The organism is Thiobacillus denitrificans DSM 12475 (assembly GCF_000376425.1).
In the GTDB taxonomy this organism is placed as follows: Bacteria; Pseudomonadota; Gammaproteobacteria; order Burkholderiales; family Thiobacillaceae; genus Thiobacillus; species Thiobacillus denitrificans.
In genome coordinates this window covers 392715-450255 of sequence record NZ_AQWL01000001.1, presented here as the reverse complement: position 1 = coordinate 450255, position 57541 = coordinate 392715, and the positions used below count along the sequence as shown (strand labels likewise).

Here is a 57541-nt window from a genome sequence, read left to right as displayed (position 1 = left end):
CTTGGGCCGTGAGCAAAAGGGTCAGTCGGTCTGGGGAAGAGGGGGCTGACCTGATTGATCCGGCTGAATCAGATTAAGGCTGGTGACGGCTGCGGACGTTCAGACAGAGTGCTGCGGGAGTCGGGGCATCGGCCTTTGCCGCCTTTAGAGTTCGGAAGTCGGTTAGGCTGTTAGTGGCCGCAAACAAGACATTCGAAAAACAGAGCGTTTAGTATTGGCGGCGAGGGAAAACCTGGAGAAAAAAGTTCATGAGTACCATCCCATTCACGGATCGCGAACTCAAACGCGCCTGGCGAAATTTAAGCCTAACCGCTGGCCCGGAAGGTGGTCGCCAGAATATTCATCGCTTGTTGCTATTCTATGCGGTTGAATGCGGACTGAAAGCCGTTTGGCTCAAACGGCGATGTCGAACTTTGTTCGACCAGGACGACATTGATCAGACGGGTCATGATCTGCGAAAAATCCTGAAAGACTTAGGGGTAGGTACGAGTTTTTCCCTCCCGGTGAATCTACAATTGTCTCCGGTCAATCGAGGCGGTCAATCAATTCCGCGAAATGGAACTATTAGCATCCTACATCAGGCATGGCGTTATGGCGGCCTATGCTGTAGCCCAAGCGATCAGGATTGCGAGACAGCACTGCAAGATGTCCTGCATTGGATCAACAAGGAACTGACATGATGAATTCTTTCACCACTGCTGAGCGCCTGCTGACCTGGCTGGATGTGGAACGGCTACTCAAGCAGAAAACAGAACTGTGGTCAAATCTTCCGGACGGTGTTAATGCGATTGATTGCTTCGCCGAAGGCATGGATATTTCCCACTGCAATGCCGACGGAGACGTCAAAACCTGGCTTCAGGATGTTTTCGGTTCAGCATATGACGGGGAGAACAACGCGATCCGTTTGCGTATTGGCAGTAACACCCAATACCAGATTACCTTCTTGCCAGCGCGACAAAATCTCTCTTCATCAGGCTCGACAACGTATCCGCTATGGCGAGATGTTACTTATATGCGGGAACCAGTTATCAATGAAAACGCATCCACCCCAGAACCTGTTGCGGTCTTCCCAACCCCTTGGGTTGGTGGGCCGCAAATACTCTCCTTTCACTCCTTCAAAGGGGGCGTGGGGCGCACAACCGCATTAATGACCTATGTCGCTGCCTGTATGCAGGACACCAGCGTAACGCCAAAGAAGTTACTTGTGATTGATGCCGACCTTGAAGCGCCTGGGGTAAGCTTTTGGCTAGATGATATCAATCGACCGATAGTCTCATTTGTTCAGTTGCTAGAAGCGTTGCATTATCCTCCCAGCAATGTGGATGACACCTTGGAATTTTTCGCCGACGAACTGCGGAAGACCTCGCTGAATATTGCCGGTAGCCAACGCGAGTTGTTCATTCTGCCCGCAGCTCTCGATCTCGGGGAGATTCAGGATATGCCGGTCCAGCCAGAGCACTTGGCCCGCAATCCTACCAATCCTTGGATTCTTTCGGATCATTTGCAAGCCTTGGGCAAACGTCTGGGTGTTGATGCGATCTTTATAGATTTGCGAGCCGGTTTGAGTGAATTGGCCAGTCCAATCCTATTCGACCCACGCATCGATCACTTTTTCGTCAGTACTGTAGCTACCCAATCGGTGGCAGGGATTGCTGAAGTTCTCAAGCGCCTGCACGCCTTCAACAGCCGTTTACCTGGCAAAGCACGCGAAGGCACCAAACCTTCAGTCATCCTAAGCCTGCTCACCAAGGAACTACGGGATGCACCCGTGTATAGGCAGGCACTGAAAGCCGTGGATGAAGCCTATCCCGCTTCACCCGATGACCTGCTAACCACTGGCGTGGAATGGCTGGAGGCTGAATTTTTGAGCACGCTGATGTCCATCAGCTCAGTTCGTGAAGCGCTGGATGCCCTAAAGCAGTCTACCAAGCTGTACGCAAGCGCCAGCGAATGGGCAAAAGCACTGTATGCCCCGATTGCACAACCCACTCTACCTCAGACTCCTAACAGTTCTGCTACTACAAGCCGGCAGGAGCAAGCGAAAGAGCTGTTCAAAGTTTGCGAACAGGCACAGTTTGCTGAAAGCGATCTCACCACTTCGATGTTGGCGACTGAGCCCTTGCGGAACTTGGGCAAACACTTTGTTAAGGAGTTGCCCAATATTTTGGTGATTGGTGCCAAGGGCGCCGGAAAAACCTTTACTTTCCGTCAGCTTGTGGGTTCCCTACGTTGGCCTGTCTTTCTGAACAAGGTCGGTTTTGATACGTCAGCTGTTGTTGATGCAGGTATTTTTCCGGTTTTGTGGTCTGAAAATATTCGGGATGAACCCAATGGCGAAATTAAGAAGCCACAAAATGCCATACTTCGTGAATTCGGCCTTACAGAGCCCAGCCCGCTGACTTCATCCGAAGTACAAAGAGCGGTTGAGATGGCCTTGAAAACGCCACCGGAACATTGGGATGATTTTTGGGATAATCTAATCAGCCGACAGTTCGGCATTCCCGAAGCCAGCTTGAAGACATTGAATGAGCGGCTAGCCGATCAGGGTAAACAAGTCATTCTCGTTTTCGACGGTATAGAAGATGCTTTCAGTGATCCGGCTCTCCCGAGAGCGCGCGAAGCCATCCAGGCGCTGCTGAAGCTGCCCAACCGATTGAGCGAACTGGCCAACCGCCATCTAGGCATTATGGTTTTCGTGCGAGCGGATTATGTGCAAATTGCAATCCGCCAGAATCATGGCCAGTTTGTTCAGCGCTACTTACCATTTCAACTGCAATGGAACCCCGAAAGCTTTCTTCGTCTAGCCTACTGGCTCAGTTGCCAAGCAAAGATTTTTCCAGGAGACCCCAAAGAAGCCGAAAACCTTCAGCTTGAACAACTCAAGGAGCTCCTTGAACAACTTTGGGGACGCAAACTTGGATCAGAAAAATCGAAGGAGGCGCACTCGGCACGGTGGGTTTATGCCGCGCTCTGCGATCTAAAAGGAAACATCCAGGCACGGGATTTGGTGCGTTTTCTAAAGATTGCCTCGTCGATTGAGTGTAAACGCACAGGTGAATCTTGGCCCAGTCGAATCTTGGCACCAGAGTCCATGCGCAAAGCCATTCCACAATGCAGCATCGAAAAAGTTGATGAGGCCCAGAAAGAAATTGCCCCGCTTCGTGAATGGTTGAACAAACTAACTACTATGCACATCACAAACCGGAAGGTCCCCTTCAGTGCCAACACCATGCTACTCAGTCCCGAGTTGCTCAACAGCCTTCAGGAAATTGGCATCATTTATGAAGATCTGGATGGAGACCTGGGCGAGGAGCGCCTCTTTCTGCCAGAGATTTATCGTTCCGGTCTGGGCTTCGAAACTTCTACCGGTGGACGTCCGCGCATGCAGGCTTTGTTGAAGAAAAACCTGGGAAGCATTCCATTATGATTTACATAGAATGACCATGCCGCGCCTTACCTGGTCAAACCAAAAATAAATTTTGACAAGCACTCATTTGGGCAATACAAATAAATAATACTGAATGACCGCTTCATGAGTCGATAGCGGCCGCTCGATGCTTATAAGTCGTCGGCCTGCTTTGGCCGAAGAAGCGTCAGTGGGCTAGTTGGCTTTGACTGGCAGGTCATTGGCGATTCTGTTGAAAAACTCAAATTTCAGATGCTCCGAATTTCTGCCAAAAGCCATGCCGATCTGGAATCCTGTTCAATAGGCATGCATAGATTCGTGTGGGTGATCTTGGTTAAGTTCGAGAGCAATTTCCGTAGCCCCCCATATCCATAACCGACGCACGCTCCATAAAGCCCTAGAATTTTTTCTACTCCTCCCAAAAAGAGTTTTTCAACAGAATCTGGCATTCACGGACGGTCATCAAGTCCGGGAATTGTGGTCTACCCCTTTGAAGTTTCATCTTCCTTGACGCTCTTCGCTCTGGCGGTAGATCCGCGTGCAGTGCGGTATGAGCAGCGACCCCGGCTCGTATAGACGGATTGGAATGCTCGGGCTAGAATGATTCACAGGTGCCCACCATACTTGCACACGAGTAAAAACAGGCGTTTTGATTTCATTGTCGTTGAAAACCTCTCTTCGAGCTTCGTCGTCGGGGACTTAAACGTGTGCGTCTGACCCGAAATCGGCGTGGCATTTAGAAAGGGTTTGTCATGACAGTCAAAGAACTTGCGTACTCCACGCAGCAACATCTCCAGGCCAGCACAGGTGCCAACTTCAAACGGGCCCACATCTACGAACTGCTGGCGGCTTCTTTCGGCTTCAACTCCTACGCAGCACTTGGCGCGGACTCCGTTTTTGCGGAACGACGGTCTACCAACGGGCATTCATCTATTAACGAGGCAGTGATCCGAGCTCGTTGCGTGGCGCTTCGATATCATCCTGATGTTGCGAAGACTACCTCTCTGGCGCTGTCGGCCTTTGTGGTTGAGCAACAGATCGTTGTCGTCAGGATCGCGGATCTGGTGGCTGAGCTGCGTGATGAAGGCGGTGAATTGGATGACCTGGACGACATCTTCGATGAAGATCGCTTGGCAAATTCACTCGATTTGAGTTCCTCTATTCTGTTGGACGGGCTGGAAGGTGCTGCAAGCAAAGGCAATGCTTCGGCCCACTATGCCCTCGCGCTGATCAATGCTCCAGATGAAGCAGACGAGGGGCATGAGATCGGCAGTGAGTACTGGTATGCCCAAGCTCAACAGGGGCGGAGCCTAAGTGGCGTTGAAAAGGAATGGGCCGATGCCCACGCGACGCGACTCGCGACTGTAGCGAAATACGTTCATCACCTTCGATCGGCTGCACGACTGGGTCAGCAAAACGCACTCTTGGAACTGGCGAATCAGTTTGACGATCCGGCCTTTTTTGAGCAAGTCGAGCCCCACGTCAACTCAGACCCTGCACTTGTCGCGGAAATCGCAGAGCGCCTTGGTAGGAAGGAGGATGCGAAACAGTGGCTTACGGCAGCGGCTGAATCTGGAGACATTGAAGCCATGCGCCAACTGATTGAGGACTACGACCATGATGATCTGCAGCGTTGCTGGACTTGGGTTTACTACGCTGAGCTAGTCGGAGCCGATCTGACCAAAGACGAGCACTATGCCATCCACGAAGACGTCTCAGAATACGACGATGACGTTGGCGGAACAGCGTTCGTTGCTGGGCGGGACGGCGTTAAACTTGATCCTCTCGGTATGGAGCATGATGCCTCAGCTCGACGCGCAGCGCAGGAGTTCTTCAAAAAATCAAAAAGCAATGGGACAGGTCTGGCTTTGTAACATTCTCATGCGGCTACAGGGAGCAGGTCAGGCCACGTCTATCGTCCAAAGCCTGCTTTCGCCGAGGAGGTGACTGTGGACAATGTCGTTTTGAGCGTCAGGAGTTCGGTGCCTTTTCGGACGTCCAGAACAGGGGAATAAACTGTCGGGCAGTAGTGTTAAGAGAGGCATGTTCATATGCACGGTAAAGAGACAACAGATAAAGCGCCAGAACCATTGTCTGGATCAGCGCTTAATGACTACTACAAAGACTGCAGTGCTGCGCTAACGCAATCTTTGATCGATGCAGTTTCTGCATCGCGAGAGACTGAAGGTCTTCCGGGCGGAGACGGAGCACGCAGATTTTGGGCATCGGTACTCTTCGCCAGAATTTGCGGCTTCGGATTTGCGATGCATCGCTTGATTCCTGGTACACCTGCCAACGTCCAGGGAACCATCTATGACTTCGGTTCTGTAGGAACAATCTGCCGAAGCCTATTCGAGGCGTACGTAACATTTATATATCTGTGTGATGCTTCCTTGGAGGTGGACGAGTATTCATTGCGCCTTCTCGGTATGCAGTTACACGATTGCACAAGAAGGCCGAATATTCTCTCGAAGATCACAGGAGATGAGCCCGACTCACGATTTGTGGAACAGGCTGCGGCGCTAAAGGAGGGAATCAAGAAAAATCCGGCGTTCGCCGCCAAAGAACCGCGCCAGCAGCAGAAGCTCCTAAAAGGGGAATCTGCTTTTTACTTGAGCCAAGATGAAATCGTCGCTGGCAATCGAGATGAGTCCAGCCAGAATCGTGGGGTGTACGAGTTTCTTTCATCACAAACCCACTCTTTTCCTTTCAGCTTCATACGAGCACATCTTCACACTGACCGTGGAACAGGCCGCGAAAACGATGTAGACAAGAAGTATCTCGCAATCGCTGCGGAGATAGCAGCTCCGATTCTTCAGGACGCAACAGGTCACATGGCAAGGCTATTTCCGGAGGTCGGTGAGTTCCGGCGATACAGCGTCAATTGGGATACAGCAGTATGTACTCGCGTGCCCGAGGATGGTTTCAACATAAAAATGTGAAATCCCGGGGGTTAAATCCACCATATATTTAGTGATTTTATATGCTTGGTGCCCCCATGGACTTACTCGCTAACTGCCTGCTCAGGCCGAGGACGCGACGGTCGACAACCAAGCCATGGCAGGGAGGTCATCGGCCAAAGAAGACAGTCAACGTACAGGTTTATTTATTTATCGCGGATTCCAGCAAGAACAGCGCGCCAGCCGCCATAGCGTTTACTGCGAACCGTGCGTGTATGGATGTCAGTGGCGTATGTTCGTTTGTCCGTCCGTGCGCTGTCCCATACTTTGTTCGCAGCGTACCAACGGCGGCAGCGATATTACCGACTGCCCCCAATACTCTACGTATCTCATCTTCTGCCGCATTCTCTGGTGCCAAGTCCAACGCCTTCATGGTTTCCTTCATCAGCGGCTGGATGCTCTGGTCCGATGGGAAGGGCCGCCTGCGCTGAGAGAGAATCGCCTTGCACACGCTCTCTAGCGTAGACGAAGCAGCGGCTATTGCATGGGATGGATCGCTTGCAACGCTGGCTACTGCTCGCTCAAAGTCTCGTCGGCAGGCGAGTAGTCCAGGGTGGCTCAGCATATCCCCTAAAGCATCGACGGCAGGTGCCATATCGAGTGCATCGGCAGCCAGCTCACCTTCGTAGGTGAGACCGCGCACAAGTGCAGCTCCAGAAAACTCGAAGCCTTCACCATAGGGTTCACGTTGAAAAAGTAAGCTCTTCGTTGGGATTAAGTTTTGCTCTCTCAGAGCGATGAGACATTTGACCTGTCTATCGAACTCTCGGCGCGCCTCGTCAGATTCACCAACCGGGCTGAACGATGTTTCCCCTGCGCGTATCTTGCGCAGCAGCACCTTCATTCGGTCATCAAGCTTGCTTCTATCCATCAACAGATCCTTAAAACATCCCAGAGAAATCTTACGAATTTCCAATCAGTTTGAGGACCTGGCCGTCTTGGTGAGGATATCCACAGTCTCAAACTCTGCCTGTGCAATTTTTGTCAAAGTCGGCAGTGATCTAAGGTTTTTCGACATTTTTGCCGGTCGCGTACTTGTTCAAAGCAAAGGTCATTTGTAGCAAACAGGACTAGAGGCATGGCAGTCAGAATGGGGGCTGTGCCCGCAGTGCTCTGTATATGACATTACAGCTTATAACGACAAAACCTTCATCAATGTAGCTTCCGCCCGGAGCCTGGCCTGATCAATGGCCTCGGTGATGCGCCATTCTTTAGTTTTCGGGCCGAGTAACTGGTCAATAAAAAACACCGATGTCTTTGGATCAGAGTGTGCTGCCGCCACCTCGCGTAAAAAGGCTACCAAATCGATCTCCCCCTTGAGGACGCAACCCATCAGGTGCTCGAATTCTTCGATAGACGTGATCACAATGTTCTTCAACGGCAGTCTTTCTAACTGTTCAGTTGTAGGCGTTCTCACCTTCCCTAGCGCACTCTGGGTTGGTTCAAAGATGTCATGCTTAAACATTCGACGGAAGTGTTCACCTGTGGCGCAACTCATTTGCTGACTGGTAACGATGACGAGAAAGTCTTCAATTGCGCTTGTACAGTTCCAGGTCGGTGTGTCGCCGCCGCGTAACCTAGAGCTGACCATCCAGCCCTGATTCATCGCCTCACGGACCCTTTTCAAGTTCTGCCAGACCATGGGTCCCCGGTCGCTCAGGATCAGATTGTCAGAATATGCTGTCATCTTCGATTCGATGAATACATTCGCATCCACACTGGTGATGATCGCCTCAACCGCATGGTTATCCGCCCCAACCCCATCTTTGTAAGTCTTCTCGTCTAAGTAGCAAAGCTCTGCTTCAGCAAGCAACTCAAGCACGTAATCCTCAAAGACTTTGCTAAAGTGCTTGGCGTAGTCTTCCCTTCGTTCTGAGAGTCGTTTGTGGACAGCAGATTCCAAGCCTCTGGCGAACACAATGGGATGCCAAACAAGGAGGCGTCGATCCGAAATCTTCAGCAATGGATAATTCGAGAGCCAAGGAAACTCAGATAACTCCTTCCTTGATCGAGCTACCTCATTCGCTGCAATGCGGGCTCCGAGTTGGCGCCTTAACTCAGTTCGAAGACCAGCCAGATCACGCGAGAACTCATCCAGAAAGCGATCTAGGGCGGCGCCGAAGTGCGGCCGTAGCGGCTCAAAGAAATCGAGCTTGAAGATGGTTTCGTTATTGAGCGCCGGATAATACGCTGTAAAACAAAGGCAGGCGAAGTCTTCAGGGGCCATGCCCAGTCGATCTACAAACTGCACTCGCGTCGGATGGTCAGGAGCAAGCCTTGCGATCAATGCTGGCCAGCGGAGGAAGTCCCAAGAGATGTTCTTCTGAAAAGGCAGTTGTGCTTGTAGCAGGGAGCGAAGCATCAGATATACGTTGCCCATGTTATCGCCCCCCCCTGGCCCGAAGCGATCACGGCCAGCTTGCGCATCCCATAACTCCTGCCGACAACGATCAAATACGTTCTGCGGGCAATTCTCACCGGTGTTAAATGAGATCATCTTGTCTTCAAGCACAAGCTTCACGAGCAGGAGAGTGATCCAAGGCCATGTTTGAAGCTGGTCAAAGATGTCGGCATTACGGACGCTGTTTATCAGTGTCAGCGCGCGTTGCACTACCGATGTCGCGTTGTAAGGACGCAGTTGGTTGCGTACTTTCTTAGCGGTCTCTTCATAAGTCGGATGGGAAGGCTTCATGACCACGAGCCTACGACTTGGGCGCAGCAGGTCAACTCATTTCGGAAATGACTGCTTTAAAGAACGATGGCCGTCTTCTTTGGCCGAACAACCGTCCCTCAATCGATCAAGTATCCGTCTGCTCGAAGTCACAGAACAGTCATTGGGTTCGCTGACACCAACGGCAGAAACGGGTCTATAACGTTGAACATCCCCGCCGCGCTGTGCTTGGCACACATCATAATTCTCCGAACAGGCTGAACCTGCTTGGTCTGCAAGACGTCACGTGCCATCGTATCTGCCCTAGTGCATAAGCCGCTGTTTACTTACTGCAGCGTTCCGGCACCTCATGACGACACCACTCCTGCAAGGCATGGCCGCATCACCGACTGGATAGGCAGCGCAGCTTGGCGCACGCCGCACGCCCGTCAACCTCCTGCCCGCACCAACCGAGTTGGGGGTGTGACAGCCGCGCTTTGCGCGTGCGCCCGGATCGCAGCGCTCCAATCGGGGGCGTCCATTCAAGGAGTTGCGATCATGAACCTCATCACCGAAACACTGCGCGCGCAGTTGCTGGTCAACGGCCGGCAGTCCCTCGACAACGACGACTTCGACCCACCACCCGTAGTCAAGTTGTTCATGCCTGACGCGGATGCGACCTGGCTGCTCACCGAGATCGATCCGCATGACCACGACCATGCATTCGGGCTGTGCGACTTGGGACAGGGCTTCCCGGAACTGGGCTATGTGAGCCTGGCCGAGCTGCAATCGGTGCGTGGCCGATTTGGCCTTCCAGTCGAGCGGGACCTGCACTTCATTGCGACGAAGGCGATCAGTGCCTATGCGCGCGAAGCGCGGCTGGCGGGACGCATCATGACGTAGCCGTCATGCGGGCACTGCCGCTGGGCAGCGCCCTTCCCCCGCCTATTTTCCCTTCCGGGCCTGGATAGCGGCCAGCTCGCGCCGCACGCGCTCGATGACTTCGCTCACACCCTTGCTGTCGCCGCCATAGGCCAGCGTCAGCAGCGTGAGCGGATGCACGCCCATGACCTCGCACAGCTCGGCAACCTTGCTCAGGGTCGGACTTTTCAGTCCACGTTCGAGCGAACTCATGTAGGTGCGGCTCGACACGTCCGAGAAAGCTTCCTGGCTGAGGCCACGGGCTTTTCTGACTGTCTTGAGCGCCGCAGGGAATGTATTCTTCGGTGACATCAGGTCGTTTCGTGTAAAACGACGATGACATCCGATAGCGCCCTATAGGACTACAATCTATAGTGTTCATTTATAGTACTCCCTGCTTAAACTTGAGCCGGGCGTGTCTATGCTGAAAACCGCTTTTACTGAAATCATGGCTTCCGTACTTACGCATTCGTCGATTCGTGCTTCAACGGATTCGGTGGAATCCGCTTTGGCGATTTGGCGCAAAAGTACACTTGCACCATCTCGCTTTGGCGCATCAGCACGTTTGCGCAAAAACGACGCGGCGGTGATCGTGTCCGTTACCGGGCAGCGACCATGAAACCCCTCATCACCGACGCTCAGCGCGTCCAACTGCTGGATAACGGTGCCGCCGCCGCGTGCGGCGAGCAGCGCGACCCGTTGCCGGTCGTCAAGCTGTTCACTCTGGACGCGCACGCGACCTGGCTGTTGACCGAACTCGATCCCGCTGATGGCGACACCGCCTTCGGCCTGCTCGACCTCGGCATGGGCATGCCGCAACTCGGCCATGTGCGCTTGTCCGTCCTGGAAGGCATACGCGGGCCGCGGAACCTGGCCGTCGCACGTGATCTGCATTTCACGCCCAAGCGGCGACTGTCCGAGTACGCCCGGCTGGCTCAGGCTGACGGATCGATCAACGATTGATGATCCCTGACTCGCCGCTGGCGGGCCACTCCATGCGATGCCGCAACGGTTCGCATGACGTCTTCCTGGCTCTGGATCCAGACATTCTTGTACTGACACTAATCTTTAAAACAGCTGTGCTACGCTGTCGAAAATAATACGAATGCACGGCCTATTGTTAGGCCACCTTATTGACTGCTGCAGAGTGCCAGGCTTGTCCACAGCCGTGGCAATAGCTTTGCCGACGCAGGTCGATGATGGGGCTTCGGCCGTGTCCCCCGTGGCGATTAACTTCCTTCTATCCGAGAGGAGGTATCGCCATAACAGATTCAAGCACCGCTCACTGGCATGCCAGCGCGGCCTACCTGTACGTACTGCATCTGGACGGCCCCGCGCTTGCATGGGAATACCTGCGGCGCAACCCGGAATACCGGCTCGCCTGGCAACACCACCAGCACCGTCCGCAACACGAAGCGCAGCGCTGGGGCTTGCGCCTGCTGGAAGACCCTGCGCGCGATGCACGCGACGCGCACCCCGACTGGTTCCCTGACCCCGCCTCGGTCGTCCATCTCTATCCTGATTCCGACCCCACTGATGATGCGCTGTTGTTCCAGCTCTGGCGCATCCCCGGCCGCAAGCAGCTGATGCACGACGGCAAGCGCCTGGTGCTGACCGCCCATCTCGTCGACCGCAAGCTGCGCATGGCGATATCGCCCGCACTGGAAGACGGCATGGCTTACGCCTATGCCGTCCGTGCCGGCTACCAGCTTCGCGAGCGCTGGCGCGCAATCGAAGCCGATCTGGCGATGCTCGACGCCGCCAGCGCGCACCGCAGCGCGATCGCCTTGGACCGACCTGGCCGCACGTCCATGCTCCACATGCGCACGCTGCAGGCGCTCGACGGCAAGCTGGCCGGCGCGTCGCAGCGCGGCGTGGCCGAAGTGTTATTCGGCATCACCGCCGTCGCCGAGCGCTGGTATGACGACAGCGATCTGCGCGCCCAGGTTCGCCGCCTCATCCGACGCGGGCAGACGCTCATGGCTGGCGGCTACCGTCACCTGCTGCAACCCGGCAGCACCACACAGGGACGTTAGAACGGCAACGCAAAACGTCCCTGCACAGCACGCCTGGCTTTCCCGAGACTGCTCCCATCCGGCGGCGATTGCTTCGTCGGCGATCTTGACCGATGGAGGCCCATGCCATGCGACCCGCACCGTTACGGCAGTACCCCGTACCCGCTGCCACCCAGCAGCCTGCCCAGACCACGCAGTCTGCGCGCTACCTGACTAACAACGAAGCCGCCGCGTTCCTGCGGCTGTCGCCGCGCACGCTGGAGAAACAGCGCGTCATCGGCGGCGGGCCGCGCTTTCGCAAATTCGGGCGGCGCGTGATGTACGCCATCGTCGACCTCGAAGCGTGGGCCGACGCACGCAGCTTTGAGATGACGTCCGACCCCGAGTACAGCGCGCGCCGTCCCGGCGTGCGCTGATCGGCGATGGACACTGCATTCAATGGTCATCGGGCACGACCCGCAGCGCGAGCAGCTCGAACTGTTCCATGCCTTCTCGGGCGAACTGCCAGCGCGCGATGCGCAAGACCTGATGGCGTTCCCGTTCTTCTCGCTGGCCAAGAGCAAGCGCACAGTGCCGATCGATTTTTGCAGCAGGAGCGTGACAGTGCGGGTCGAAGGCACGGCCGAGCATGGCCTGGCGACCATCTGGGATGCCGACATCCTGATCTGGGCAGCGAGCCAGATCGTCGAGGCACGCGATGCGGGCATCCGCTCGTCGCGGCTGATGGCGGCCACCCCCTACGAGATCCTGCGCTTTATCGGCCGTGGCACGTCGCTGCGCGACTACCAGCGCCTCAAGGCGGCGCTGGACCGCTTGCAGTCCACCAGCGTAGCCACATCCATACGCCAGTCCAATGCGCGGCGCCTGCACCGTTTCTCGTGGATCAACGAGTGGAAGGAGCGCGCGGACGGCCAGGGCCGACCACAGGGCATCGAGCTGATCCTGCCGGACTGGTTCTATGCCGGTGTGTTCGACGAGAGTCTGGTGCTGACCATCGACGCCAACTACTTCCGCCTGACCGGCGGCATCGAGCGCTGGCTGTACCGCCTGGTGCGCAAACACGGTGGCTGGCAGCGCGACGGCTGGCGCTTCGACTTCCCGCAACTGCACCGCAAGTCCGGCAGCCTGGCGCGCTTCACCGACTTCGCCTACGACCTGCGCTGCATCGTGGCGCGTCAGCCCTTGCCGGGTTACACACTCGCCATCCTGCGACCAAGACACGGGCCGGAAGTGTTGAGCTTCCACGCCGTGCCGTCCACGGCACCACTGCGTCCCGGCGGCAGCTTTGGTGCCGGTATGGTGCCTGTGGAAAAGATGTAAATCCACTCGTGCTATCAGGAGTAGGAATCCTCGTGCTATCAGGAGTGGCACTATCGTGCTATCAGGAGTACGGACGGGTCGCAAAGCCTTTATCCATGCGGATCTCGGCGCCCCTTAACTTAGAATCTAACTTAAAATCTATAAAACTAACAATAAGAAGAGCCTGCACGCTGTGGATAAACCGGCAGGCAGCAGGCAGCGCATCATGATCATCGCGCTGCTCAACCAGAAAGGCGGGGTCGGCAAGACCACCCTCGCCACGCACATTGCGGGTGAGCTGGCGATCCAGGGCAGCTCGGTGATCCTGGTCGATGCCGATCCCCAGGGCTCAGCGTTGGACTGGACGCAACGGCGCAGCCAGAACGGCTTGCCCAGGCTGTTCGGTGCTGTCGGCCTGGCAAGGGAAACCCTGCATCAGGAAGCGCCGGAACTCGCCAGACGCTGCGATCACATCGTGATTGATGGGCCGCCAAGAATTGCCGCCCTCGCGCGCTCCGCGCTGCTCGCGGCTGACGTCGTGTTGATTCCCGTGCAGCCCAGCCCCTACGACGTGTGGGCCAGCGCCGAGATGGTGTCATTGATTCGCGAAGCGCAGGTGTTCCGTCCAGCGCTGCGCGCGGCCTTCGTCATCAACCGGCGCGTCAGCACCACGGTAATCGGACGCGAGGCGCGCAGCGCACTCGCCGATCAACCGCTGCCATCACTGCTCTCGGAAGTTCGGCAGCGCATCGTGTTTGCCGACAGCGTGGCCAGAGGTCAGCTCGCGCTCGAACTCGACGTGGACAGCATGGCTGCACGCGAGATCACGGCGCTCACCGATGAAGTGTTGAGGATGGTGCGATGAAGAACGGTAAACGTGTTGCGATTGGCGCACGCCCGCCTGCCAACCCGCACGCGGACGCCTGGGTGCGCCAGGGCGACGGTGCAGACATCGGCAAGACCGATCTCTACACCGCCCGGCTGACCATCGACGTGACGCCGGCGCTACGCGCCCGCATCAAGGTCGAAGCCTTCACACGCGGCCTCACGGTCGCCGAGATGCTGCGTGCGCTGCTGGAACATGAATTCCCGGAAAAGCAACCATGAACGCACTCTTGCAGGCGGTCAGCAATGCGCCACCCCTACCCCATCCTGTGCTTTCCAGCGTCACGAACGACACGCCGCTGACGCGTGTATCACTGGCGTTCGTCGAGCACCGGATCAACGTCTACCTGCGCTTCGGTCATCCGGTTCGTGAACTGCGGCTGAATCGCTGGCGGCGCTATGCGGTCTTCACACCGGCGGCTGTGTTCTGCCGCGTGCGCTGGGAGTCCAACGACTACGGCACGACACGCTGGCAGCTCATGGTGCTGCAGGCGTGCACGCCGCTCGATGCGGTGCAGCGCATCGCGGGCATCCAGCCGGGTGCGCGCCTGCTGCTGTGCGCCGAGGGTGAACGTCAGGTGCAGTTGCTCTTGCCGCGGATCGACGCCATCGAGGCGCTCGGCATCGATCCGGCAGCGGTGTCGCCCGCGTACTGGCGCACGCTGGGCAACCGGTTGTCCGCGCGCATGCCATTGCCGCCCTACTCTGTCGAACGGCATGCTGCTTACCTCGCGGGCGAGGTGTTGCGATGAACACCCACCTCCATCGCTGGGGTGTCGTATTGTTCACCGTCCTCGGCATCGCTGCGCTCGCCTGGCCGTCGGTTCATACACCTGTTGCGCGCATCGTCTACAACCCCAGCAACAGCGTACCGCCTGGCTGGTACCGCATCGTCCCGCCCTACTCGCTACACGTCGACAGCATCGTGCTCGCCCGTCTTCCGGCAGACGCCGCTACGCTGGCTTCGCAGCGTGGCTACCTACCTGAGCACATCCCGCTGCTCAAGCGCATTGGCGCGATGTCACCGCAGCAGGTGTGCATCGAGCAACACATCGTTCGCATCGACGGCGTGGCAGTTGCTGGCGTCCACAGAGTCGATGGCCGTGGCCGTCCACTGTCGGCCTGGCAGCACTGTCGGCGGCTTCATGATGGCGAGCTGTTCCTGCTCAGTGCGACGAATCCGGCGTCGTTTGACAGCCGCTACTTCGGTCCCGTTGCTGTCTCCGCCGTGATCGGCAGCGCACAGCCGTTATGGACGTGGGGCACGCCATGAACGCGCAGCACTGCAGGCCAATCTTTGATCAGTCCCACTGCACGTCGCTTGCCCCACAGCCTGCGGCTGCGGTGCTTCATCAATGCAGACCATCGCAGCCTGACCGTCGAGTACGATCGCGCCAGCGATCGAAAAAGGCGGAGGGCAAGATAAAAGGGCCGGCACCCACCCGGCCGCAATGTCAGTCTGCACGTGGGTTGGGCGTGGCACGGCGGCTTGCAGCCGGTGTGCCGTCACTGGATGCCAAGCCGGATAGCATCAAGGTTTCCCGCGTGCCGTCTTCGACGCAGGTTGCCCGCCTACGATGGAGCGTGTGTCATGGCCACGCGTGACGATGAGCGTTTGCGCATCAAGCCGGGGGCGCCAAAACGCCCGGATGGATCACAAAGCGGCCAGCGCACACAGCGCTTTGTCTCGCAGGTCCTGAAGCAGGTCTCAAAGGCGGGTGCGAAGGCTTCGGGCGCGCGCGGAGCGCATTTCGCATCGACCTTCGGACGCGGCCGCGTGGCCGCCGGGTTGGCGTGCAACAGGCTTGGAGCCGACGCGCGTCGCGTGGTCATCAAGTCCCGTTATGTGATGCTGAAAAAGGCTGGCGCCCAGTCCGTGTCCACACACCTGCGATACATCGAGCGCGATGGAGTGACGCGTGATGGAGAGCGAGGACAGGCCTACGGCCCCGAGACCGACACGGCCGACCTAAAGGCCTTCGAGGAACGTGGCAAGGGCGACCGCCACCAGTTCCGTTTCATCGTCTCGGTGGAGGATGCCGGAGAGCTGGAAGACCTGCGCGGTTACACGCGCGAGTTCATGCGGCGCATGGCCACCGACCTGGAAACCCGGCTGGACTGGGTGGCCGTCGATCACTGGGATACGGACAACCCGCACATGCACATCGTGCTGCGCGGGCGCGCGGCCAATGGTCAGGATCTGGTGATCGCGCCGGACTATATGGCGCACGGCATGCGCACGCGCGCCAGCGAACTGGCGACCGAATGGTTGGGGCCGCGCAGCGAACTGGAAATCCGGCAGGGGCTGCTGCGGGAGGTTGAAGAGGTGCGGCTGACGAGCCTGGACCGGGCGCTGTTGCGGCACGCCACACTGGACAGGGTGGACCTGACCCTGCAACCCAACGACCGCCCGCGCCAGACCCTCCTTCGTGCCCGGCTGCAGCGGCTGGAAGCGATGGAGCTGGCCGGGCGAATCGATGCGAACCACTGGCAGCTATCCCCGAACATGCAACAGACATTGACCACCATGGGAGAGCGCGGCGACATCCTGCGCACGATGCACAAGGCCTTGCGGGGACAGCAGCGGGAGTGTGTACTGGAAATGGAACCAACAAGACCCGTCATCGGCCGCATCGCCGCCAAAGGCCTGGCCGACGAGCTTAATGATCGGGGTTATCTGGTGGTTGATGGCATTGATGGCCATGCACACTATGTTCGTCTGCCGGTCGGCGCTGACCTGGCAGCACTGCCGGTGGGTGGCATCGTGGAAATGAAATCTGCCGGACGGGAACGATCAGTAGATCGCAACATCGCGGGCATCGTGCGTGACGGACTTTACCGCAGCGTTGACCATCTTGTGCAGCTTCGACAGGAAGGCGTCGCAGACCCACAAGCTGGGGTCGATGCCCATGTGCGCCGACTCGAAGCGCTGCGCCGCTCCGGGATCGTGGAGCGCATGGTCGATGGCGTTTGGCGCGTACCGCCTGACTTCTTGTCACGCACTCAAGCGCACGATGCGCAGCGGGCCGCGGATGGCATCATCGAATTGCGCTCGCACCTGCCTATCGAACAGCAAGTGCGCGCCCAGGGTGCGACATGGCTGGATCATCAAATGGTGGGTGATACCAGGAATCTGTCGCCGCAGGGCTTCGGTGCCGAGGTGCGTGGTGCGTTGCAGGACCGGAGGGATTTTCTCGTCGAGCAGGGCCTGGCCAAACGGCGCGGCTCGCGCGTGGTTTTAGCGCGCAACCTGTTAGCCACCTTGCGCGACCGGGAATTGGCTGAGGTGGGCAAAGTGATCCAGCACCAGACCGGGCTACTCCATCGCCCGCTGCGCGAAGGCGAGCGCGCAAACGGCATCTACCGCCGCTCAGTCCAGCTCGCCAGCGGTCGCTTCGCGATGCTGGACGACGGCATGGGTTTCAGCCTGGTGCCGTGGAAGCCGGTGGTGGAACAGCGGCTGGGGCAGCAGGTATCGGCCATCGTGCGGGGGGCATCGGTTACGTGGGAGCTGGGGCGGCAGCGTGGACGGTAGACGTAGGCTAATATGGAAACGGTGGTTGCTGTTTCCAGCAAAGCATGTGCAGCCAGCCCATGCGGCTGGCTGCGACGTACGCGTTGCCAATGAATGCATTCACAGAAATTGGGCATTGTCAGCAGACTGCGTATTCACAATAATCCCTACCGGACTTTTACAAACACACCAAAGGGCGCTTTAAACATGAACAGAAAAGAACTCATCGATGCACTGGCCGCCAAGACCGAATCCACCAAGGCGGATGCTGAGCGTAACGTCGGCGCGATGATAGACATCATCTCGGACACCCTGAAAAAGGGCGACTCCCTCTCGCTGGTTGGTTTTGGGACATTTGAAGTGCGCAAACGCGCCGCACGCACCGGCCGCAACCCCAAGACGGGTGAAGCGCTAAAGATCAAAGCGGCCAAGGTCCCAGCATTCAAGGCGGGCGCAACTCTGAAGGCTGCGGTAAACGGCACCAAGAAGAAGTAAGTAAATATTACGCTTCCCATATCAATGGTAAGCGAGGCGGACACTGCCTCCACGCGGTAGTGTCCGTCTGTGCATCCAGTCCAGATCCCGCTAAAAACCAAGTCGGCTTGAGAGTTTCGCAGTACGTATTACTATTCAACCCGCATGTCATCAAGAAACTCCGATGCTGGCTCGACACCCGTTACCAGCAAATGATCCCTCGCTCGCGTGCAGGCGACATAGAGCAGGTGACGTTCAGTGTCGTAAACCTCTTGCAGATCGGCATCGTCGCCGACCGTCTCGACGCGCTCCTGCAAGGGAATGACTTCGTCGTCGCAGGCCATCACGGCCACAGCACGGAATTCCAGCCCCTTGGCGAGGTGCATGGTGCAGATTGAGACATGACCGCTGAGCGTCTCGACGTGTTCATCCAGTACCTTGAATGGCACACCAGCTGCCGCCACTGCTGCCTGCGCCCGTTCCAGTTGCGCTTCGGAGCGGACGAACACGCCAAACTCATGCGGTAGTACACCCGCCTTGGCCTGTTCCAAAATCCAGTGGCCGACAGCATTGATTTCCTCGCCCTCATCCTTGAAGGTACGAATTACCGGTGGTGGGCCATTGAATACCGAAACGGTGTCGCTGCGGATTTCGCTGTTGTCATCCACGTCGGTGACTACCGGGCCGAGCAGCCGATCTGCCTGCGAGCGGATTTGGTGGGAGGTACGGTAATTGACGCGCAAGGTGCGCGAACGGCCCCGGATGTCTACGCCAAGGGCTTTCCATGAAAAGGGCTGCTGGAAGATGCGCTGCCCAAGGTCGCCGGCAAAGAAGAGTGCGTTGGGTCGACCGCCGCCCAATGCAGCAAAGAATCTGAGGTGAGCCACGCTGATGTCCTGCGCTTCATCGACGACGGCAAAGTCGAATACCACATTCTTGTTCGCTGAAATCGCGGCCGCCAGGGCGGTAAAAAGCTCCGCGTGCGTGATCAGCTTGCGATCACGCAACCCTGCCCGAACGCGCTCGAAGATAGACCACAACACCACGCGCTGCGCTTCGGGTAGCCTTGTCTTACGGCCAAGGCGCGCAACATCGCGGTATCCCTCCCAGCTATCCAATTGCCATGCATCGACGATCTGCTCCCATTCCGTCAGGATGAAATGCAGACCAAATTTGTGGCCACCCACGGCATTGGCAGCTTCATTCAGCAACTCACGGACAATCTCGCGGCTGGCGATCGTTGTCGGCCCGATGTGCGCCTTGTAGAGCCGAAGACCGATAGCGTTAAGTGAATGAACATCTATGCGCTCCGCCAGGCGCGGCTCATTGCCCAACAAGCGCTTCAGTTTGGTATGCAGCGAACTCGCCAGCGTGTCGGAAAAGGTCGTCAGGAGAACACGGGCGTCTGGATGGGTGCGAGCCAGATGCGCTGCACGGTGCAAAGCGACAATTGTCTTGCCGGTACCGGCCGAGCCGGATACGCGCGCAGGCCCGCTGTAGTCGCGCTCCACCCATTGCCGTTGTTCGGGATGCAGGAAAACGGTCCACTTTTCCCATGGGAAATCGAGCGCGCGCTGCAATTCATCCACATTGGTCATCACGCGGAAGCGGCGCTGGGCATCGGGGTGATCGAAGGGGCTCTCCGCTGCCACCGCAGGTTGGGGAATGCGGGGCTTGCCACCCGTTGCCAATTCCAGCAGCGCCTCAGCCGCCTCGGCAGGCAGGTGGTCGCACAGGATCAGCAGCGTATCCTCAGTTGCGTTTTTGACATCGTCCAGCCATTCAGCGGGGACACCGTAGCCGAGCAGTTCATCATCGGACCTGCCGGTGAAAAGTGGTTTCAAAGCGGGCGCAGGCTCTGGCGCCAGCGTTAGCTCCGCCTGCACATAAACCGGGACCACAATTTCCTTGACGGTCTCACGTATCTCGACCAGCTGGGCCGCGCCCGTTTTCGGGTGGGTTTCCAGCTTGCGGCGTTCCGCCCAGTCATACGCCTTGTCGTGGTGATCCACGTAGCAGAGCAGCAGGCTCGCATCGTTCTTGTGTACGATGAGTCGGATGTCGCTGCTGACCCGAACTGACCAAAAATGCGGGTCTTTCGCCTTGTCCAGTTTGTGGAAACTCATTCCCGGGTTAGCCGGGTTCAGCTGCAGGTCGAATGCTGTCGTCTTGACGGCCTTCTGCTCCTCACCAGTCAGTCGAGCGAGGCTATCGGTGAAGGTGTCGGCGATGAGGAAGTTCATCACTTCGCCTTCCCTGCTTCCCTCTTGGGCACATCGGTCGATTGCCGAGCTTCTTTCATTGCGTCCACAAGCACGGCGCGATCCTTATCCTGAGCGGAAATAAGATTCCGAATCTGCGTCTCGAAGAGCTTAGTCTGTGTATTGTTTTTTTCGGACTGCTGTTTTCCATCAATATAACTTAGCCAAGAAAAGATCGACGAAGCCACAAGGCCAAGAGTCGCGATTACGATAGCGACCAGCGCATACCTTTGAGCAGAACGCGCATTGATCATGAAGCTGGCTTGCATCTTCAAAGCCGTATCGTTCATGTTGCGGATAAGTTCGGCAGACTGCGCCACCAATGGGCGCATTTCCTGCATTTGATCCAGCACTGCCCCCAACCGCCGATTTGTTTCGATGAGCGGATTGTCGGGGATCGATAGCGGACGAATCTGCAGCAGATCAGGCTCGATTGAAGCCCGTGCAATGTCGTGATCAAGCGTGCTCTGCTTGAATGCCTTGATCGTGTCTTGAAGCTGGTCGGACATACTGAGATTCCGCCGCATTGACTCAAGAGCCGAATCGTTGAATATGCCTTTGCTGAAACGGGTTGATAGCGGCTCCACAAGCTTCTTGTACTCTTCCAGCAGCCTGCTTGAAGCCGAAACTCCGGAGCCCAGCAGATTTTTCATGCGTGCACTTTGCCCGTCAAAGTAACGATCAAGTACACGGATCAAGTATTGACTAGCAGTCTCGTTTTCGTCTTTGAGGATATCTGCAACTTTCGGCACGTAAGAAGTAATCTGTTCGCCCTTCTCATTCGTGCTGGTCTTTCGTGACTCGTCATCGTAGTAATGCTTTAGCCACTCGTTGTGAGTAACAAACTCCTGAGCGAACCGTTCGATCTCAAGATCGCTGACCTGCCGAATGTCCTCCTCCGTCAGGTCAATTGCCTGTGGTTCGGCGTCGTCTGCACCAAGAATGGCCTTTCTGCCAACCATGCCCAGTATCTGCCTGGCGATATCAGCAGCATCGCTGCCAGGCTTTTTTACACATTTCTCAACGTCGGCAAAGATTTTGAGCGACAGCGATCCGCACTGAATTGTTCCTAATGCTTCGGTCGCCAGATCGAAATCGTGGCTCCGTGCCAGCTTGCTCAGGTCAAGTGCCATAGGATCATGCCACCCTAAATACCTTCATCACCTCATCCCCGAGATGATTGATGACCTTCACCGCAATCCGCCCGGACTTGGGCTTCTCGAATGGGCGCGAGGTATCGCTGTTCAAGGTTGCCCACGCTTCCTGATCGATCTCCGCCTTCAGCGTGGTTTTCAGCGCGCTGTAGGGGTCGTTGGCACCGAGGAAATAGGCGTGGCGGACGAAGAAACTTTCCTCGTTGTAGTCGGTGTCGATGAACCAGCAAGCAATCCCATCCGCCCCGTCGCTGATGACTTCGCCGGTTTGGGGTTTGAAGACATCCACGCCGTTCACCTTCACGCATAGCTTGCCGTCGTCTTGCGGCAGCAAGGTAATATCCGGCTCGCCGAAGATGACGAAGAGGTTGCCCTTGCCGGTATTCTTGAGATCAGCGGCCATGTGCAGGTCGGCATTCATGCGCGCCTTGAGCACGGGAATGCGGCCCAGCTTGCTGAACTCGGTGGCATGAGCCTCGTAATTGAAGGCACAGGCAATCAACACATCGAAACCGGCATCACCACACTCACGGGCAGCTTCAACCAGATCGCTACGCAGCACGGTGCCAAACTCAGGGCCGATGAAGATTCCGGCACGTTTTTCGGTATCGCCTTCCATATAACGCCCTTCTGCACAGACCGACCCCTCCCCTGGCCACGGGGTGAGTGCGGTGAAGGTGATCCTGTCTTCCTTGTGCGCCTGCTGCACCCCGGCAGTCTTTAGGTTCTCCAGAATCATCTGCGGGAATGACTGTTTGGCGACGTAGTCGGCGCGGTCTTGCTTGAGAGTGTCGATCAGCTCGTCGTTCTCATCCACACCGAGCATACGGTGAGGGCTGAGGCTCTCGACGGTGAAGGGGCCAGCCACGCGGACGCACTTCTTGTTTTCGTAGGGCTTGTCGTAAAGGTATTCAAACTCGGCCTTGGCGGCGATGGATTTGTCGATCTCCTGCTGCCGGGCGATGCGCGCCTGCCACCAGTCGGCGTGCAGCTTCTTCACCGCGTCCGGCCACTGGGCATCGGCCTCCCGCGGAATCCCCCACTCCCGCCAAGTCTTCTTGAGCGCGGCGTTCAGCTTCTCGCGCAACGGCTCCAGCTTCGCCTGCCACTGCTCCCAGATGACATCGACCTCGGCGTTGTTGGCGATGGACTTGAGCGTGATGTGCGGTACGCGCTCATAGACGAAGCCGTGGCGTATGTCCCCCTGCACAGGTTGTGAACTCGGCGCGGCGCGAGTGACTTCTGATTCCTTGAGCTGGCCTTCGCGGGAGTCCGCCAGCAGGTAAAACGGATAGCGCGCGCCCATGATGCGGGCACGGGCCAGCGCCAATGCCACGCGCGAAGTATCGATGGTGATCCAGCGGCGGCCCCATTGCTCGGCGACTGTGGCGGTTGTGCCGGAGCCACAGGTCGGATCGAGGACGAGGTCGCCGGGGTCGGTGGCCATCAAAAGGCATCGCTGGACTACCTTTTGACCCGTTTGGACAACGTAAATCTGATCCTCAGTGAATGATCCTGTTCCGGTATCGAGCCAGACGTTGTCGATTGGAGTAACAGGGTTGTCCTCTGCGAGGAGCACGGTTGCGAGGCTCTTACCGGATCGCCTAAGTCTCCCGATTCGGCCAAGGCGATCCATGTCGCCATTCGGGGAAGGATCGTAGCTCCAATGGCGTCCAGAGGGACACGGAATTGATTCACCTCTGAAAGGATAGGGTGCGCCTCTGTTTGACTGTGCGCCCGCAGATGAGATTGGCCCGAGAGTGCAGATTTTCCACCCCTGCGGTATCGATGAGGGGTTTGCGATTTCGTCGTCCGTCATTGGGCGGACCTCTGAGAAGTCCGCAGAGATCAACTTGGTATATGTCTTCGCACCCACCTCGCCCGGTTGTTTCAAGCGGAAAACCCGACGCAACTTCTGATGCTCGATCGACTTCGCATACACGACCACGTAGTCGACAACCGATGCGATAGCAGTTGTGCTCTGCGAACTGGTTTTGAAGAACGGGATCATCCCAGAGAAATTATTCTCTCCGAACACCTCATCCATCACCGCCCGAACACGGTGGACATTTTCATCGCCGATCTGCACGAAGATCGAGCCGGAATCAGTGAGCAAATCGCGGGCAACGGTGAGGCGGTCACGTAAGTAGGTAAGGTAGCTGTGAATACCGTCGCGCCAGGTATCCCGGAACGCTTTGACCTGCTCCGGTTCGCGGGTGATGTGGTCGGCCTTGCCGTCCTTCACGTCGCGGCTGGTGGTGCTCCACTGGAAGTTGCTGTTGAATTTGATGCCGTAGGGCGGATCAAAGTAAATGCACTGCACCTTGCCGCGCAGACCCTCGCGCTCGGCCAGGCTGGCCATGACCTGGAGCGAATCGCCGAGGATCATGCGGTTGGTCCAGTTCTGGTCGTGCTGGTAGAACTCAGTCTTGTCCACGCCCTTGGGGATGCCGTTGAAATCGGCGAACAGGTCGGCTGTGATCTGCCCCGTTTCATGCTCGCGCTCCTTGGTGGCACGCAACAGATCATCAATCAGCGCCTTGGGGTGCACCTTCTCTTGGATGTATAGAGGTGGGGCGTGTACAACGAGGTCGCTCCAGTCCTGCTCATCCTTGCCGCGCCAGACAAGCTGTGGGTCGAGGTCGGTGTTGCGCGGGTAGCGAATCTGCTTCGGTGTCTCTTGCTCTTTCTGTATGAAAGACTGCTGCTCGGCCGAAGGAATGTTCTTGCGCTTGGCCTCGTCGTGCGTGATGGATTCGACGGATTTTAGAGTGGGGGGTTTCTTGGCCATGATTACTTCTTTCCTGTCGCCGGTTGCGTTGCGGCGGACTCGATCATTTTATTGAACTCGTTTTCGACCTTGGCCTTGAAGTCGGCCTCGATCTGATACACCTCGGTGAACTCGGCAAACGCCCAGCGGCCATAGGTGCCAAGATGGTTCACGCCGGGCACCCAGTAGGTGTCCATGGTGGATTTCTTCTCCACTGCATCTTCTCCCCGGTAGCCCTTAATCTCGACGACGATATGCAACAGGTCGTCGGGGCCATGGCCGTCATCCACCAGAACGACGAAGTCAGGTAGATACCTGCGCATCTCGGAGCCGAAGCGATACGGCACTTCCAGACCGAGGCCGTGGTTTTTCACATAGGCACGTACTTTGGGGTGCGATTCCGCGACCCGGCAGAATTCACCTTCCCAGTCGCTGTCGAGAACGACCCAGTTGATGTGGCAAGAGTTGGAACTGGTTTGCCAGCGGTCGGTCTTCGACGTGTTGAAGCGGACGTGTTTGGTTGAGCCGGTGGGGTTGTAAGCGTCGAGCAGCGCCTTGATCGGTCGCTCGTCGAGGAACTTTGCAGTAATCGCAGTGGTGATCTTGTTGCACGCCATGTCGGCCAGTGCCTGGTACATGAGCAGCGCGGGATAGGTTTCACCTTTGCATACAAGGCAGGTATCGAGCCACTGCTTGGTGATGCGCTTAAGCTGGCCGAAGAGGTGGAGCTTTGGAGGCTCGCCGGGGTCGCGCCATTTGGTGTAGAGCAACCGTTGCGTCAGATTGAACAGCACTGTGGAGGGACGGACATCGCCCAGATGCTTAACGTTAAAGTCTTCTGGCTTACCAATCAATCCGGCATTGACTGTAATGGTTGGCCCAACCAGACTTTGGTTGAGTTCCAGAATAGATTCAGCGCTGAATTTGGCATCAAGCCGTTCCTCCGGCAACTCCACGCGATAGCCTTCCACGCGGGGAAACTGGATTTCGAGGGCGTCACGCTCCGGGCGCATGGCCTTGACCTGCACCGTTTCCCGCGGCGGCTGGGGTGGTGCAATGACCGGCTTGGCGGTGAAGTCGAAGGGGATGCCGAAAACGTCGGCATATTCGACGTTGAACAGACCTTCATCGTTCAACTCGTAAGACTGGCGGCGTAGCGCCCGACCGATCACCTGCTCGCACAGAAGCTGGGTACCGAAGGCGCGCAGGCCGAGGACGTGGGTGACGGTATTGGCGTCCCAGCCCTCGGTGAGCATCGACACCGAGACGACGCAGCGAATGGAACCGCCAAGCTGACCATGCTTGCCGACGGTGTTCATTACCTCGCGGAGCAGTTCCTGATCCGTGATGTTGTCCCCCGCACGAGCATCACGTGCGCGCTCCACAATCTCGCGGCGAAAGCGTTCGATTTCGTCCGCTGCCATGCCGCGGAAGTTGTCGTCGAGCGCATCGCCCGCTTCGAGCTGCTCGCTGTCGATGAGGAGTGTATTGGGACGCGGCATAGGATTGCCGGTCGTATCGTCAAAATTGCGGAACAATGCAAGGCGACCGTTCTCCAGCGTGGTGGTGCCGTCATCGTTCTTGCGCTGGAAGCCGGAGATGAAGTCGTAAACCAGCTTGGAGATGGCGGTATTCTGGCAGACGATGATGAAGCAGGGCGGCACCTTGATGCCCTTCTCATTCCAGAGATTGAAGGTCTTTTCGTAGTGGCCATATAGTGCTTGCAGCGCAGTTTGCAAAAGAGTCGGCAAATTAAGCGGATCGAGTTCACCTGCTACGGCACGCCCTCCCCTTGGCAGTCTGGGTTTAGCCTCCTTGAGGTTTTCCCAAAGGTCTCGGAACATGGGCATTTCGCCAGGCGATGTAAGATTCTGTGCCACAGGGACACGCGGCAGTTTGACGATGCCGCACTCGATGGCATCCATCAGCGAAAAGTCGCTCATCGTCCATGGGAACAGTGTGCCTTCGGCGTAGCCTGAACCACTGAGGAAGAATGGGGTGGCCGACAGGTCCATGACACGGGCAACACCCAGCTTGCGGTTCACGGCTTCGAGACCAGTAATCCACAGACGCGCCGCCTCGTTGTTCTTCTCTGCTTCCTTCTTCTCGTCGCCTTTCAGCGCCTCTTCGTCAGCGTCTTTCGGCTTTTCCCGGTAGCAGTGATGGGCCTCATCGTTGATGACGAGGATGTTCTTCATGCCCATCAAGTCAGGCATGACGCGCTGAAGCATCTGGCCCTCGGTTTCAAGCGTCTTCGGCTCCTCGCCCGTGCGGCCCTGAAGCAGCTGGCGTCCGCCTTTGGAAAGCTCGATGCGCTCGCGCATCTTGAAGGCGTGATAGTTGGTGATAACGATCTTGGCCCGGCTCATGTCGTCGAGCATGTCGCCGGGTAGCAGTTCGCGGTCTTTGTAGTAGCTGTTGGGGTCGTTGGGTTGCAGGACGCGCAGGCGGTCCTTGATCGTCAGGCCAGGCGCGCAGATCAGAAAGCCGCGCGTGAAATTCTTGCTCGCAGGATGGCGCACCGCATTGATGGTCTGCCAGGCGATGATCATGGCCATGACCGTGGTCTTGCCAGCGCCGGTCGCGAGTTTCAGCGCCAGGCGCATCAGCTCGGGATTGGCGTCCTTATTTGCAGCATCGAGATGGTCGAGAACACGCTTGCCGTGCTTGGACTGGGGCGCGACCTCGGTGAGCCATATCGCGGTTTCTACTGCTTCGACCTGGCAGAAGAACGGCCGAATATCGTTGAACTTGTGGTGGCGCCAGTGCTGCAAGAGGCGGGCTGTCTCTGGTGTGACCTGCCACTGATTGGAATTGGGCAGGGAACGCCAGGTATCTACATACCCGCGTACTTCATTGATGATCGAAGTGGGGTCGTATTGCTGCTCTTTCGTTGACAGACCTGCGCCATCGTCGAAAACGAATCCTTCCTGCTTGGCAGCGCCCTTTCGCTTCTTGGGCTTTGGGATCGGCGTGATGAACTTGGCGGGGCGGCGGGTTTCGAGTGTCTTCTGTGTGGGCTGCCCATCATCATCAAGCTCCCAATGCCGCGCCGGGGATTCGTAGGGGGAGTTGAGGATCGGGTGGTCAAAGAATGGGTTAGACATGGTCGTACCTATTGGCGGTGTCCGCAGGCTGGGCAGCGTTATTCAGCATACTTATTCGCCATTAGTCTTGTTGGAAAGAACGACAAAAATCATGACGCCATAACGTCACATGGTCCCGAATCTGGATTTCAACCCTATAGGCGACGGCCATTCGTCTCACTTGAGTGGTACTGATAATTCTTATGTGTTGGAATGTACTGGAATGTCCAGATTCATCCAAATGCATTGCCCATGCAATTGGGAAGCAAACCAAGGGCTCAACCTATTGAGGGGCATCATTTGTGATGCGAGATCATGGAGTACACATTTTCATCAATCATTACTACCTAATTTGGGAATCAACATCATGGGAATGGCATCCGAGCTACCCGGGTTAAGAGAAGACATTTTCTCGCTCTTCGAGGCAACCTTAACTGACTTTCATATACACACTGACTATGTTCTCAGTCGGACTAGGCTTGATCCACTTGCACTTGAATATACTAAAGGACATCAAGCTCGGGTCTTCGGATCGGCGCTAAGTATCGCAGTCAAGATGCGATCCTTCTATGATATTCACCGCAAAAATGAAGTAGTTACGGCTTTTCTAAAGTCGCTACCTAACGAATCAGAGGGGAAACCGTTATTTATTGAAGCAACACCACCAACACAAAACACCTACTTACGCGATGCGTGCAATAAAATTATTCATAGCCTTGAAGTCGAATTTATTTCTGGCAGCAAATCAGGCCCTTTCACTTTGTCTGATAGCAAATCGGGTTCTTCCTCTTTGTTTGATTCATTCGATTCTAATAAAACTCAGTTTCCCACACACAGGGTAAGGCTAGAGGGAGTATATGACTCAAAAACATGGACGTGTACGTTGGACTTGGTTGTCTTTTGTTCACTCGCATTTGCACTTCTTCAATGGGCCGAATGCGCAGCATTAACCTGACCGCCATCATCGATGGATACTGAACCATAAACGCGAAACCTAATATTTCTCGATTTCAGATTTCTCTAGAACACTCTGCCAAGCCCCGTGAACCGGACCGTTTCACAAAACTAAAATCTGTCAATACAACTTTAGTTTAAGGTACGTTTTGGTCATGCAGCGACAAACAATTACGCACATGATCGTCACGCCATTCACTTACCTTGCCAATTTAACAATCGAATGGGAAACCACAGCCGCTGGCGCACGGCCCGGGCGAAATCTCAATCAAAGGCCGCGTCAAAGGCGAAGTCCCGCCTTATAGCCGCGCTTGGTTGCAAGTCGTCCGTTCGAGCCGTCAGACGAGCGGCACTGAACGTGACAGCAACAATCATCGTTGCACTCCCCTCTTGGCTGACTTACGCCGGAGCAGGTTTTCTCCTGCGCACGGTGCTCTCAAACTTGTGATGTCAAAAGCGGTGCTGGATCGGCGCCGCCCGAACCTTGACAACAGGCCGATCCTGATTAGCGGGTGCCGCACTGACGGCACGTCGAGGGACTGGATCGAGTAATCCACAGGAGGGGGGAGTGGCATGGTGCCGACCGGCGTGCTGACTGGCCAGATCATGATGGTGTTTACCATCGTATTACTGGGGATATGGAGTGCCACCCAGTGGACGGCGGCTGCACTGGGATACCAGATGCGACTCGGCACGCCGTGGTTCGACCTGCTCGGCATGCCCGTCTATCACCCGTGGAAGCTGTTCGAATGGTGGTACTTCTTCGATGCCTATGCGCCCGACATTTTCCTGCGCGGCGGTGCCATCGCAGCATGCAGCGGCTTCGCCGGTGCTGGGGTGGCCATCGCCATGTCGGTGTGGCGTGCACGGCAGTCCAGGCTGGTCACGACCTACGGTTCGGCACGCTGGGCACTACCCGCTGAAATCCGACGTTCCGGGCTGACTGGCTCGTCTGGCGTGTTCCTCGGCCGCAAGGACGGAGACTACCTGCGCCACGAAGGCCCCGAACATGTGATGGCCTTCGCGCCGACCCGCTCCGGCAAGGGTGTCGGTCTGGTCATCCCCACCCTGCTCTCCTGGCCCGGCTCCGCCGTCATCCACGACATCAAGGGCGAGAACTGGAACTTGACCGCTGGATGGCGCTCGCGCTTCTCGCACTGCCTGCTGTTCAACCCGACCGATGCGCGCTCGGCTGCCTACAACCCGCTGCTCGAAGTGCGACGTGGCATGCATGAAGTACGCGACGTACAGAACATCGCCGACATCCTGGTCGACCCCGAAGGCGCGCTGGAGCGGCGCAACCATTGGGAGAAGACCTCTCATGCCTTGCTGGTTGGCGCGATCCTGCATGTGCTTTACGCCGCCGATGACAAAACATTGCGCGGCGTCGCCAATTTCCTGTCCGATCCGGCCTGTCCATTCGAGGTCACGCTGCACCGGATGATGACGACGCACCATCTCGGTGAGGCACCGCACCCCGTAGTCGCCTCCGCCGCACGCGAAGTGCTCAACAAGAGCGACAACGAACGCTCGGGCGTGCTGTCCACTGCGATGAGTTTCCTGGGCTTGTACCGCGACCCCACGGTGGCCGAAGTGACTTCGCGCTGCGACTGGCGTATCGCCGACCTGATCGATGCCGATCATCCGGTATCGCTGTATCTGGTGGTGCCGCCGTCCGACATCAGCCGCACCAAGCCGCTGATCCGGCTGATCCTCAACCAGATCGGGCGGCGCCTCACCGAATCGCTCGACGGCAGCGACGGCATCGCCCGCCGCCACAAGCTGCTGCTGATGCTGGACGAGTTTCCTGCACTGGGACGGCTCGACTTCTTCGAGTCGGCGCTGGCCTTCATGGCGGGCTACGGGTTGCGTGCCTTCCTGATCGCGCAGTCGCTCAACCAGATCGACAAGGCCTACGGGCAGAACCATTCCATCCTCGACAACTGCCATGTGCGCATTACGTTCGCCACCAACGACGAACGCACCGCCAAGCGCATTTCGGAAGCCTTGGGCACCGCCACCGAACTGCGCGCACAGCGCAACTACGCGGGCCACCGGCTGGCACCGTGGCTCGGTCACCTGATGGTGTCGCGCCAGGAAACCGCACGGCCACTGCTCACGCCCGGCGAGGTGATGCAGTTGCCGCCCGATGACGAGGTGGTGATGGTGTCCGGCCATCCACCGATCAAGGCCCAGAAGATTCGCTACTACCTGGATGCGAATTTCAAGACGCGCATTCAGGCGCCACCCCAACTTGTGCTGGGTCACTATGCCGATGGTCCGGCGCCACGGCCCGACGACTGGACCGGATTGGCCATTCCCGCTGCACCGATTCCAGGTCTGATCTTCTCCGCGCACGGTGAGGCCATCGACGACGGCGGTCATCAGCAGCAGCCGGAACTGGCCGAAGTCATGTTCACGCCAGAGCCCGAGCACGCGGTGAATGAGCTTGGGCTGTTCGATGACGACGACCTGCCGCTGCCCTTGCCCACCCAACTCGATCCGCGCCTGCAACGTACGGCGCGGCTGGCTGCGCTGGACCCTGACGACGGGATCGCGCTGTGAGCCGCACTCGCCTGAACCTCTTCATCGAACCCGAGCACGCCAAGCGGCTCGACGAGCTGTCGACCATGAAGGGCTTGTCCAAGTCCTCGATCGTCGCCGCCGCACTGGCCTCGTTTCTCTCGCCAGATTCCGGTGACCAGCGCGAAGCGGCTATCGCCAAACGGCTGGATCGCTTGTCGCGCCAGCTCGACAAGCTGGAACGCGACCAGAACATCCTGATCGAGACGCTGGCGTTGTACGTACGCTACTTCCTCACTGTCAGTACGCCGGTGCCGGAAGCGCATCAGGAAGCGGCACGCGCCCAGGGCCGGGCGCGCTTCGAGCAGTTCATCGAACAGCTCAGCCGGCATCTGCTGCGCGGGCGCAGCCTGGTCAAGGATGTGGTCGAGGAAATCCAGCCTGATCAGAACCCGTTCTTCGGCCAGCAGGAAAAGCCCAACAGCAGTGCTGCAGCCGACGATCCGGGAGCGACACCATGAGTAGCGCGCCGCGTGAGCCAAATGATCTACGTGATCAGGGCGTGTCAGCCACGCTTGCGCTGGAGCGTCGTGTGCGCATGCTTCGCACGGCCATGGGACCGGACATCGCCAGGGCTTTGGACGACCCCGACGTGGTGGAGGTCATGCTGAACCCGGACGGTTTGCTGTGGGTGGATCGGCTGGGCAGCGGTCGCGAACCGCTAGGTATCCGCCTCACGCCCGCCGATGGCGAACGCATCATCCGCCTGGTCGCAGCACATGTATGTGCCGAGGTGCATGCGGGCAAGCCGCTGCTGTCCGCCGAGTTGCCAGAGACGGGCGAACGTTTCGAGGGCGCGCTGCCACCCGTGACGCCAGGACCGGTCTTCGCGATGCGCAAGCGTGCGGTCGGCCTGATCCGGCTCGACGCCTACGTGACCGATGGCGTCTTGACCGAAGTTCAGGCTGAATTCCTGCGCAACGCGGTACGCGAACGCCAGAACATTCTGATCGCGGGTGGCACCAGCACCGGCAAGACCACGCTGGCCAATGCCCTGCTCGACGAGATCGCCGCCACCGGCGACCGTGTGATCGTGCTGGAGGATACGGTGGAACTGCAATGCACGGCACGTGACCACGTCCCGCTGCGCACCCGCGCGGGTGTCGTGACCATGACCGAGCTGGTGCGCTCAACGCTACGGCTGCGACCGGACCGCATTGTCGTCGGTGAAGTGCGCGGCGCCGAAGCGCTGGACCTGCTCAAGGCCTGGGGCACCGGCCATCCAGGTGGCATCGCCACCGTCCACGCCGGTTCGGCTGCGGGCGCGCTGCTGCGGCTGGAACAACTGATTCTCGAAGTCGCGGTGACGCCACCACGCGCGCTGATCGCGGAAGCGGTCAACGTCATCGTCTACATCGCCGGTCGCGGCCATGCACGCCGCGTGCAGGAAATCGCCTGTGTCACCGGCTTCGACAGCCACGGCTACCAGCTCAGTAGCGAGCTGATGCATTTCTTCCCATCCCTTTCCTCAACCCCCGGAGAACCGTCATGACGACTTCACGTATTTCCGTAAAACCTGCCTTGCAGTTCGTAGCCCTCGCCGCATTGCTGCTGGTCATCGCCATTCCCGCGCACGCCGCAGGCTCGAACATGCCCTGGGAAGCGCCGCTGCAATCGGTGCTGGAGTCCATCCAGGGGCCGGTGGCTCGCATCATCGCGGTGATCGTCATCATCACGACCGGCCTTGCGCTGGCGTTTGGCGACACCTCGGGTGGCTTTCGCAAGCTGGTGCAGATCGTGTTCGGCCTGTCGATCGCGTTTGCTGCATCGTCGTTCTTCCTGACCTTCTTCAGTTTCAGCGGCGGAGCGGTACTGGCATGAATGCGCCAACCACTAATGCAGCTGGCTTCGCGAATGGTTTCGAGATTCCGCTGCATCGCTCGCTGACCGAACCGATTTTGCTGGGTGGCGCACCGCGCACCGTGGCGATTGCCAATGGCACGCTGGCCGCCGCCGTGGGACTCGGGCTGCAACTCTGGCTGCCCGGCATTGCGCTGTGGATTGTTGGGCAGTCGCTGGCCGTGTGGGGCGCGCGACTGGATGCACAGTTCATGGCGGTCTTCGCTCGGCACATCAAGCACCGGCAGCTGCTGGACGTGTGAGGACGATCCCATGATGCACCTCGCCGAATACCGCAAGCGCCCCGCCCTGCTGGCCGACTGGCTACCCTGGGCAGGACTGGTCGCGCCCGGCGTCGTGTTGAATAAGGACGGCTCCTTCCAACGTACGGCACGCTTTCGCGGGCCGGATCTGGACAGCGCCACACAGGGTGAACTGGTCGCCACATCGGCGCGCTTGAACAATGCGCTGCGCCGGCTTGGGTCGGGCTGGGCGCTGTTCGTAGAAGCCGAACGGCGCAAAGCGGCGGACTATCCAAACTCCACGTTTCCCGAGCCGCTGTCCTGGCTGGTCGATGAAGAACGCCGGGCCGCCTTCGAGGAAGCCGATAGCCACTTCGAGAGCGCCTATCACCTGACGCTGCTGTACCTGCCACCCGAGGAATCGACGGCCCGCGCCGCGAAGCTGCTGTACGCGAACACCAAGGTCGAAGGCGTGGATTGGCGCGAGCGGCTGGAGGGCTTCGTGTCCGAGACCGAACGCGTCTTCGGTTTGCTTGAAGGGGTGATGCCGGAGATCGCCTGGCTCGACGATGGTCAGACCCTGGCCTATCTGCATGGCTGCGTATCCACCCGTCGGCATCCGGTGGCCGTGCCCGAGGTGCCGATGCACCTTGATGCGCTGCTGGCCGATGAGCCATTGACGGGTGGCCTCGCACCCATGCTTGGCGCGCAACATCTGCGCGTGGTGTCGGTGCGTGGCTTCCCGACCTCGACCTGGCCGGGTCTGCTCGACGACCTCAATCGCCTGGGCTTTGCCTACCGCTGGAGCACACGCTTCCTGTGCCTTGACAAGGCCGAGTCCGAGCGCGAGTTGGGACGCTTGCGCCGCCAGTGGTTCGCCAAGCGCAAGAACATCGTGGCGCTGCTGCGCGAGACCATCTTTCAGCATGAGAGTCCGCTGGTCGATTCCGATGCGTCGAACAAGGCGTCCGATGCCGACGCGGCTCTCCAGGAGTTGGGCAGCGATCAGGTTTCGTTCGGCTACGTCACCGCAACCGTGACGGTGCTCGATTCCGATGCGACCACTGCAGACGAAAAACTCCGTGCAATCGAGCGAACAATCCAGGGCCGTGGCTTCGTGACGATCCCCGAGACCTTGAATGCGGTCGATGCCTGGCTGTCGTCGATTCCTGGCCACGCCTACGCCAACGTGCGCCAGCCCATCGTCTCGACCTTGAATCTGGCCCACATGATGCCGGTCTCCGCGGTGTGGGCCGGGCAGGAGCGCAATGCACATCTCGATGGTCCGCCGCTGATCGTGACGCGCACCGATGGCGCGACGCCGTTCCGGCTGGTGACACACATCGGCGACGTGGGCAACACGCTGGTGGTCGGCCCCATCGGCATGGGCAAATCGGTGCTGCTCGCGACGCTGGCATTGCAATTCCGCCGCTACGGCGGATCCCGCATCTTCGCGTTTGACATGGGGCGCTCGATTCGCGCCACCGTGCTCGGACTCGGTGGCGAGCACTACGACCTGGGCGCAGAGGGTGCCATGGCCTTCCAGCCGCTGGCCCGCATCGACCAGGACAGTTACCGGGCGTGGGCGGCCGATTGGGTCCAAGGCCTTTTGCTTCACGAAGGTGTGGTTGTCGGGCCGACCGAGAAGGAGTCCGTATGGTCGGCGCTGAACAGTCTCGCCAGCGCGCCGCTTGATCAGCGCACCCTGACCGGACTGTCGGTACTACTGCAATCGAACGCACTGCGTCAGGCGCTGCAACCCTATGTGCTGGGCGGCGCACACGGCAAGCTGCTCGATGCCGACCATGACCGGCTCGGTTTCGCCGACGTGCAAGCGTTCGAGATGGAAGAGCTGATGCACAACAAGGCGGCAGCGCTGGCGGTATTGCGCTACCTGTTCGCGCGCTTCGAGGAACGCCTTGATGGTGCCCCGACATTGTTGATTCTTGATGAGGCCTGGCTGTTCCTCGACGACCCGGTGTTCGCCGCGCGCATCCGCCAGTGGCTCAAAACCTTGCGCAAGAAGAACGTGTCGGTGATCTTCGCCACGCAGTCGCTGGCGGACATCAAAGATTCCAGCATTGCACCAGCCATCATCGAGAGCTGCGTGAACCGTATCTTCCTGCCCAATCCGCAGGCGACCGAGCCGCAGATTCGCGTCATCTACGAAGGCTTCGGTATCAATGCGCGGCAGATCGAGATCGTGGCGCAGGCCCAGCCCAAGCGCGATTACTACTATCAGTCGCGGCTCGGCAATCGGGTCTTCGATCTGGGACTCGGGCCGGTGACGCTGGCGTTTGCCGGTGCGGCTAGACCTGAGGACCAGCGCGCCATTGATGTCGTTTCCGCGTCGGTTCCGCCTGCTGACTTCGCGGCCGCCTGGCTGCGCCATCGCGGCCTCAACTGGGCCGCCGACCTGATCCCCTCTTATCCGTCGTTCCCCTTCACCACCCAGGAGAAGCTCCCATGAAGAAAACCCTGCTTGCCATCGCCGCCGCCATTCTCATGACCGTGATGCCCGCTGCACAGGCGCAATGGGTGGTGATCGACCCCACCAATCTCGTGCAGAACATCCTGACCGCCGCCCGTGCTCTGCAGCAGATCAACAACCAGATCCAGCAACTGCAGAACGAAGCGCAGATGCTGACCAACCAGGCGAAGAACCTGACCAGTCTCCCCTTCAGCGCGCTCAATCAACTGCTATCTGCGCTGTCCGCGACGAACCAGCTGCTGCAGCAGGCGCAGGGGCTGTCATTGAACCTGACGCAGATGGAGACCCAGTTCGCGCAGCTCTATCCCGCTGCCTACACCGCCTCGACCCCGGCAAACCAGATGGCGCTCGACGCCAGCCAGCGTTGGCAGAACTCACTGGAGGCTCTGCGCACCGCGGCCAAGGTGCAGTCGCAGTCGGTGCAGAATTTCGCCTCTGACGAGCAGACCTTGAGCGACCTCGTGAACAACAGCCAGTCGGCGGTGGGCGCCTTGCAGGCCACCCAGGCAACGAACCAGTTGCTCGCCTTGCAGGCCCGGCAGGCGATCCAGGCGCAGCAACTCCAGGTCACGCAAGACCGCGCCGTCGCCCTCGAACAGGCGCGGCAGGTCGCGGTGCATGCGCGTGCCGCCGAGGTACGCAACCGATTCCATGGCGCCGGCACACCGTATACGCCATCTCCCATCAACTTCTACGGCAACTGAGGAACCCATATGAAAACCCTCCTGACCACCATCGCCTGCACCCTGCTACTCGCCGCCTGCAACAAGCCGGCACCCACCGAGTCCGTCGAATCGCTGCTGGCGAATCCCGAGCGTTTGAAAGAGGTCCGCGCGCAGTGCAAGGCCGACCACGACAAGGCGGGTGACGCCCTGTGCAACAGGGCGAGTGAGGCCACGCGGCGGCGCTTCATGGGCAGCGGCACGCCGTACACGCCCGCGCCACCGGCTGCACCCGCTTCCGCACCGAAAGACTGAGCCATGAACGACCTGTCGGTCATCGACCACTTCCTCGAGGTCTTCTCGCACTACATCGACTCGGGTTTCGGCCTGCTGCATGGCGAGGTGGCGTTCCTCACCGCCACGCTGGTGGTGATCGACATGACGCTGGCGGGGCTGTTCTGGGCGATGGGCGGCGAGGACGTGATCGGCAGGCTGATCAAGAAGACGCTCTATGTCGGCGCCTTCGCCTTCATCATCGGCAACTTCAACAACCTGGCCGGCATCTTGTTCAATTCGTTTGCCGGACTCGGGCTGGTGGCATCGGGTTCCACGCTGAGCCAGGCACAATTTCTGCAGCCGGGCCATCTGGCCAAGGTCGGCGTCGATGCAGCGCAACCCATCATGGCGCAGATCAGCGACCTGACCGGTTTCCCCGAGGTGTTCGCGAACCTCGATGTCATCTCGGTGCTGTTTCTCGCCTGGCTGGTGGTGATCGTGAGCTTCTTTGTGCTCGCGGTGCAACTCTTCGTCACGCTGATCGAATTCAAGCTGACCACGCTCGCGGGTTTCGTACTGGTGCCGTTCGCGCTGTGGAACAAGACCGCGTTCCTGGCCGAGCGGGTGCTGGGCAACGTGGTGTCATCGGGCATCAAGGTGCTGGTGCTGGCGGTGATCGTCGGCATCGGCACGGGACTGTTTGCACAGTTCCAGGTGCCGCCCGGTACCGAGCCCTCTATCGACCTGGCGCTGACCATCATGCTGGCCTCGCTGGCGATGCTGGGACTCGGAATATTCGGGCCGGGGATTGCGACGGGTCTTGTTTCAGGTGCACCGCAGCTCGGCGCCGGTGCGGCAGCAGGGACTGCGTTGGGTGCGGCGGGTTTGGCGGTGGCCGGTGGTGCGGCACTCGCCACTGGGGGTGCAGCGGTGGCGGCGGGTGCACGCATGATGCCGGGTGCAACACGCGCCGCCATCGGCGGAGCGGCGTCGGCTGGGCGTGCGAGCAGCGCGATGGCCAGCGGCGCGAAGTCTGCCTACCAGGCGGGTGCTGCGGCTTCAGGGTCGGGTGGTGTTCGTGCTGCAGGTGCTGGCCTCGCCAATGTGGCCAGGAGCGGTGCCGGTGCTGTCGGCCAGCGCGTCGCAGCCGGTGCGAAAGCGGTCAAGGATCGCGTAGCGAACTTCGTCGCGGAAGCTGCTGCGCCTGCGGCAGGCAGTTCTACCGAATCAGCCGATTCAGCCGAAGCCAGGCCCCCTGCGGCAGAGCCCGCCTGGGCCAAACAAATGCGGCGCAAACAGCAGGTGAGCCATGCAGCCACCACGGCGGCGCACACCCTGCGTTCCGGCGATCACGGTGGCAGCGGCGCCAGCCCGAGCCTGCGCGACGATTCGAACCCTTAAAGATCAAGTCTAACGGAGATCAGTCCATGCGATTCAAACGACCGCAGGTGCGCTACTCGGACACACCCGAGCCCATCACCCCCTATCAGGCCGCCGCACAGGTCTGGGACCAGCGCATCGGCAGTGCGCGCGTGCAGGCGAAGAACTGGCGGCTGATGGCCTTCGGCTGCCTGTCGCTCGCCTTGCTGATGGCGGGTGGGCTGGTGTGGCGCTCGGCGCAGTCCATCGTCACCCCTTATGTGGTCGAAGTGGCCACCGGCGGTCAGGTGCGTGCAGTGTCTGAAGCAGCCACGCCGTACAAGCCGAACGACGCGCAGATCGCCTACCACCTGGCGCGCTTCCTCACCGACGTGCGCTCGCTGTCGATCGACCCCATCGTTGTGCGGCAGAACTGGCTCGAAGCCTACGACTACACCACCGACAAGGGCGCAGCCACGCTGAACGACTACGCGCGCGCCAACGATCCGTTCGCGCGCATCGGCCAGAACTCGACAGCGGTGGAGATCACCAGCGTGGTACGCGCCAGCCAGTCGTCGTTCCAGGTGCGCTGGATCGAGCGCACCTATGTGAATGGTTCGCCCTCGGGCATCGAGCGCTGGACGGCTGTGCTGTCCATCGTGCTGCAACCGCCACGCACCGAAGAGCGGTTGCGCAAGAACCCGCTGGGCATTTATGTCAACGGCCTGTCCTGGAGCCGTGAATTCGACGCAACAGAAGGAACCCCAAAACCATGAAAACCCAAATCCGTCATTCCTTATTGCCGCTGATCCTGAGTGCCACTCTGGTAACCCTCACCGGTTGCGCCACGCACGGCAAACCGCCGCCTGACATCACACTGGACGAACCTATTGCGGCACAGCTGCTACCGGAGCTACCCAAGCCCATCGAGGTGGTTGAGGTGCCCAAGCCTCTGCCCTTGCCCGAGCAGTTGAAGTCCTTTGGAAATCTGTCCGAGGACAAGCCCGCCCCGGAATCACCTGACGAGAAAACTCGCGTGGCGCGTGCCAATGCCGAAGCACGGGTGGCACCGAGCCGCGAAGGCTACATCAACGCGATCCAGGTCTGGCCCTTCAGTGATGGCGCGCTGTATCAGCTTTACACGAGTCCGGGGCGCGTCACCGTCATCGCCCTGCAGCAGGGCGAGGAGCTGGTGACGGTTTCGGCCGGCGATACAGTGCGCTGGATCGTCGGCGACACGGTGAGCGGCGCAGGTGCAAATCTGCGCGTGAACATACTCGTGAAGCCCACGCGCGTCGGGCTGAAGACGAATCTCGTCATCACCACCAACCGCCGCACCTACCTGCTGGAATTGTCCTCGACGCCGCAGGCGTGGATGGCATCTGCATCGTGGGACTACCCGAAGGACCGCATGCTGGCCTTGCAGAAGCAGGCGCAGCAGGCTCAGGCGGCAGCGCCGGTGGACTCGGGCTTGTCGCTGCAACAGATCAAGTTCCGTTACGCAATCACCGGCGACAGCCCACCGTGGAAACCGCTGCGCGCCTTCGACGACGGCGAGCGCGTCTATATCCAGTTCCCCGCCGGCATCACGCAGGGTGAGCTGCCGCCACTGTTCGTGATCGGTTCGCAGGGCGATGGCCAGCTCGTCAACTACCGCTTCCGTTCGCCCTACTACGTGGTGGATCGGTTATTCGGCGCGGCCGAGCTGCGGCTGGGCACGGACAAGGCCGCTGTGGTGCGCATCGAGCGCACCGATGGCGTGGGTAGCACGGCACGGAGTCATTGAGCATGAGCACGCCCGCCACGCCACAATCTCCACCAGCCGGGACGAATAAGGCCGACCCGGACACCTTGAGTCTGCGTGCTTCGCCGCGCCCAGTCACGCGGCTCAATCGGCGCATGCTGGCGGTGCTTTCAGGGGCGCTCGGCATCGTCATTCTGGGTGCCACGCTCTGGTCCTTGCAGCCACACAAGCGCGAACGCAACCCGGCCACCGAGCTGTACAACGTGGATCGCGTCTCACGGGCCGATAGCCTCGACCAGTTGCCGAAGGACTATTCCAAAGTGCCGGTCGCGGCAAAGCTGGCAGTGCCCGCATTGGGCGAACCCCTGCCGGGCGACCTGGGTCCGGCCATCGTGGCTGCGCAGCGCAATACCAATTCCGGCACGGGTGCGTACAGTAACCCGACTCAGATGGCTGGCGTTCGCGATGCCGAGGAAGCGGCGAGATCGGGAGTGTTCTTTCGCGGCAGCGGTGCTGCGAAGGTGGCGACGGCTGCAACAGCAAACACTGCTATGCCAGAGCCGGTATCCGGCAATCAGCCATTCAATCCGATGGTTTCGGTATCGGCACAGCCTGCCGATCCGACGGCCACGCAGAACCGGCAGGATCAGAAACAGGCCTTCGTCGCGAATGGCGGCAACACCGCCACCCGCAATCCTGCCAGCCTGCAATTGCCGACCTCGCCCTACCAGGTGATGGCGGGCACCATCATTCCGGCGGCGCTGGTGACGGGCATCAACTCCGACTTGCCGGGGCAGGTCATCGCCAACGTCACCGAGGCGGTCTATGACACGGCCACGGGTCGCTTCTTGCTGATCCCGCAGGGCTCGCGGCTGATCGGTCGCTATGACAGCCAGGTTTCATTCGGTCAGCGACGGGTATTGCTGGTGTGGACGCGGATGATCCTGCCAGACACCTCATCCATTTCGCTCGATCGACTACCCGGCATTGACCCGGCGGGCTATGCCGGGCTGGAGGATGGCGTCGATTGGCATTGGGATCGCATCCTCGCCGGTGCCGCACTGTCCACACTGCTGGGTGTGGGCGCCGAGCTGGCTGCGCCCGATCGCAGCGGCAGTGACGGCAAAGTCATCATCGCCACGCGCCAGAGCGCGCAGGACACCGTGAACCAAGTCGGTCAGGAGATCACCAAACGCAACGTGAGCATCCAGCCGACGCTCACTATCCGGCCCGGCTTCCCGATGCGGGTAATGGTGAACAAGGATCTGATCCTGCGGCCGTACCAGCCGCTGTTCTTCCAAAGGGGAGCGTCGCAATGAACATATCCACCAGCAAGCTGCGGCTGGGGCCGCTGCCGAAAACCGAGACGGTAAAACTCACTGTCTCACTAACGGTCACGCTCAAGGCCGATTTAGAGCGCTACGCCGCGCTGCATGCTCAGACCTATGGCGAGCCGATTAACGCTGCGACGCTGATCCCGCACATGCTCGAAGCGTTCATGGCGCGGGATCGGGGATTCAGGAAGTCCAGGGGAGAGTGATTCACAGCGACACCGCACAAGCACAATCGGAATACGCCCATGCACGCCTGAGCGGGTTTCCAGTCAAGACCTTCTGAGTCAATCTGAGGGCATGGTCACTTTCTTAGGACTTTCCATGCCGCTCACACAACCTACCGATCACCGCGACACCCGTCACGTGTCCAAGGTGCCTCCAGCATTCTTCCGCATGACCGACGTGATACGCATTACAGCGTTGAGCCGTGCCACTTTGTACCGTCGTATCGCTGAAGGGAAATTCCCAGCGCCCGTTAACCTCGGGGGACGGGCGTGCGGTTGGACACCAGCAGCGCTGCAAGCCTGGATTGACGATCCCGCAGGCTATTCGATCGCGATGTCCCATCCCGACGCGTGATCGATTGACATTGGCTCGAACTTGCCGAGCAGCGGATCATTCGTGACGCCCTTCATGGGAAAGGGCTGGCACTGCCCGGGCAGTGATCCGGTTTTCTCGTCAGTTGGTCGTAACTCAGCGCGATGTCGTCGCGTGTAAACGAGCGCCGCAAGACCGATCCCGAGTAAGGGGAGCGTGGCGGGTGATGGAACCGTGGGCAAATCTACCCAAACTCCCGGGGTAGTGACTTCAGCGAAACTGTTTGGAAGCCCGAACGCATTAAAGCTCCAACTATGGCGCCAACTCTTTGTTTCATGATTTTCATTTTAAGTTGTATTGACTCCGCACCGTCCCTGATTACAGCCTGACAACATCATGCTGTAGTAGCGTGAGCGCCGACCCATACCCTACGGGGGTACCATGAAACGAATGCGTCTTGGAAGGTGCTCGGTCTGGCCCGAACGGCTTATAACAAACAGGTGGCCATGTGGCTCAACGTTGGGATTTTTTCGTCAGGCGTCCGGGAATTTTGCGGGAATCCTGCGGTAGAATGCGCACAGGTTGCCGAGGCGGTCAGCCAGAGAAAAACGGCCAAGCAGCTGCCAATTGATGGGTGAATAGATGGGCAGGATTCCAAAACTGCTCGGAAACCCGCATCAACACTGGCTGTTCGGCAGACTCCGTCTCCGCCAAATAATTATGCGTCTTTGCCTCTGACATCGACGCAAAAAATGCGTATAATGCGCAACCTTCAAAGCGCCCGTAGCTCAGCTGGATAGAGTACTTGGCTACGAACCAAGGGGTCAGGAGTTCGAATCTCTTCGGGCGCACCAATACCAGAAAGGCCGGTTCCATCAAGGAGCCGGCCTTTTTGCATTCCAGCCGTGGGGATGAATCCTGGCTCGGAGACGCGAACCGGATTCCTGGTGCCCTGATTCATCTCTTCGGACAGTCCATTCAAAAAAGCCCACCGCGATGCGGGCCTTTTCATTTGCATGCTGCCCACAACCTTCGTTGAGCTGCGCGCAACAAAGCTTGCGTCACGTACGGGCCGACGCGCTGTGCGCGGCCCGGTATCGACCAGTAATCCGCTTCGCTCCGGATTGCGTGGACCGCTCTCTTGCTCCGTGAGGCGCTCATCGAGCTTTGCTTCCCGAAAACACAACGACAGAAACGTTTATTGTTAACGATAAATGCGTTATTAGTGAACGTTCACAATGCAGTTCACTGTTAACAAAACACCCCTGATCCGCCGAACGAAAAACCTATTTTTACTAATAATCAATGGGCTATAAATCTGGCACGAATATGGCTTAAATATGTTCGAGTGAACTGATCGATTCAATCCCATGAAAAATATTCGACCGCTTGAGAAGGTAGCGCATATGCCCCAAAAAAACATTGCATTCACTGCTGCGTCCCATCTGAAAAACATGGCTTTCGTCCTTGTCCTGCTGGCAGTGTCTACTGCCAGCTGGGCGGAAAAGCGGACGTTCGAAATGACGATCGAGGACACCAAGATCACTCTGGTGGACAAGCAGGCATTTCATACGTTTGCATTCAATGGCCAGGTTCCGGGGCCGCTGATTCACGTCAAGGAAGGCGACGAGGTCACGGTCAACGTCAACAACCTCACCACCCTGCCGCACACGATCCACTGGCATGGATTGCTGCAAAAAGGCACCTGGCGGATGGATGGCGTGCCGGATACGACGCAGGCGGCGATCAAGCCCGGCGACAGCTTCACCTACAAGTTCGTGGCCGAGCCTTCCGGCACCATGTGGTACCACTGCCATGTCAACGTCAACGAGCATGCGGCGATGCGCGGCATGTGGGGTCCGTTCATCATCGACCCGAAAACCCCCAAACCGATCGAGAAGACAGTCACCAAGGATTACATCATGATGTTGTCCGACTGGGCTTCAAAATGGGCCTTCAAGCCCGGATACGGCGGCGTGCCTGGTGACGTATGGGATTACTTCACCCTCAACGGCAAGGCCTTCCCCGATTCGCAGCCGCTGCGCGTGAACAAGGGTGACGTGGTCCGGATCCGCCTGATCGGCGCGGGCGATCTGACCCATTCCATTCATATTCACGGCCATGTCTTCAAAGTGGCGTTCAAGGATGGCCACGCGCTACCCGCTCCCTACGATGCCGACACCATCATGGTGGGGCCTGGCGAACGCTACGACCTGATCCTGACCGCCGACAACCCGGGGCGCTGGATGGTGCACGACCACGTCGACTCCCACACGATGAACGGAGACAAGCCGATGGGCGGCTTGATGACGGTCATCGAATACAACGAAATCAGCCGCGACGATCCGTTCTACGCCTGGAAAGACAAGGCGTTCGAGCCCGATTTCTATTACGAAGAATCCCTGAAAAAACCCTACGGCATGCACGACGCCCCCGTATTCAAGGGACAGGCCATTCAATAAGTGAAAGGATCAATGATGAACCGATACCTTCTGGCTGCATTGGGGTTGGGATTTGCCGCCGGCCCGGCCCTTGCCGCTGACGGCAACGGCGCCGGCCTCCTGCAGTCGCAATGCATCAGCTGCCATGCCATTACAAAACCGGAAAGCACCAGCCTCGACCGCCTGTGGGAGCGGAAGGGGCCGGACCTTTATTACGCGGGCAGCAAGTTCAACAAGCCCTGGCTGGAAAAATGGCTGCAGAACCCGGTACGTATCCGTCCGGCCGGCGAGTTTTACACCCGGCATCTGAAAGCCGGCGACAAGGAAGACGTGGTGGACGAGTCGAGCTTGACACCGCATCCCAAGCTGTCCCAGGCGGATGCCGAAGCGGCTGCCGCAGCGCTCATGGCGCTTGTCGGCCCGGCCGATCTGGTGAGCAAGGGGGCATTCAAGGGTGAAAAAGTCAGCATGGCGATGGGCGGCATGTTCTTCGGCAAGCTGCGCGGCTGCGGCGCGTGCCACATGGCCAAACCCGGCTTTGGCGGCTCGTCCGGCGCCGAGCTCTACACAGCCGGCGAGCGCCTGCAGGGGGATTACATCTACAGCTATATCAAGAACCCGCAGCGGTTCGATCCGCGCATCTGGATGCCCACGCTCAATCTTGCCGAACCCGATCTGCAGCGGCTGACGGGCTACATCCTTCAACTCAGCGCAACGGAGGCCAAATGATGATGAATAACAGGCAACCCGCTTCCCTGTTTTCCGTGGCAGGACTCGCCCTGGCTTCCTGTCTCATGTTGCCGTCGGCCAATGCCGCCGCCGCGGACGAGCAATACGCCAAGGCTGCTCGCAACTACGACACCTATTGCGTGCAGTGCCACGGCATCAACCGCAACGGCAGGGGTATCAACAGCCGCGACATGTCGGTACAGCCCAGGGATCATAGCGACGCAAAGGGGATGGGCAGCATTCCCGACGAGGAAATTTTTCAAGTCATCAAGGAAGGCGGGCTGTCCGTGAACAAATCGGTGCTCATGCCAGCCTGGGGCAACGTCATGAGCGACGAGGAAATCAGGGAATTGGCGGCGTATCTGCGCCATGTGTGCAACTGCGGTTCAAGTAAATAACAAGGAGCTTTAAAAATGAAACAAAACAGGATGCTGGGGATCGCTCTGGCTGGCTTGATGGCAATGTCGATGCTGTCGTTCCAGGCCGAAGCGAAAACGGTAAAAATCACGCTGCATGCACAGGAAGTGGATTTGCCGATCGACAACAAAGGGACGATGTATCGCAGCTGGACGTTTGACGGTAAGGTGCCCGGCCCATTGGTGCGCGTCACCGAGGGCGATACCGTGGAGTTCACGCTGATCAACGACAAGGCCAACAAGAATTCGCATTCCATGGATTTCCATGCGGCCAGCCTGGACGTAGTCACGGATTTCGGTTCCATCAAGCCGGGCGAGGACAAGAAGTTCACCTTCACCGCGAATTATCCGGGTGTGTTTTTCTACCACTGCGGTTCCGATCCGATGATTCAGCACATTGCACGCGGCATGTTCGGCACCATCATCGTCGACCCGAAAGACGCCAGTGCCATGCCGAAGGCGGACCGCGAGTACGTGCTGATTCAATCCGAGCTCTACCCGAACCCGGATGCCAAGGAAGAGATGATGCAGAACAAGTGGAGCAACGTCATGTTCAACGGCGGCATCTTCAAATACGACCCGGTGCATGACCCGGCCGCGACCCGCTGGCTGCAGGCCAAGCCCGGCGAGCGCGTGCGCATCTACTTCGTGAACGCCGGCCCCAACGAGTTCTCTTCCTTCCACCCCATCGCCGGCATCTGGGACAAGGTCTATGCGAGCGGCAATCCCAAGAACGTCCAGCATGGCCTGCAAAGCTTCACCGTCGGCCCGGGCGATGCCGCCACCTTCGATCTGGTTTCACCGGTCGAAGGCGCCAACGCGATCGTCACGCATTCGCTGAAAGGCGCGCTGACCGGCGCCATCGCAGTACTGATGTACAGCAACGACGCCGATCCGAAGATGGGCCGCGGCGAGCAGATTCTCGTACGATAAGCCGGGGCTGCCAGGAGGAAGGAAGCCTTTTCCTCCTGCCCCGCGGTCTTCAGGCCATGCGGCCTCCTCAACGTTGGCGGGTCCGTGCAGTCGCACGGCCAGCCTGACAGGGATCAAGAAATGAATTGCAAACGCACATTCAAAATGTTTACGGGCATTTTGACGTTCCTCTTATTGCATGGCGCAGCCGGAGGCATCGGCCTTTCATCCGCTGCGCAACCCGCTGTCCCGCATGCGGCTGACAGCGCCATCACCAGCAGCAGTGCCCGCGTTGCCGCCAATGGCCAGCTCGACTCCTTGTCCGCAAAAAATTCCGGGAAAGGCTGGACCTGCCCGATGCACGCCGAGGTGCACAAGCATGGGCCAGGCAAATGTCCGATATGCAAAATGGATCTGGTGAAAGCGAAAAACCGGAACGGTTAGGCCGGATGAACAAATCCAGCCCGACTGGGGCCGTCCGGGTGCCGGCCGGCCACCGGTGCATGCGTGCCATCCGGCTATCGCCGCAATTCGCAGGGCGCAACACATGACGAACCGGTTCGCCATGCTGCGCTTTTTGGGTTTGCTGCTGATCATCGCTGCCGGCGCGGCCGCCATCGGCTATTACGCCGGACGCCAGCCGCACCAGGACGCCAGCCGCACGATACCGTCCGTCCATGCAGAGAGCGGCATCGACCGCCTGGATGAGGCAGCGTCGGCGAAGACGCTTTGGGTATGCCCGATGCACTCGCACATACTCCAGGACCATGCGGGCTCCTGCCCCATTTGCGGCATGGATCTGGTCGAATCCGGCGGCACGCAAGCGCATGACAGCGGAGGCGTCCACGTCGATACGGCCTCCTTGCAGCGGATGGGCGTCAGGCTGGCGAGTGTGGAGCGCCAGAGCCTCGGCCGGGAGCTGCAAACCTACGGCAACGTAGCGATCGACGAAGCATCGATCCATAACGTCAGCCCGAAGATCGAAGGCTGGATCCGCAAGCTGCATGTCACCGCGGTGGGACAACCGGTCCGCGCCGGGCAAATCCTGTACGAGATCTATTCGCCGGAGCTAGTGCAGCGCCAGCGTGAATACATCGAATTGCTGCAGCGGCGCGATCAACTGTTGCAGCGCATGACCGAGCTGTCCGGGCAGAACGCCCAGGTGGCGGCGAGCCTGGCACGGGAGCGGATTCGCAGTCGCGAAAGGTTCGGCTACGCCGACGTCGGCGCAGACATCCTCGACAAGATCGAAAAAACCCACCGCACCGTGGATGTAGTGGCCGTGCGCGCGCCCGCCTCCGGTTTCGTCACGCAAATTGGCGCACGCGAGGGCAGCTATGTCGGTCCGGCGACCAATCTGCTTTCGCTCGCGGATACCGCCACGGTCTGGATCGACATCGTGCTGTATCCCGATCAGCTGGCCTGGGTCAGGGAAGGCGACGAAGTGACGGTCAAGCTGCCGCACTCGGATGCGCTGCTGGCCAAGGGTCGCCTGAAATTCGCCAGCCCGACGCTGGACAATGCAAGCCGCACCGTGCGGGCGCGGCTTGCCGTGAACAACGCGCAGCAACGGCTGCGGCCCGGCTCATTCGTCGATGTCGTCGTCGCCGCCCGCCCGCACGAGGCGCTGGCGTTGCCGCGATCCGCGGTGATGCGAACCGGCAAGGGCAACATGGTCATGCTCGCCCGCGGCAGCGGGCACTTCATCCCGTTTCCCGTCGAGACCGGCATTGAAAGCAGCGATCTGATCGAAATCACGGAGGGGCTGCAGGAAGGCGCGCAGGTTGCCGTGAACGGCCAGTTCCTGCTGGATGCCGCCGCGTCCCTGAGCGATGCGACGCAGCGCATGCAGGGCGACCATTAGGCATGGTACAGCGCCTGATCGAATGGTCGCTGCGCAACCGCTTGCTGGTGCTGCTGGGCACCCTGCTGCTGGCAGGATGGGGGGTTTATTCCGCGCAGCACATGGCGCTCGACGCCATCCCCGACCTGTCCGACACGCAGGTCATCGTCAAGACCGGCTACGCCGGCCAATCGCCGCAAGCGGTGGAGGATCAGGTGACCTTCCCGCTTGCCTCGGCGCTGCTGTCGGTGCCCGGCTCCACCGCGGTGCGTGGCTTTTCCATGTTCGGCGAGTCCTACATCTACATCATTTTCAAGGAAGGCACCGACCCTTACTGGGCGCGTTCGCGAGTGCTGGAATACCTAAGCCAGGTGGCGTCGCGGCTGCCCCCGGGCGTTACCCCCACGCTCGGGCCGGACGCTTCCGGCGTCGGCTGGATATTCGAATACGCACTGGTCGACCGGCACCACCGCTACGACGCCGACCAGCTGCGCGCCACCCAGGACTTCTTCCTGAAATACGAGTTGCAAAGCCTGCCCGGCGTGGCCGAAGTGGCCAGCGTGGGCGGCATGGCGCGCCAATTCCAGATCGAGGTGAATCCGAACCGGCTGGCGGCCTACAACCTCTCGCTGGACAAGGTTGGCCAGGCCGTGCGCGACAGCAACCAGTCCGGCGGCGGTTCGATCGTGGAGATGGGGCATGCCGAATACATGATCAGAAGCCGCGGCTACCTCAAGACGCTGGACGATTTCCGGCAGATTCCGCTGGGAACGGACACCGAGGGAATCCCGATCCGGCTGCAGGACGTGGCGCATATCCAGACCGGACCGGAACTGCGGCGGGGTGTGGCCGACCTCGACGGCGAGGGCGAGGTCACCGGCGGCATCGTGGTCATGCGCTACGGCCACAATGCGCTGGAAACCGTGGAGCGCGTCAAGGCCCGCCTCAAGGAGCTCCAGTCGGGCCTGCCACCCGGCGTCGAGCTGGTGGTCACGTACGACCGTTCCGGTCTGATCAAGCGTGCCATCGACAATCTGCGCAGCAAGCTGGTGGAAGAATCGCTGGTGGTGGCCCTGGTCTGCCTGCTGTTCCTGTTCCACCTGCGCTCCTCCCTGGTGGCGGTGCTCACCCTGCCGGTCGGCATCCTGACCGCATTCATCCTCATGAAACAACAGGGCGTCACCGCCGACATCATGTCGCTGGGCGGCATCGCGATTGCCATCGGCGCCATGGTGGACGCCGCCATCGTGATGATCGAGAACATGCACAAGCATCTCGAGCGCGCCGGCCCCGGCTGCGACCATTGGGAAGTGGCGCGGGCAAGCGCGGTGGAAGTCGGCCCTGCACTGTTCTTTTCCCTGCTGGTCATCACGGTTTCCTTTCTGCCGGTGCTCATGCTCGTCGGCCAGGAAGGCAAGCTGTTCGTGCCGCTCGCCTATACCAAGACCTATGCCATGGCGGCCAGCGCCGCCCTGGCAGTGACGCTGACCCCGGTATTGATGGGGTATTTCATCCGCGGCCGCATCACGGCGGAACACCGCAACCCGCTCAACCGCATCCTGCAGGCGCTTTACCGGCCGGCTCTGCTGGCTTCCCTCAAGCGGCCCGGGAGCGTGCTGCTGCTGGCCGTGCTGCTGCTCGCCAGCGTGGCCTGGCCGGTTTCCCGTCTGGGCAGCGAGTTCATGCCGCCGCTGTACGAGGGCGACCTGCTGTACATGCCCACCACGCTGCCCGGCGTGTCGGTCGACGAGGCGGCGCATATCCTGCAGATCACCGACCGCCTGATCAGCCAGATGCCCGAAGTGGAGCGCGTATTCGGCAAGGCCGGGCGTGCCGACAGCGCCACCGACCCGGCGCCGCTGTCCATGCTGGAAACCACGATCCTGCTCAAGCCCAGAAGCGAATGGCCGGCCGGCCAAACCGTGGAACAACTGATCCGGAAGCTCGACCAGACGGTGCGATTGCCGGGGCTGACCAATTCCTGGGGCTATCCGATCCGTACCCGCATCGACATGCTATCCACCGGCATCCGCACCGCGGTCGGCATCAAAATCACCGGCCCCGACCTGAATGGCATTGCCGCGCTGGCGGAAACGCTCGAGCGGGTATTGCAGCGGGTTCCCGGAACGCGCACGGTATTCGGCGAGCGCGTGACCGGCGGGCGCTATCTGGACATCGATATCGACCGCGTCCAGGCCGCGCGCTACGGCGTCACGGTGGCCGACATCCAGCGCCTGGTGCAGAGCGCCATCGGCGGGGAAAACATCAGCACGGTGGTGGACGGGCGCGAGCGCTTTTCCGTCAACCTGCGCTATCCGCGTGCCCTGCGCGACTCCATGGACGCCATGGCCGCCAGCCGGATCACGACTCCGGCCGGCATCCAGGTACCGCTCGGAACCCTGGCGAAACTGAGCATCAGCGACGGGCCGGCCGAGATCAAGAGCGAGAATGGCCGGCTTACCGGCTATGTCTACGTCGACCTGGAGACGCGCGATCTGGGAGGCTATGTCGATGCCGCGAAGCGGGCCATCGAAACGCAGGCCAAGCTGCAGCCAGGCTACGCCATCACCTGGTCGGGGCAGTACGTGAACATGCAGCACGCCAGGGAGCGGCTGCAATGGGTCATCCCGTTCACCCTGCTGCTCGTTTTGCTGCTGCTTTACCTGCATTTCCGCCACCCCGGCAAGGTGCTGCTGGTGGCCATCTGCCTGCCCTTCTCGCTGGTGGGCGGTTTCTGGCTCACCTACTGGCTGGGCTACAACCTGTCCGTCGCAGTGGGGGTCGGGTTCATCGCGCTGGCCGGGGTGGCGGCGGAATTCGGCGTGGTCATGCTGCTGTATCTCGACAACGCCATCAAGGAAGCGCGCCAGGCCGGGCGCCTGACCGACCACGCCGCGCTGCGGCAGGCGATCGTTCAGGGCGCGTTGCTGCGCGTGCGGCCCAAGATGATGACGGTGGCGGTGATCGTGGCCGGCCTGCTGCCCGTCATGTTCAGCGACGGCGCCGGCTCCGATGTCATGAAGCGCATTGCGGCGCCGCTGGTGGGCGGCATGCTGACCGCGCCACTGTTGTCGCTCTTCGTCATCCCCGCCCTGTACTGGTTGTGGCTCCGGCGCCGGCCGGTTTAGGCGGAGACCTGCTTGAGCCGCTTCCATAAGGTGGTACGCGACATTCCCAGCCGGCGTGCCGCCTCGGCCTTGTTCCCGCCGCTTTCGGCGAGCACCCGGGAAATGATTTCGGCTTCGTTTGCAAGCTGCTGCTGCGGGCGGTAATAGGGGCGAACCAGCGGCGGCGGCTCCGACGCCGTCACGCCAGGGGCGGGCGGCGCAACATACTCGATCTCGGGCGGGAAGTGCTGCGGCTGGATGGTCGAACCATCCGCGTGCACCAGCGCATATTCGAGCGCATTGAACAGCTGCCTGATGTTTCCTGGCCAGTCGTACGCTTCGAGGGCAAACAGTGCTTCGTGGCTGAGCCGCATATTGTCCCGCTTGTAGCGCTTCCCCAGATCGCCAAGCAATTTGTTGGCGAGCATGGAAATGTCTTCCTTGCGATCGCGCAGCGGCGGAACGTGGAGGGGAAGCACGCGCAACCGGTAGTAGAGGTCTTCCCTGAACCCCCCGCGCTCGACCATTGCCGCCAGATTCCGGTGCGTCGCCGCAATGACGCGGACATTCACCGGGCGGGCGTGGTTCTCGCCCAATCGCACCACTTCTTTTTCCTGCAACACGCGCAGCAGCTTGACCTGCGTGCCGAGCGGAATTTCTCCGATCTCATCCAGCAGCAGCGTCCCCCCCTCGGCAGCCTCGAAGCGGCCGATTTTTGCCCCGGTCGCGCCGGTGAAAGCGCCCTTGGCGTAACCGAACAATTCCGATTCGAGAAGATTTTCGGGAAGCGACGCGCAGTGCACCGGGATGTAAGGCCCCTTGCTGCGGTCGGAATTGTCGTGCAGCGCCTTGGCGACCAGTTCCTTGCCGCTTCCGCTCTCGCCCGTCAGCAGCACGCTGGCATTGCTCGGCGCCGCCCGCAGAATCTGCGAATAAAGCTTCTGCATCGCGGGACCATGGCCGACCATGCTGCCCAGTTGCAGACGTTCCGTGACTTTCTGTTCCAGCTCCGCTTCGTGCGAGCGGTCCCGCAAAATGATCGCGCAGGACAGCGGCAGGTTTTCCGACGGCGGCAGCAACCGGGCCCACATCCGCAGGAATACGGAAGTGTTGTCCGGGCGCTGCAGCACGATATCCTGAATGACGTCGCCGGCCTTCCAGTCCTGGGTCAGCGCACATCTCCCCCGGTTTTCGCATGCCTGGGCGCATCCCGTCCCCTTGAAAATGCTGGGGCAGAGCAGATTGACCAGATTCTCGCCTTCACGCCCGACCATCTGCGTGGCCGCCCGGTTGGCCGCCAGCACTTTCCGGTTCTTGTCCAGAAACAGCACCCCCTCTTCCAGGCTATCGAGAAACAGATTGAGCATGGGAATCGTCATCATGTCACGCACCTTCGTTCACAATTAACGTAAAAGATAACGTTGATTATGAACGACGGCAATGCTTTTTTGATGGTGGCGCTTGCCACCCTCCAGGGAAAATCCAATGCGCATTCATTATGGAAAACCAGCCGGGGCGGCATGAGCCAGCCCGCTCGGGTTCGATATCGGCATCGATACCGGTTCGCCAAGTGCGGTGGCTCCGGTAAAATGCCGGGTTTTCCTGCCTGCACCCCCTCATGGAAACCACGTCCGCATCGCCCCTTGCGCGCGATGTCAAGAAGCGTCGCACCTTCGCCATCATTGCCCACCCCGACGCGGGTAAAACCACGCTGACCGAAAAGCTGCTGCTGTTCGGTGGCGCGATCCAGATGGCGGGCACGGTCAAGGCGCGCAAGAGCGGCCGCTATGCCACTTCCGACTGGATGGAAGTCGAGCGCGAACGCGGCATTTCGGTGGCGAGTTCAGTGATGCAGTTCTCCCACGGCAACTGCGTCTTCAACCTGCTCGATACCCCCGGCCACAAGGACTTCTCGGAAGACACCTACCGCGTGCTGACCGCGGTCGATGCCGCCATCATGGTGGTCGACGCCGCCAAGGGCGTGGAAGAACAGACGATCAAGCTGCTGGAAGTGTGCCGTCTGCGCGACACGCCCATCATCACCTTCATCAACAAGATGGACCGCGAGGTGCGCGAGCCGCTGGAATTGCTGGACGAGATCGAGTCGATCCTGAAAATCCACTGCGCGCCGGTGACCTGGCCGATCGGCATGGGCAAGCGCTTTCACGGCGTGTATCACCTGATCAATGACGAGATCCTGCGCTTCAGGGCCGGCGAGGAAAACGCCGACCAGCCGTTCGAATCGCTGCAGGGTCTGGGCGATGCCGCGCTGAAGGCGCGCTTTCCCCTCGAAGCCGACGCCCTGCTGGCGGAAATCGACCTGGTGCGCGGCGCCGGCGCCAGCTTCGACCTCGATGCGTTCCTGGCAGGCAGGCAGACACCGGTGTTTTTTGGTTCCGGGGTCAACAATTTCGGCGTGCGCGAAGTGCTGCGCGCGCTGGCCGACTGGGCGCCGTCACCGCAACCGCGCGAAGCGGTCGAACGCACGGTCGACCCCACCGAACCGAAATTCACCGGCTTCGTGTTCAAGATCCAGGCCAACATGGACCCGCAGCACCGCGACCGCATCGCGTTCTTCCGCGTCTGCTCCGGGCGCTACAGCCCCAACATGAAAGTGCGCCACCGCCGCACCGGCAAGGACATGAAGATCGCCAACGCGGTGGTGTTCATGGCCAACGAGCGCACCCGCATGGAAGACGCCGTGGCGGGCGACATCATCGGCATCCACAACCACGGCCAGCTGCATATCGGCGACACCCTCACCGAGGGCGAGGCGCTGCAATACAAGGGCATCCCCTACTTCGCGCCCGAATTGTTCAGCCGCCCGCGCCTGCGCGATCCGCTGCGCGCCAAACAGCTGAACAAGGGCCTGCTGGAGCTGGGCGAAGAAGGCGCGGTGCAGGTGTTCGAGCCGTTCGCGGACAACACCCTGCTGATCGGCGCAGTCGGCCAGCTGCAGTTCGAGGTCGTCGCCCATCGCCTGAAGACCGAATATGGCGTCGACGCCAGTTTCGAGAACGCCGGCATCCACACCGCGCGCTGGGTCACCTGCCCGGATGCGCAGCACCTCGCCGAGTTCACCAAGGCCAATTCGCTCAAGCTGGCGAAGGACGTCGATGGGAATCTGGTCTATCTGGCCGACACGCGGGTGAATCTCACGCTGGCGCAGGAGCGCTGGCCCAAGGTCGCGTTCCACGACACGCGGGAACATGGGCAGGTGATGGGGTAGAACAGGCGGGAAGAATCCGGATTAGTTAAGCTCCGTTCCGGCTGACTTAATCATCCACATCATGGTGTCGCCATTAAAAGCCTGAACAGCTTCACCAAACAAACTCTTATAGCGCGCCATCAGTCCGGCTATGGGAGGCCCGCCAGGTCCGGCCGGGAATCCGTACTGCAATGAATACGTCCTATCAGATCGGCTTGACGGAATGAATGCCCCCACTCGACCCTGAAATGTCGAGATTACGCACCAGCACCAGCACGTTGTGGGTATCGAGACGATTGATGAACAATTCGCTGATAAAGGACTGGCCATCGCGGCACCGCGCCTGGAAGACCACTGCGCAGTGGCAGAGAAAAGCCAGCCGTGAATTGATACCCCCTTCCTGTACCAGGTCGACGTTCGTCAGCTGTGGAAGGAGCAGGGAAATATGACGGCCAACCAGCTCCTCTTGCATATAGTCGAATATCTGCTCACATGCCCTGCTGCAATCGCGAATCGTACCCGTGTCATCCAGGGTGAATGTGCAGAGATCGTTCAGCCGGGCTTCGGGAATATCGGAAGGGCGCGGCGTATTCGTTTGTGGGCTTTTCACCGGCAGAATGCTTGCTGTCGCCATGAATGACTCCATCGTTCCATTCGGGATCAAGATTTTGCCTCCTCAAAATGAACCCTCTGCGACAAGGGCAATAAGTTTTTATGTACGCAGGCGCAGGATGCGCCAGCCGTCGGTAGCATTAAGACTTTCGCGTCACCGGCCAAGGTAGCGAAACAACAGGATATGGGTGTAACTTAGACTATATTTCCAGAAAATCTAAGGATGCGTTGCGATGAGAAAACCAGAGGATGAGTACCTCGAAAAGGCGGGTCAATTAAGCGAAGAAGAAACCGAACGCTTGTTGGCAAGAATGCGATCCAAGCTCACGCGCAGGCTGGAAAACAGAAAAATGAGCGTGCAGGAGGCCGTGGCCATTCAGCTCGAAATCGAAGACGAGGAATTGCAGGAGTGGCGTGCACGCATGGCCGAAATCAGAAAGGAATCAAAGAAAAAGAGTACTTAGACCGCCTGCTCCAAGGCATCTGGGGCCACGCGCACGACAATATCCCGGGGTGTCATCGCCCGGCATCATTCAGGCCGGCCTAACTGCCGTCGCCGCACCCGCAATCCCCTGTCTCTCCCCATGTCCGAAGCCGCGAGCAAGACTGAAAGCTACACCCACAAACCCCGTGTGGCCTATTTCTCCATGGAGATCGCCATGGAGAACGACATCCCGACCTACAGCGGCGGTCTGGGCGTGCTGGCAGGCGATACCCTGCGCGCCGCGGCAGACATCGGTGTGCCGATGGTCGCGGTCACCCTGGTGTCCCGGGCCGGATATTTCCGTCAGGCAATCGATCCACAAGGCCGACAGATCGAGCTTGCCGACGATTGGGACCCGACACGCTATGCGACCCGGTTACAGGCCACCGTAGCGCTAGAACTGGAAGGCCGCCAGGTGTGGGTGGGGGGCTGGCTCTACGTGATGAATTCATGGATCGGCGAAAGCGTACCCATCCTGCTGCTGGATACGGACCTGCCAGTGAACGATCCGCGCGACCGCGACATCACCCATTCCCTTTACGGCGATGGCGATACCTATCGGATCAAGCAGGAGGTGGTGCTGGGCATCGGCGGCGTCGCCATGCTCCAGGCCCTGGGGTTCAAGCTCATGGGCTACCACATGAATGAGGGACACTCGGCCTTCCTCACCCTGGCACTGCTTCGGCGTTACGCTCGCCCCCGCGAAGGCCTGCGGCCAGGAGAAAGTCCCTACGATCTACCCCTCGTGCGGCAACTGTGCACCTTCACCAGCCACACGCCGGTGGAGGCGGGACACGACAAATTCGATTACGACCTGGTGCAGCGCATCCAGGGTGACCTGCTGGACCTGGACACAGTGAAACTGCTGGCCGGCGAGGAAAAGCTCAACATGACCCGGCTGGCCCTTAACCTGTCGGAGTATGTGAACGGGGTGGCCAAGCGTCATGCCGAAGTCTCCCGCCGGATCTTCCCCGGCTATGTAGTGCACGCGGTCACCAACGGCGTGCATGCCTCCACCTGGACCAGCAAGTCCTTTGCCACGCTCTACGATCAGCATGTACCGGGCTGGGGCCATGAGCCGGAACTCCTCGCCCGGGCCGACCGCATCCCCAACGACTTGCTCTGGGCGGCGCACCGGGACGCCAAGCAGACGCTGCTGGACAAAGTTCGGGAACTCGCTGGGGTGAGCCTGAGCGCAGACCAGCCCATTCTCGGTTTTGCGCGGCGCATGACTGCCTACAAACGGGCGGACCTGATGTTCACCGATCTTGAACGTCTCAAGCGTATCGCTGGAAAGTTTCCATTCCAGATCGTCATGGCCGGCAAGGCCCACCCCAACGACATGGCAGGCAAGCAGCTCATCGAGGCACTTCACCGCCACATCCGCGAGCTGGCGGAGGAAATCCCCATGGTTTTCCTGCCCGACTACGACATGACGCTGGCGCTGCACATGGTGTCCGGATCGGATCTCTGGCTCAACACCCCCTTGCGGCCCCTGGAAGCCTCGGGCACCAGCGGCATGAAGGCCGCCTTCAACGGCGTGCCGCAGTTATCGGTGCTGGATGGATGGTGGGTGGAAGGCTGCCTGGAAGGGGTGACAGGATGGGCCATCGGCGACGATACCCCGACCGCCAACGGGCACGATGCCATGGCCCTGTACGACAAGCTGGAGCAGGTGATCCTACCGCTTTGGTATGGGGACCGGGCGGGCTGGACTGCCGTCATGAAAGGCGCCATCAGCCGGAACGCGGCCTTCTTCAACAGTCACCGCATGATGCGTCGCTACGCCACGGAGGCGTACCTGAGATAAGCGCTTCTACGATCGATCTCTGGAATTGCGGGCCTTGATTCGACCCGACAACCCGCATCCTGAATACGCAAAATAATCATTTATACGGTTTATAACGAATACGCACCGGGCGCTCGCCATCCTTTCAGCGGGCTCAGGTTTCCCTGAAAAAACGGATCGCTTCGTCCAGCCGATGCACGGAGTGGATCGCCATCCCCGGGATCTTCTGCTTCGGCTGGTTGGCGGCCGGTACGATGGCCTGGGTAAAGCCGAGCTTGGCCGCTTCCTTGAGACGTTCCTGGCCGCGCTGCACCGGGCGGATTTCGCCGGCGAGTCCGACTTCGCCGAACATCACCAGCTTGTCGGGTAGCGGCTGGCTGCGCAGCGACGACACGATCGCGGCGAGCACGGCAAGGTCGGCGGCGGGCTCGCTGATCTTCACCCCGCCGACCGCGTTGACGAACACGTCCTGGTCGAAGCAGGCAATGCCGGCGTGACGGTGCAGCACCGCGAGCAGCATGGCGAGGCGGTTCTGCTCGAGGCCGACCGACAGGCGGCGCGGGCTCGGCGCGTGGCTCGAGTCG

Annotated in this window: 53 protein-coding genes and 1 tRNA gene (2 of these 54 only partly in view); 43 read left to right on the top strand and 11 right to left on the bottom strand. The window is 59.6% G+C overall.

Going from position 1 to position 57541, the window contains the following annotated elements:
* The 5 genes from B059_RS0102320 to B059_RS20715 form a co-directional block, all read left to right on the top strand.
* A protein-coding gene (locus B059_RS0102320) for an SOS response-associated peptidase (protein ID WP_018076628.1) crosses the window boundary here: on the top strand, nt 1–77 show its final stretch. It extends 589 nt beyond the left edge of the window; only the last 77 of its 666 coding nucleotides appear in the window; the start codon falls outside the window, past its left edge; its stop codon occupies nt 75–77.
* Between the two features lie 171 nt (nt 78–248).
* Nucleotides 249–680, top strand: coding sequence for a hypothetical protein (locus B059_RS20200; RefSeq protein WP_081601569.1), 432 nt, complete (start codon nt 249–251; stop codon nt 678–680).
* A complete protein-coding gene (locus B059_RS0102315) occupies nt 677–3427 on the top strand; it encodes a KGGVGR-motif variant AAA ATPase (protein WP_018076627.1) in 2751 nt (916 codons plus the stop codon). Before B059_RS20200 ends, B059_RS0102315 begins: the two co-directional genes overlap by 4 nt.
* Nucleotides 3428–4158: 731 nt before the next feature.
* Nucleotides 4159–5280, top strand: coding sequence for a hypothetical protein (locus B059_RS0102305; protein ID WP_018076626.1), 1122 nt, complete (start codon nt 4159–4161; stop codon nt 5278–5280).
* A gap of 177 nt (nt 5281–5457) precedes the next feature.
* Nucleotides 5458–6348, top strand: coding sequence for a DUF5677 domain-containing protein (locus tag B059_RS20715; RefSeq protein WP_157273584.1), 891 nt, complete (start codon nt 5458–5460; stop codon nt 6346–6348).
* Nucleotides 6349–6508: 160 nt separating this feature from the next.
* On the opposite strand, the gene B059_RS0102295 is transcribed toward B059_RS20715, so the two are convergent.
* Both B059_RS0102295 and gapS1 read right to left on the bottom strand, forming a co-directional pair.
* Nucleotides 6509–7282 (bottom strand): abortive infection family protein, encoded by a 774-nt coding sequence (locus B059_RS0102295; protein ID WP_157273583.1) that lies wholly within the window; start codon nt 7280–7282, stop codon nt 6509–6511.
* Nucleotides 7283–7498: 216 nt separating this feature from the next.
* Entirely contained in the window at nt 7499–9058 is a 1560-nt protein-coding gene (gene gapS1 / locus B059_RS0102290) for a GapS1 family protein (protein ID WP_157273582.1), read from the bottom strand.
* A 516-nt stretch (nt 9059–9574) separates the two neighbouring features.
* Between gapS1 and B059_RS0102280 the strand changes: the two genes are divergently transcribed.
* The gene (locus B059_RS0102280) at nt 9575–9919 is read left to right on the top strand and encodes a DUF2958 domain-containing protein (protein ID WP_018076621.1); all 345 of its coding nucleotides are present in this window, start codon (nt 9575–9577) and stop codon (nt 9917–9919) included.
* Nucleotides 9920–9961: 42 nt separating this feature from the next.
* Here the strand turns inward: B059_RS0102280 and B059_RS0102275 are convergent, their stop codons facing one another.
* Nucleotides 9962–10249, bottom strand: a complete 288-nt coding sequence (locus B059_RS0102275; protein WP_026177252.1) for a helix-turn-helix domain-containing protein — start codon at nt 10247–10249, stop codon at nt 9962–9964.
* A 103-nt stretch (nt 10250–10352) separates the two neighbouring features.
* On the opposite strand from B059_RS0102275, the gene B059_RS20710 reads away from it, so the two are divergent.
* The 11 genes from B059_RS20710 to B059_RS0102225 all read left to right on the top strand — a co-directional run bounded on the left by B059_RS20710 (nt 10353) and on the right by B059_RS0102225 (nt 18145).
* Entirely contained in the window at nt 10353–10556 is a 204-nt protein-coding gene (locus tag B059_RS20710; RefSeq protein WP_157273581.1) for a hypothetical protein, read from the top strand.
* Nucleotides 10553–10900 carry a DUF2958 domain-containing protein gene (locus B059_RS0102270; RefSeq protein WP_018076619.1) on the top strand — a complete coding sequence of 116 codons (348 nt, stop codon included), beginning with the start codon at nt 10553–10555 and terminating at the stop codon, nt 10898–10900. Before B059_RS20710 ends, B059_RS0102270 begins: the two co-directional genes overlap by 4 nt.
* Before the next feature lie 233 nt (nt 10901–11133).
* Nucleotides 11134–11973 carry a DUF2285 domain-containing protein gene (locus B059_RS0102265; protein ID WP_462724063.1) on the top strand — a complete coding sequence of 280 codons (840 nt, stop codon included), beginning with the start codon at nt 11134–11136 and terminating at the stop codon, nt 11971–11973.
* Nucleotides 11974–12080: 107 nt separating this feature from the next.
* Complete coding sequence (locus B059_RS0102260; protein WP_018076617.1) at nt 12081–12368, top strand: helix-turn-helix transcriptional regulator; 288 nt, start codon at nt 12081–12083, stop codon at nt 12366–12368.
* 22 nt (nt 12369–12390) lie between these two features.
* Entirely contained in the window at nt 12391–13272 is an 882-nt protein-coding gene (locus B059_RS0102255; protein ID WP_018076616.1) for a replication initiator protein A, read from the top strand.
* Nucleotides 13273–13477: 205 nt separating this feature from the next.
* Nucleotides 13478–14116 carry a ParA family partition ATPase gene (gene parA, locus B059_RS0102250; protein ID WP_018076615.1) on the top strand — a complete coding sequence of 213 codons (639 nt, stop codon included), beginning with the start codon at nt 13478–13480 and terminating at the stop codon, nt 14114–14116.
* Complete coding sequence (locus B059_RS0102245; protein WP_018076614.1) at nt 14113–14358, top strand: hypothetical protein; 246 nt, start codon at nt 14113–14115, stop codon at nt 14356–14358. The genes parA and B059_RS0102245 overlap by 4 nt, the downstream gene beginning before the upstream one ends.
* Nucleotides 14355–14888 carry a DUF2840 domain-containing protein gene (locus tag B059_RS0102240; protein ID WP_018076613.1) on the top strand — a complete coding sequence of 178 codons (534 nt, stop codon included), beginning with the start codon at nt 14355–14357 and terminating at the stop codon, nt 14886–14888. Before B059_RS0102245 ends, B059_RS0102240 begins: the two co-directional genes overlap by 4 nt.
* Complete coding sequence (locus B059_RS0102235) at nt 14885–15409, top strand: S26 family signal peptidase (RefSeq protein WP_018076612.1); 525 nt, start codon at nt 14885–14887, stop codon at nt 15407–15409. The genes B059_RS0102240 and B059_RS0102235 overlap by 4 nt, the downstream gene beginning before the upstream one ends.
* Before the next feature lie 318 nt (nt 15410–15727).
* A complete protein-coding gene (locus tag B059_RS0102230) occupies nt 15728–17671 on the top strand; it encodes a relaxase/mobilization nuclease and DUF3363 domain-containing protein (protein ID WP_018076611.1) in 1944 nt (647 codons plus the stop codon).
* A 186-nt stretch (nt 17672–17857) separates the two neighbouring features.
* Complete coding sequence (locus B059_RS0102225; RefSeq protein WP_018076610.1) at nt 17858–18145, top strand: HU family DNA-binding protein; 288 nt, start codon at nt 17858–17860, stop codon at nt 18143–18145.
* 131 nt (nt 18146–18276) lie between these two features.
* Here the strand turns inward: B059_RS0102225 and B059_RS0102220 are convergent, their stop codons facing one another.
* From B059_RS0102220 to B059_RS0102205, 4 genes are read right to left on the bottom strand one after another with little or no spacing between them, the layout of a single operon-like run.
* A complete protein-coding gene (locus tag B059_RS0102220) occupies nt 18277–20367 on the bottom strand; it encodes a 3'-5' exonuclease (protein WP_018076609.1) in 2091 nt (696 codons plus the stop codon).
* Entirely contained in the window at nt 20367–21518 is a 1152-nt protein-coding gene (locus tag B059_RS0102215) for a hypothetical protein (protein ID WP_018076608.1), read from the bottom strand. Before B059_RS0102215 ends, B059_RS0102220 begins: the two co-directional genes overlap by 1 nt.
* A 4-nt stretch (nt 21519–21522) precedes the next feature.
* A complete protein-coding gene (locus B059_RS0102210) occupies nt 21523–24330 on the bottom strand; it encodes a site-specific DNA-methyltransferase (protein ID WP_018076607.1) in 2808 nt (935 codons plus the stop codon).
* Nucleotides 24331–24332: 2 nt separating this feature from the next.
* Nucleotides 24333–27416 (bottom strand): BPTD_3080 family restriction endonuclease, encoded by a 3084-nt coding sequence (locus B059_RS0102205; protein WP_018076606.1) that lies wholly within the window; start codon nt 27414–27416, stop codon nt 24333–24335.
* Nucleotides 27417–27762: 346 nt separating this feature from the next.
* Here B059_RS0102205 and B059_RS21190 point away from each other — a divergent pair, with 346 nt between their 5' ends.
* The 15 genes from B059_RS21190 to B059_RS20195 all read left to right on the top strand — a co-directional run bounded on the left by B059_RS21190 (nt 27763) and on the right by B059_RS20195 (nt 41458).
* Nucleotides 27763–28350 carry a hypothetical protein gene (locus tag B059_RS21190; protein ID WP_211206870.1) on the top strand — a complete coding sequence of 196 codons (588 nt, stop codon included), beginning with the start codon at nt 27763–27765 and terminating at the stop codon, nt 28348–28350.
* 572 nt (nt 28351–28922) lie between these two features.
* Nucleotides 28923–30914 carry a conjugal transfer protein TraG gene (locus B059_RS0102200; RefSeq protein ID WP_018076605.1) on the top strand — a complete coding sequence of 664 codons (1992 nt, stop codon included), beginning with the start codon at nt 28923–28925 and terminating at the stop codon, nt 30912–30914.
* The gene (locus B059_RS0102195; protein WP_018076604.1) at nt 30911–31393 is read left to right on the top strand and encodes a hypothetical protein; all 483 of its coding nucleotides are present in this window, start codon (nt 30911–30913) and stop codon (nt 31391–31393) included. The genes B059_RS0102200 and B059_RS0102195 overlap by 4 nt, the downstream gene beginning before the upstream one ends.
* Nucleotides 31390–32424: a P-type conjugative transfer ATPase TrbB gene (trbB, locus tag B059_RS0102190; protein WP_026177250.1), complete on the top strand. Its 1035-nt coding sequence runs from the start codon at nt 31390–31392 to the stop codon at nt 32422–32424. The genes B059_RS0102195 and trbB overlap by 4 nt, the downstream gene beginning before the upstream one ends.
* Nucleotides 32421–32753: a TrbC/VirB2 family type IV secretion system protein gene (locus B059_RS0102185; RefSeq protein WP_018076602.1), complete on the top strand. Its 333-nt coding sequence runs from the start codon at nt 32421–32423 to the stop codon at nt 32751–32753. Before trbB ends, B059_RS0102185 begins: the two co-directional genes overlap by 4 nt.
* A complete protein-coding gene (locus tag B059_RS0102180; RefSeq protein ID WP_018076601.1) occupies nt 32750–33034 on the top strand; it encodes a VirB3 family type IV secretion system protein in 285 nt (94 codons plus the stop codon). Before B059_RS0102185 ends, B059_RS0102180 begins: the two co-directional genes overlap by 4 nt.
* 10 nt (nt 33035–33044) lie before the next feature.
* Nucleotides 33045–35483, top strand: a complete 2439-nt coding sequence (trbE, locus tag B059_RS0102175) for a conjugal transfer protein TrbE (protein ID WP_018076600.1) — start codon at nt 33045–33047, stop codon at nt 35481–35483.
* Nucleotides 35480–36208, top strand: a complete 729-nt coding sequence (gene trbJ / locus B059_RS0102170) for a P-type conjugative transfer protein TrbJ (protein ID WP_018076599.1) — start codon at nt 35480–35482, stop codon at nt 36206–36208. The genes trbE and trbJ overlap by 4 nt, the downstream gene beginning before the upstream one ends.
* 9 nt (nt 36209–36217) lie before the next feature.
* Complete coding sequence (locus B059_RS0102165) at nt 36218–36481, top strand: EexN family lipoprotein (RefSeq protein ID WP_018076598.1); 264 nt, start codon at nt 36218–36220, stop codon at nt 36479–36481.
* A 3-nt stretch (nt 36482–36484) separates the two neighbouring features.
* The gene (gene trbL, locus B059_RS0102160; RefSeq protein WP_018076597.1) at nt 36485–37843 is read left to right on the top strand and encodes a P-type conjugative transfer protein TrbL; all 1359 of its coding nucleotides are present in this window, start codon (nt 36485–36487) and stop codon (nt 37841–37843) included.
* 26 nt (nt 37844–37869) lie between these two features.
* Nucleotides 37870–38577: a conjugal transfer protein TrbF gene (gene trbF, locus B059_RS0102155; protein ID WP_018076596.1), complete on the top strand. Its 708-nt coding sequence runs from the start codon at nt 37870–37872 to the stop codon at nt 38575–38577.
* Nucleotides 38574–39587: a P-type conjugative transfer protein TrbG gene (gene trbG / locus B059_RS0102150; RefSeq protein ID WP_018076595.1), complete on the top strand. Its 1014-nt coding sequence runs from the start codon at nt 38574–38576 to the stop codon at nt 39585–39587. Before trbF ends, trbG begins: the two co-directional genes overlap by 4 nt.
* Nucleotides 39588–39589: 2 nt before the next feature.
* Nucleotides 39590–40864: a TraB/TrbI/VirB10 family type IV secretion system protein gene (locus B059_RS0102145; RefSeq protein ID WP_026177248.1), complete on the top strand. Its 1275-nt coding sequence runs from the start codon at nt 39590–39592 to the stop codon at nt 40862–40864.
* The gene (locus B059_RS0102140) at nt 40861–41085 is read left to right on the top strand and encodes a DUF2274 domain-containing protein (protein ID WP_018076593.1); all 225 of its coding nucleotides are present in this window, start codon (nt 40861–40863) and stop codon (nt 41083–41085) included. The genes B059_RS0102145 and B059_RS0102140 overlap by 4 nt, the downstream gene beginning before the upstream one ends.
* Nucleotides 41086–41200: 115 nt before the next feature.
* Nucleotides 41201–41458, top strand: coding sequence for a helix-turn-helix transcriptional regulator (locus B059_RS20195; protein WP_081601572.1), 258 nt, complete (start codon nt 41201–41203; stop codon nt 41456–41458).
* Here the strand turns inward: B059_RS20195 and B059_RS21750 are convergent.
* Nucleotides 41425–41658 (bottom strand): PEP-CTERM sorting domain-containing protein, encoded by a 234-nt coding sequence (locus tag B059_RS21750; protein WP_157273580.1) that lies wholly within the window; start codon nt 41656–41658, stop codon nt 41425–41427. The two genes, B059_RS20195 and B059_RS21750, sit on opposite strands and share 34 nt — an antisense overlap.
* 535 nt (nt 41659–42193) lie before the next feature.
* Between B059_RS21750 and B059_RS0102130 the strand changes: the two genes are divergently transcribed.
* From B059_RS0102130 to B059_RS0102095, 8 genes are all read left to right on the top strand, one after another.
* Nucleotides 42194–42270: transfer RNA gene (locus B059_RS0102130), tRNA-Arg, on the top strand.
* 552 nt (nt 42271–42822) lie between these two features.
* Nucleotides 42823–43878, top strand: a complete 1056-nt coding sequence (locus B059_RS0102125; RefSeq protein ID WP_018076591.1) for a multicopper oxidase domain-containing protein — start codon at nt 42823–42825, stop codon at nt 43876–43878.
* Nucleotides 43879–43893: 15 nt separating this feature from the next.
* On the top strand, nt 43894–44586 hold the full coding sequence (locus B059_RS0102120) for a hypothetical protein (protein ID WP_018076590.1): 693 nt from the start codon (nt 43894–43896) through the stop codon (nt 44584–44586).
* A complete protein-coding gene (locus tag B059_RS0102115; RefSeq protein ID WP_018076589.1) occupies nt 44583–44984 on the top strand; it encodes a c-type cytochrome in 402 nt (133 codons plus the stop codon). The genes B059_RS0102120 and B059_RS0102115 overlap by 4 nt, the downstream gene beginning before the upstream one ends.
* 15 nt (nt 44985–44999) lie before the next feature.
* Nucleotides 45000–45935, top strand: coding sequence for a multicopper oxidase domain-containing protein (locus B059_RS0102110; RefSeq protein ID WP_018076588.1), 936 nt, complete (start codon nt 45000–45002; stop codon nt 45933–45935).
* A gap of 120 nt (nt 45936–46055) precedes the next feature.
* The gene (locus tag B059_RS0102105) at nt 46056–46358 is read left to right on the top strand and encodes a heavy metal-binding domain-containing protein (protein WP_018076587.1); all 303 of its coding nucleotides are present in this window, start codon (nt 46056–46058) and stop codon (nt 46356–46358) included.
* Between the two features lie 103 nt (nt 46359–46461).
* Nucleotides 46462–47778 carry an efflux RND transporter periplasmic adaptor subunit gene (locus B059_RS0102100; RefSeq protein ID WP_018076586.1) on the top strand — a complete coding sequence of 439 codons (1317 nt, stop codon included), beginning with the start codon at nt 46462–46464 and terminating at the stop codon, nt 47776–47778.
* Between the two features lie 2 nt (nt 47779–47780).
* Complete coding sequence (locus B059_RS0102095) at nt 47781–50885, top strand: efflux RND transporter permease subunit (RefSeq protein ID WP_018076585.1); 3105 nt, start codon at nt 47781–47783, stop codon at nt 50883–50885.
* On the opposite strand, the gene B059_RS0102090 is transcribed toward B059_RS0102095, so the two are convergent.
* Nucleotides 50882–52246 (bottom strand): sigma-54 interaction domain-containing protein, encoded by a 1365-nt coding sequence (locus B059_RS0102090; RefSeq protein WP_018076584.1) that lies wholly within the window; start codon nt 52244–52246, stop codon nt 50882–50884. The two genes, B059_RS0102095 and B059_RS0102090, sit on opposite strands and share 4 nt — an antisense overlap.
* A 236-nt stretch (nt 52247–52482) precedes the next feature.
* Between B059_RS0102090 and B059_RS0102085 the strand changes: the two genes are divergently transcribed.
* Nucleotides 52483–54093, top strand: coding sequence for a peptide chain release factor 3 (locus B059_RS0102085; RefSeq protein ID WP_018076583.1), 1611 nt, complete (start codon nt 52483–52485; stop codon nt 54091–54093).
* Nucleotides 54094–54277: 184 nt separating this feature from the next.
* Here B059_RS0102085 and B059_RS19845 read toward each other — a convergent pair whose 3' ends face one another.
* Complete coding sequence (locus B059_RS19845) at nt 54278–54706, bottom strand: PAS domain S-box protein (RefSeq protein ID WP_018076582.1); 429 nt, start codon at nt 54704–54706, stop codon at nt 54278–54280.
* A gap of 211 nt (nt 54707–54917) precedes the next feature.
* On the opposite strand from B059_RS19845, the gene B059_RS0102075 reads away from it, so the two are divergent.
* The gene (locus tag B059_RS0102075; RefSeq protein ID WP_018076581.1) at nt 54918–55148 is read left to right on the top strand and encodes a hypothetical protein; all 231 of its coding nucleotides are present in this window, start codon (nt 54918–54920) and stop codon (nt 55146–55148) included.
* A 120-nt stretch (nt 55149–55268) separates the two neighbouring features.
* The gene (glgP, locus tag B059_RS0102070) at nt 55269–56978 is read left to right on the top strand and encodes an alpha-glucan family phosphorylase (RefSeq protein WP_018076580.1); all 1710 of its coding nucleotides are present in this window, start codon (nt 55269–55271) and stop codon (nt 56976–56978) included.
* Nucleotides 56979–57111: 133 nt separating this feature from the next.
* On the opposite strand, the gene radA is transcribed toward glgP, so the two are convergent.
* Nucleotides 57112–57541: the 3' end of a DNA repair protein RadA gene (radA, locus tag B059_RS0102065; protein WP_018076579.1), read on the bottom strand. Its footprint extends 926 nt past the window's final position; 430 of the gene's 1356 nt are visible here — the last part of the coding sequence; its start codon lies off the right edge, out of view; it ends in the stop codon at nt 57112–57114.

Coding starts and splice junctions, on each gene's coding strand:
- B059_RS0102095 (WP_018076585.1), top strand. CDS start 47,781: ATGGTACAGCGCCTGATCGAATGGTCGCTGCGCAACCGCTTGCTGGTG.
- B059_RS20200 (WP_081601569.1), top strand. CDS start 249: ATGAGTACCATCCCATTCACGGATCGCGAACTCAAACGCGCCTGGCGA.
- B059_RS0102245 (WP_018076614.1), top strand. CDS start 14,113: ATGAAGAACGGTAAACGTGTTGCGATTGGCGCACGCCCGCCTGCCAAC.
- B059_RS0102180 (WP_018076601.1), top strand. CDS start 32,750: ATGAATGCGCCAACCACTAATGCAGCTGGCTTCGCGAATGGTTTCGAG.
- B059_RS0102105 (WP_018076587.1), top strand. CDS start 46,056: ATGAATTGCAAACGCACATTCAAAATGTTTACGGGCATTTTGACGTTC.
- B059_RS0102115 (WP_018076589.1), top strand. CDS start 44,583: ATGATGATGAATAACAGGCAACCCGCTTCCCTGTTTTCCGTGGCAGGA.
- B059_RS0102200 (WP_018076605.1), top strand. CDS start 28,923: ATGGTGCCGACCGGCGTGCTGACTGGCCAGATCATGATGGTGTTTACC.
- B059_RS0102230 (WP_018076611.1), top strand. CDS start 15,728: ATGGCCACGCGTGACGATGAGCGTTTGCGCATCAAGCCGGGGGCGCCA.
- B059_RS0102255 (WP_018076616.1), top strand. CDS start 12,391: ATGGTCATCGGGCACGACCCGCAGCGCGAGCAGCTCGAACTGTTCCAT.
- B059_RS0102120 (WP_018076590.1), top strand. CDS start 43,894: ATGAACCGATACCTTCTGGCTGCATTGGGGTTGGGATTTGCCGCCGGC.
- trbL (WP_018076597.1), top strand. CDS start 36,485: ATGAACGACCTGTCGGTCATCGACCACTTCCTCGAGGTCTTCTCGCAC.
- trbG (WP_018076595.1), top strand. CDS start 38,574: ATGAAAACCCAAATCCGTCATTCCTTATTGCCGCTGATCCTGAGTGCC.
- parA (WP_018076615.1), top strand. CDS start 13,478: ATGATCATCGCGCTGCTCAACCAGAAAGGCGGGGTCGGCAAGACCACC.
- B059_RS0102100 (WP_018076586.1), top strand. CDS start 46,462: ATGACGAACCGGTTCGCCATGCTGCGCTTTTTGGGTTTGCTGCTGATC.
- trbE (WP_018076600.1), top strand. CDS start 33,045: ATGATGCACCTCGCCGAATACCGCAAGCGCCCCGCCCTGCTGGCCGAC.
- B059_RS0102110 (WP_018076588.1), top strand. CDS start 45,000: ATGAAACAAAACAGGATGCTGGGGATCGCTCTGGCTGGCTTGATGGCA.
- B059_RS0102220 (WP_018076609.1), bottom strand. CDS start 20,367: ATGAACTTCCTCATCGCCGACACCTTCACCGATAGCCTCGCTCGACTG.
- B059_RS0102205 (WP_018076606.1), bottom strand. CDS start 27,416: ATGTCTAACCCATTCTTTGACCACCCGATCCTCAACTCCCCCTACGAA.
- B059_RS0102280 (WP_018076621.1), top strand. CDS start 9,575: ATGAACCTCATCACCGAAACACTGCGCGCGCAGTTGCTGGTCAACGGC.
- B059_RS0102090 (WP_018076584.1), bottom strand. CDS start 52,246: ATGATGACGATTCCCATGCTCAATCTGTTTCTCGATAGCCTGGAAGAG.
- B059_RS0102140 (WP_018076593.1), top strand. CDS start 40,861: ATGAACATATCCACCAGCAAGCTGCGGCTGGGGCCGCTGCCGAAAACC.
- B059_RS0102210 (WP_018076607.1), bottom strand. CDS start 24,330: ATGGCCAAGAAACCCCCCACTCTAAAATCCGTCGAATCCATCACGCAC.
- B059_RS0102270 (WP_018076619.1), top strand. CDS start 10,553: ATGAAACCCCTCATCACCGACGCTCAGCGCGTCCAACTGCTGGATAAC.
- B059_RS0102235 (WP_018076612.1), top strand. CDS start 14,885: ATGAACACCCACCTCCATCGCTGGGGTGTCGTATTGTTCACCGTCCTC.
- trbJ (WP_018076599.1), top strand. CDS start 35,480: ATGAAGAAAACCCTGCTTGCCATCGCCGCCGCCATTCTCATGACCGTG.
- B059_RS0102075 (WP_018076581.1), top strand. CDS start 54,918: ATGAGAAAACCAGAGGATGAGTACCTCGAAAAGGCGGGTCAATTAAGC.
- gapS1 (WP_157273582.1), bottom strand. CDS start 9,058: ATGAAGCCTTCCCATCCGACTTATGAAGAGACCGCTAAGAAAGTACGC.
- B059_RS0102305 (WP_018076626.1), top strand. CDS start 4,159: ATGACAGTCAAAGAACTTGCGTACTCCACGCAGCAACATCTCCAGGCC.
- B059_RS0102165 (WP_018076598.1), top strand. CDS start 36,218: ATGAAAACCCTCCTGACCACCATCGCCTGCACCCTGCTACTCGCCGCC.
- B059_RS0102275 (WP_026177252.1), bottom strand. CDS start 10,249: ATGTCACCGAAGAATACATTCCCTGCGGCGCTCAAGACAGTCAGAAAA.
- B059_RS19845 (WP_018076582.1), bottom strand. CDS start 54,706: ATGGCGACAGCAAGCATTCTGCCGGTGAAAAGCCCACAAACGAATACG.
- B059_RS0102265 (WP_462724063.1), top strand. CDS start 11,134: ATGATGGGGCTTCGGCCGTGTCCCCCGTGGCGATTAACTTCCTTCTAT.
- B059_RS0102225 (WP_018076610.1), top strand. CDS start 17,858: ATGAACAGAAAAGAACTCATCGATGCACTGGCCGCCAAGACCGAATCC.
- trbF (WP_018076596.1), top strand. CDS start 37,870: ATGCGATTCAAACGACCGCAGGTGCGCTACTCGGACACACCCGAGCCC.
- B059_RS21190 (WP_211206870.1), top strand. CDS start 27,763: ATGGGAATGGCATCCGAGCTACCCGGGTTAAGAGAAGACATTTTCTCG.
- glgP (WP_018076580.1), top strand. CDS start 55,269: ATGTCCGAAGCCGCGAGCAAGACTGAAAGCTACACCCACAAACCCCGT.
- B059_RS0102215 (WP_018076608.1), bottom strand. CDS start 21,518: ATGGCACTTGACCTGAGCAAGCTGGCACGGAGCCACGATTTCGATCTG.
- B059_RS0102085 (WP_018076583.1), top strand. CDS start 52,483: ATGGAAACCACGTCCGCATCGCCCCTTGCGCGCGATGTCAAGAAGCGT.
- B059_RS20195 (WP_081601572.1), top strand. CDS start 41,201: ATGCCGCTCACACAACCTACCGATCACCGCGACACCCGTCACGTGTCC.
- B059_RS0102315 (WP_018076627.1), top strand. CDS start 677: ATGATGAATTCTTTCACCACTGCTGAGCGCCTGCTGACCTGGCTGGAT.
- B059_RS20715 (WP_157273584.1), top strand. CDS start 5,458: ATGCACGGTAAAGAGACAACAGATAAAGCGCCAGAACCATTGTCTGGA.
- B059_RS0102185 (WP_018076602.1), top strand. CDS start 32,421: ATGACGACTTCACGTATTTCCGTAAAACCTGCCTTGCAGTTCGTAGCC.
- B059_RS0102240 (WP_018076613.1), top strand. CDS start 14,355: ATGAACGCACTCTTGCAGGCGGTCAGCAATGCGCCACCCCTACCCCAT.
- B059_RS0102145 (WP_026177248.1), top strand. CDS start 39,590: ATGAGCACGCCCGCCACGCCACAATCTCCACCAGCCGGGACGAATAAG.
- B059_RS0102260 (WP_018076617.1), top strand. CDS start 12,081: ATGCGACCCGCACCGTTACGGCAGTACCCCGTACCCGCTGCCACCCAG.
- trbB (WP_026177250.1), top strand. CDS start 31,390: ATGAGTAGCGCGCCGCGTGAGCCAAATGATCTACGTGATCAGGGCGTG.
- B059_RS0102125 (WP_018076591.1), top strand. CDS start 42,823: ATGCCCCAAAAAAACATTGCATTCACTGCTGCGTCCCATCTGAAAAAC.